Origin of the sequence: Oculatella sp. LEGE 06141, from assembly GCF_015207605.1 — a bacterium.
GTDB lineage: Bacteria > Cyanobacteriota > Cyanobacteriia > Elainellales > Elainellaceae > Oculatella.
This window is the reverse complement of sequence record NZ_JADEWO010000002.1, coordinates 1-57,671: the sequence shown is the minus strand read 5'-3', so window position 1 is coordinate 57,671 and position 57,671 is coordinate 1. Positions and strand designations below refer to the sequence as shown.

Here is a 57,671-nt window from a genome sequence, read left to right as displayed (position 1 = left end):
TGCGAATGGCGGCTTTTGTCAACGGGGTTAGTCAATTGCATAGCGCGGTATCGCGATCGATGTTTAAGGGGTTGTGGTCAACCTTGCCCCTGAATGAAGTCCCAATTACCGCAATCACCAACGGCGTACACGCCCATAGCTGTGTCGCCAAGACCACACAAGAGCTGTACGATCGCTACCTGGGGCCGAGTTGGTCGCAGGCTCCAGCGCATCATCCTTTGTGGGAGCGGGTGAACTCCATTCCAGACGAAGAGTTATGGCGCAACCACGAACGCTGCCGCACAGAGCTAATTGTGTTTGTGCGAGCCTGGATGCAAAAGAACCTGCGCGATCGCGGCGCATCACCGATTGAGTTAGCAGAAGCCCAGGAAATTCTCGACCCCACCGTACTCACCATTGGGTTTGCCCGCCGTTTCGCGACGTATAAACGGGCGACGCTATTTATGAGAGACAGCGATCGGCTCAAGCGTATCTTGCTCGGTCTACAGGCCGATCGGGTGCAAGGCGACAGGCTCAATTCTAAGAAACGAACCGTGCAGTTTGTCATTGCCGGAAAAGCGCACCCCAAAGATATTCCCGGCAAAGAGCTAATTCGAGACATCATCCATTTCGTTCGGGAAGAAGGAATGCAGCATCATGTGGTCTTCATTCCTAACTACGATGTTCACATTGCTCGATTAATGGTGGCTGGTTGCGATATTTGGCTAAACAATCCACGTCGTCCGCGCGAAGCCTCAGGCACTAGCGGCATGAAGGCCGCCATGAATGGCTTGCCCAATCTCAGCGTGCTAGACGGTTGGTGGGATGAAGCCGACTACGCCCGCACGGGGTGGGCGATCGGCCACGGGGAAGACTACGACGACCTGACCTATCAGGACGACGTGGAGGCCAATGCCCTGTATGACCTGCTAGAGCAAGAAGTGGTGCCGTTGTTCTACGACCGGGATGAGGAAGGCTTGCCGAGAGAGTGGCTGAAGAAAATGAAGGATGCCATTCGGCTCAACTGTCCAACCTTCAACACAGCCCGAATGGTGGGCGAGTATGCTCAGCGAGCTTATTTTCCGTTGAGCGATCGCTGCATTGCACTAGCCGCCGACCATTATGCTCCGGCAAAAGCGCTAGCCGACTGGAAAACCTACCTGTTTGAACATTGGTATGAAATGAAAATTGAGGGCATTGATATCTCAACCACTACGGATGTCAAGGTTGACCAGGTAATTGCAGTCAAAGCCCGGATTAATTTAGGTGCGCTGACCCCAGATGACATCCAGGTGGAGTTGTATCAAGGTGCAGTGAATGCCGAGGGCGAAATCGCTGATGGAGTTCCAATGGTGATGGCCTATCAAGGGCAAGATCCAGCCCACGCCACCGTGGCGCTCTATACGGTTGATGTTGCCTACTCCAGCAGTGGCCTGCAAGGACTCACCCTGCGCGTCTTGCCCCGGCACGACAATCTGATTCATCCGTTTGAACCGGGTCTAACGCTTTGGGCAGATCATTCTACCCCGTCCACTGTGCGTGACCTACATCTGGATGAGGTACGATACCATGAAGTTAGTTTTAAAAGTTGAAACGCGTTAGCACGGCGTGTTGCGTTTCTCGGCTAACCGTAAGAGTGACGGAGTTTTGGCATGGGATTATTTGACCGGGTTGGGCGCTTAATTCGAGCCAACATCAACAGCATGGTAGGTCAGGCGGAAGATCCAGAAAAGATTCTGGAGCAAACCGTTACTGATATGCAGGAGGATTTAATTCGTCTGCGGCAGGCAGTGGCTCAGGCGATCGCAACCCAAAAGCGCACCGAGCGGCAATATTCCCAATCGGAATCTACCTCTGAAGAATGGTACCGTCGAGCGCAACTGGCTCTGCAAAAAGGCGACGACAACCTGGCACGAGAAGCGCTAAACCGCCGTAAGTCTTATCAGGAAACAGCAGCAGCCTTAAAATCGCAAATTGAGCAGCAAAACTCGATAGTTGCCAAATTGCGGCAAAACATGATGACCCTGGAGAGCAAACTCTCGGAAGCCAGAACAAAAAAGGACATGTATATTGCCCGTGCCCGTTCTGCCAAGGCATCGCAGCAGTTAAATGAAATGTTGGGACGGGTGGGCACCAACAATGCTCTTTCGGCCTTTGAGCGCATGGAAGAAAAGGTGCATCAACTGGAGGCGCAGTCAGAGGCGATCGCCGAACTGTCGCAGGGCGATGCCATTGAAAAGCAATTTGCAGCCCTGGAAAGCGGTGGTGATGTGGATGCAGAGTTGGCTGCAATGAAAGCGCAGCTATCTGGCTCGACCCCAACCGCCAGCCTGCCAGCCAGCCCAGCCACCTCCAACCCGGATATTGATGCCGACCTGGAGCAACTGCGCTCTCAGTTAGACGATAAGCGCTCCTAAAGCCGCTTCCGACGGTTATAGCCGGAAAGTGGCAATGAAGCGCTTTGTAGGCAGCAGTCTGCTGACTTCAAACAACGTGCTTCAGACGGAGATTCGCCAGTTCATGAGGGGCAACCGCACCATATTCAGTGATGATTGCGGTAATTAAGGCGGCGGGAGTGACATCAAAGGCAGGGTTATAAAACTCCGCTCCGGGTGGGCAAATTAGCGTGTCTTCAATCTGGTAAATCTCGACCGGATCACGTTCCTCAATCGGGATCTGGCTGCCGTCATTCAGCTCAAAATCAACCGTAGATAGCGGAGCCGCTACAAAGAAGGGAATTTCGTGGGCTTTAGCCACCAGCGCTACGCTGTATGTTCCGATTTTGTTAGCAGTATCACCATTGGCCGCAATGCGATCGGCTCCTACCACTACTGCATCAATCATGCCGCGCTGCATACAATGGGCAGCCATATTGTCAGTAATGACGGTGACTGGAATGCCTTCTTGTACGCATTCCCAGGCGGTTAGCTTTGCACCCTGTAACCGGGGACGGGTTTCGTCTGCATATACCTTTAACAGCCGCCCCTGCCGCCAGGCCGATCGCACCACTCCCAGCGCCGTTCCATAGCCCGCCGTAGCTAATGCCCCGGCATTGCAATGGGTGAGCAACCGCAACTGCTGTGGTTCCTGCGGCAATACTGCCAAGCCATGATCGCCAATCGCTTGACAGGTGTGTAAATCATCGGCGTTGATGCTCTGTGCCGTTTTCAGCAATTCTTGTTTGAGATGGTCGATTGGGCCAATGGTTTGCCGTGCCGTTTTCAGCATGCGCTCGATCGCCCAAAACAAATTCACTGCGGTGGGTCGGGTGGCGCGTAACTTATCTGCGATCGCCTCTAGCTGAGCCATAAATTTGGTGCGATCGCTGGTTTGAATCTCTCTGGCTCCCAAATACATCCCGTAAGCTGCCGCCACACCAATAGCAGGCGCACCTCGCACAATCATGGTTTTAATTGCCTGTGCCATGTCATCACAGCGGCTAATCTGCACCACGTCAAACTCGTTCGGTAGCCGAGTCTGATCAATCAACAGCACATGGTCATCTTGCCAAATAACCGGGTAAACCTGAGCGGGGAGGGAAATGGTCATAAATTTAAGGGGCAGGCTTCACACAATGAATGCCGACATTAGCCTCGATTACACTATAAAGGCTGATGGCGAATTGCTACAAATACCTCTATCAACCAGCGAACAGGACATTTCCATCCTGATTGGGTTCATTATTCAGCAGCAAACTGACGGGTCAGCTATAAACCCATCCTCAAACTGTAACGTTATTTAACAGCAGGTCAACTGCGCTCAACCCTCTACGAACTGAGGTTGAGCGCAGCCCAAACCCAACCGCTGCAACTCTTTCAGTATCTTGGTCAGTATCTTGGTAGGGCAAGCCAGTACTCACCCAACCAGGACAGCCTTACAGGCTAACGACAGACCGCTGGCGATCGAACACCTTGAGCAGGCGATCGGCAATTTGGGGTGGAGTTAACCCCAGTTCTGCCTTCGACTCATCGGGCTTAGCGTGATCCACAAGCCGATCGGGAATACCAATTCGAGTCACTGGTACCGTCACCTCAGCATCCAGCAACGCCTCGGCAATGGCTGAACCAAACCCACCGATTAAGCAGCCTTCTTCCAGCGTCACAACTCGACCAATCTGACGAGCCAGGGGCACAATCAATTCGGTATCTAAGGGCTTAGCAAAGCGGCCATTAACCACTGTGGCCTCAATGCCGTGTTCGCTCAGAATTTCTGCGGCCTGCATAGCCGGATACACCATTGACCCATACCCAATCATCAGCAAATCGTCTCCCTGCCGTAGCACTTCGCCTTTACCAATGGGCAGCGATTCCCAACCTTCTTCGGCGAGGGGTACACCATGCCCATTGCCGCGCGGATAGCGTAGGGCGATCGGCCCATCGGTGTATTCAACCCCGGTCACAACCATACGCTGAAGCTCGGCTTCATCCTTAGGAGCCATCAGCACCATATTGGGAATACAGCGCAAATAAGCAATGTCATACATCCCTTGATGCGTTGGCCCATCTGCCCCGACAATACCGGCTCGATCCATACAGAAAAAGACCGGCAGATTTTGGATGCAGACATCATGCACAATCTGGTCGTAGGCTCGCTGCAAGAAGGTGGAATAAATGGTGGTCACAGGCCGCATTCCTTCGCAGGCCAGCCCCGCCGCCAGAGTGACAGCGTGCTGTTCGGCAATACCAACATCAATGTACTGGTTGGGCAATTTGGCTTGCAGCTTATCCAATCCGGTACCGGTCGCCATAGCGGCGGTAATGCCCACAATCTTGGGGTTGTTTTCTGCCAGCTTGGTGATGGTATGGGCAAACACTTTAGAGTAGCTAGGCGGCTTGGGCTTGCTAACGGGAACCGCTTTGCCAGTGGCAAGGTTAAAGGGATTTTGGGCATGGTAGCCAACCTGATCCTGCTCGGCGATCGCGTAGCCTTTTCCTTTTACCGTAGAGACATGCACCAACACAGGCCCGCCATGCTTATGCGCCTGTTGGAAGGTGGCAATTAATTCTTCTAGGTTGTGCCCATCAATTGGCCCCATATAGGTAAAGCCAAGTTCTTCAAACACGGCTCCCACTTTAGGAATCGCCAGCCGTTTCATACCTTCCTTCAACCGACCCAACTCTGGCGTGAGAGATTCGCCCACAAAGGGAAGATGCTTGAACTGCTCTTCCAGGTTATCGGTGAGAAACTGCATCGGAGGACTGAGGCGCATCTTGTTGAGATAGCGCGAGATGGCACCAACGTTGGGTGAAATCGACATTTCATTGTCGTTCAGCACCACCAGCAAATTGGTTTTAGGTAAATGTCCGGCATGGTTAATGGCCTCTAGCGCCATGCCTCCGGTCAATGCGCCATCTCCAATTACCGCCGCTACTTTATACTTTTCGCCCTGCAAGTCGCGGGCGATCGCCATCCCCAACGCGGCAGAGATACTGGTGGAAGCATGTCCTGCGCCAAAGTGGTCAAATGGACTTTCGCATCGCTTCAGGTAACCAGCGACCCCGTCCCGTTGCCGCAGAGTATGAAAGCGATCGTACCGTCCAGTAATAAGCTTGTGTGGGTAAGCCTGATGCCCCACATCCCAGACCACTTTGTCGTGATCTAAATCAAGGGTTTGATAGAGCGCCAGTGTGAGTTCTACCACACCTAAGCCAGGACCAAGGTGCCCTCCACTGGTCGCTACTGTTTGCAAATGCTTCTCGCGAATTTGTCGCGCGATTTGCTTCAACTGATGCATTGACAAACCATGTAGCTGATTGGGATGGGTCACTTCACTCAGGTGCATAAAGTTATACCTTCCGAGTCTTTAACGTGTTTAAGCTATTTCTCTACACTCTAATGCAATCCGTTACCTTCATTAGCAGAGCTTTTGATACTGATTAGAAATTGTTTACCTAAGCAGCGGCAGGGCTATTGCAGGGCAAAGATACAGGTGAGTTAGCTGCGATCTATGCATAACGTACAGCAAGAGACCGACAGCATATGCGGTGCCGATGAGATGCAGAGACTGTTGAGATGCAGATACTGTTATCCTCACACACTCTCTTGGCGCTTGCACCGCTTATTCGTCGTCTGCATCCGCCAGGGTTTCTTCTAACTCTGGGCTAAATTCAAACACAGGACAGTAGCCTTCCGGAGTCACCTTGAAGCCAAACAGCGGCGAGGCTTGATTCCAGCAGCGCTGCCCCCGGTAGTGAAGGCAGTTTTCGCAGCATTCTATTAGTGGCGTTACAGACTCTCCCGTCTGGCTCAATAACTCCCGCTGCGGCAAGCCGCGCAACACCAACTCGTCCCCTTGCCAGCGGGCTTCGATCAGCCCTGTATCGGCAAAGGTTTGCCAGCGCGGATCAGAGGTCACCGTTCCGGGCAGGGTGATCATTACCCTGGTTCCCAGTTCGGTCAGCTCTCCCTCGTAGTTGGTTTCCGGCGCGGCAGGCTGAAGAAAGGTATCTCCAATCGGCAGTTCAACCAGTACTCCATCAGCCGGAGAGTGCAAATGGTAGCGGTTCTGTAATTCTTCCAGGCTGGTCAGGTCGTTGAGATAAGCTGGAGAACCGTGAATAAAGACAACATGCTGTGGCCGCAAATTGTGAATCAGTTGGGTGGTTCCAGGCCCATCGGAGTGGTCGCCTAGCATATAGCTCTCGACCATCAACTGCCCCGATTGCAGGTGCGATCGCAGCACCTGCGATTGGTCAATAGCCTGCTCCACGGTTAATTCTACCGTTCCCATCCGGCCTGGTTGCCGTGGCAACAGCATCAGCCAGTTTCCCTGGTCGGGATGACAATATTGGCTGAAATCCGCATCTTTATCTGTGATGACAATGGCAGGAACCTCACCCTGGGGCAACGGTTTACCATTTTGAGCCACGTCAGTTACACGGCGAACGCGAGGACGAATTCGGTCGTCCCAGAACAAGGGTTGATGACGAGCAAAGTTTTGAACAGCACTCGGAAAATGGGGTAACAAATCCAGGTACGCATCGCAACCCACTGCAACGCTGCCATCCACCCAAATATCAATCTCTCGCCCTGTAAAGTAGTGATGGCTACGGAGCAGCATCAGCAGTTCCTGCCCCAGCCCCAGCGTTGTTGTGGGTAACAGCACCGATTGATGCTCTGCGATCGCCCGATTAATCCGCTCGGCTAACTGGTTTTCCTGTTGACGACGGTGGGGATATCGAGCCGTACCATAGCTACCCTCGACAATCAGCACGTCTGGCTTTAGCCCCCGCAGTTCCTCTAGCGGCAGCCCATCCACCAGGCGCGAATTCGACAGGAAAAAGTCTCCCGTATAGAACAGCGTATAAGCCCGCTGCGGCGTGGTGTAAGTTAACAGCAGAGAAGCCGCACCGGGTAAATGTCCAGCGGGAAACAGTTCGGCACTTAACCCATCTCGAAATTCGACGGGCGATCGCCAGGGCAACGCATGGCAGAAAGGCGCAATTTCAGGTTCATCCAGCCAATTTAGCGGCAGCAATTGCGCCGTTACCTCGCTGGCATAAATGGGTAACTGCGGAAACGTTCGGTGCAGAGATAGTAGCCCTTTAGCATGATCGGGATGGGCATGGCTGCATAGCAATAAATCCGCAGGTAGCGACTGTGCCACATCTGCCTTAGAAGGTCGCCCCTTTGGCAGGAGTGGTGCAATGCTATTCAGACCACAATCTAGCAGGATGCGATAGGGGCCCATCCGCACCAGAAGACAGATCCCCTCATCCTCATGACCAACGCTATAGGGCAGACAGGCAAGCTCAACCACGGCAATTCTTTTCTACAACTGCCGGAGTGAAGCAACCTGCGAATGGCGGCTTCATATAACCGTATTTATTGATTTAAACGTAAGACGTATTGGATACGATCGGCTGTGGTGGGTGGATGGCTCACTCCTAAGTTATCCAGGACGTTAGTGGGCAGAGCCGTTGCCGTGATAGTTATCCGTATCGTAAAACCCATTCCGAGTGCCAAAAAACAGGCAAGCCAGAATAAAAACTGGGGTTAGCCCTAACAGGATAAGCTTTACATCCATTGTTATACTCTCAGGTAATACTCAGGTAATACGCTTGTTTTGTGTTGAACCAGCGGCCAAGGCGCGTTCTGCTTAAAATAGCCCTAGCCAGTTCAATCAAACCGCAATTCAGGATAAACGCACCAGAATCGCGCGACTTTCTAAAGAATTTAGTTCATCCTACCAAGTTTAAGCGCGATCGCACCATCCCTCGTGAAGCCGATTCTCACCCACTCATCCCTTACCCCCATCCCAGCTCCCTGGCTGGCTCGCTCATCCCTGGAGGTTGCACCCGATTTAGTCGGCTGTACGCTGGTGCGGCAGTTTGACAGCGGCTTAGCCCTGCACGGCCTGATTGTCGAGACAGAAGCATACACACCGGGTGATCCGGCTTGCCACGCCTATCGCAACCGCACGGCTCGAAATGCGGTCATGTTTGGCTCCGCTGGAATGGCTTATGTTTATCTCATCTATGGCATGTATCACTGCCTGAACGTGGTCACCGATAGTGATGGCGTTCCCAGCGCTGTTTTGATCCGCGCCTTACAGCTCGACACGGTGCCAGATTGGATAGACGATCGCCAGGCCACCAAACCACACCGCGTTGCCGCTGGGCCAGGAAAGCTTTGCCGCGCCTTAAAGATCGATCTAAGTTTGACGGCTCAGCCGTTTGGCGTAAACGAACCCCTGTGGCTGGCGCATCGATCGTCCGCATTCCAGCAGGCGATCGACCAGGCAGAAATTCGCCTGGTTCAAACCACTCGCATTGGCCTGACGCAAGGTGCAGACCTGCCCTGGCGGTGGTACATCCAAAACAACCCTGCCGTGTCTAAGAAGATGATTGAATAGGCAATAGACTACATTTGCTCCCTTTCTGGTGTGCCCAAAGGGCTTAGCGCCGACAAGCCAGAACAGGGGGCGGGTGCAGAACAATCAACACTTTATAAAGCATCCGCTACAGACACCCAAGCCCTGACCTGGAATGCCTCAACGTGTTAAAAATGCAATAGTCTGTACGTTATCTGGGCGTTGAAGACCTTAACGAGCATGGAGGGATTCGAACCCCCGACCCTCAGAACCGGAATCTGATGCTCTATCCACTGAGCTACATGCCCTCAACCTTTCGCGAGTATAACATTTCTAGAAGCCACCATGCCCTATAAGCTGCTGTTTGTTTGTTTAGGTAATATTTGCCGCTCCCCTTCGGCTGAAAACATCATGAATTACCTGATTGAACAAAACAATTTAGGAGAAGAGATTATCTGCGACTCTGCTGGCACGTCGAGCTACCACATTGGCAGTTCACCCGATCGCCGCATGACGGCTGCCGCTGCCAAACGGGGCATTACTCTACAAGGGCAAGCACGTCAGTTCGATGCGCTCGATCTGCACGAGTTTGACATCATCCTGGCGATGGACAAGGAAAACTATCGAGACATTCTGTCGCTCGATCCACAGGGACGGTTTCAGCACAAAGTGCGGCTCATGTGCGACTTTTGCCGCCACCATCCGGACGCCGAAGTTCCCGACCCCTACTATGGTGGTGTAGCAGGATTTGATTATGTGATTGAGTTGTTGCTAGATGCGTGCGGTGGCCTGTTGGCAGATATTCAAAGCGGCCAATTCCAATCGGCAGATGTCAAGGAGTAAGCTCCCTGCGTCAACCATCGGTTTGAATTAAGTGATGCTCGATTGCATAACGAACCAGTTCTGCCCGGTTACTGGTTTCGGACTTGCGTAATAAACTGCTGACGTGCTTTTCGACCGTGCGCGGACTGAGGTGCAGGCGATCGCCAATCTGAGCATTCGATAAGCCATCTACTAACACCTTGAGCACCTCGCGCTCGCGCAAGGTCAGGTCAATCGGCACCTCTAGCGATTGTGCTTTCGGTTTACCCGTCCACTCTGGCTCAACATCCGTCAGTTCGGTAGATTGCAGCCGCAACCGCCACTCCGACTGAATCATCTGCGATCGCTCCAACAAATTACGAATCACCGCACCCAGTTCGTCCAGGTCAAAGGGTTTGGGCAAGTAAATATCACAGCCCAACTGATAGCCTCTAATCCGCTCTTCTGTATTCGTGCGAGCCGTTAAAAAGATGACGGGCAATAGCCGAAATGCCGGTTGCCGTCGAACTTGCCGCACCAATTCGTACCCGTCCATATGCGGCATCGTGATGTCGGTAACGATCAAGTGCGGCTGATAGTGATCGACTAGCCCTAAAGCCTTTTGACCATCTTCAGCCGTCACGACCGAGTAACCAGAAATTTCGAGGTAGTCACTGATGGACAACCGAGTCCCTAAGTCATCATCAGCAACCAGGATTGTCAGGGGCATGAGGGATGAACAAATAGCTTAACAAGCACGGAAGCAAATACATGATCACTTTGAGCCTAAGCCAATTCTTATTTCTTCTTATTTAATCTTCTTATTTAAGGGTAAGCGTTGAAACGATATTTAGGGAGCGTGGCATGAACTTTGGCAGCTCTCCTGGCTCTTCATTTATACCGATCAACAAGGTTCCCGACTCACACCAACGGCACATCACCAAACTGAATTTAAGCACAGTAAGCCGGGAGCAAGACAAGCTCAAAGATGTATTTATAGTTATAAATATACTAATATATTAGTAAAGGTATCCGCACAACCCCAGTATGGATGAATTTGTCCCCAATGCTGAAACTGCGAGGCATGGATGACTGCGACCCAATTTCATAAAGTCGCCAAAGCATTAGCCGATCCGCGACGATTTGAGATTCTCAAAATCATTGCGGCATCTGATGAATTGAGTTGTGGCGCGATCGGCGCACAGCTCCCAGTCGCTCAACCCACCATTTCTCACCATTTAAAGGAGCTAGCAAACGCCGGGCTGATCGAACCCCGTAAAGAAGGTCAGCACTGCTATTACCGTCTCCACCCTAAGGTTTTAGCAGACTATATCAAGGCACTACAACAGCTTACCTATCAACTGCAATCGCTTTAGCTCCCGGTTGAGCGACCTTGCCCCACTGCTATCCCAATGGCATAGCAGCAATACACCCAACAGCTATCTACGTTATTTAGACCGCTTTATTTAGACATATATCTATATATCTAACAACAATTCTACAGACCATAGGCCGCCTCTTTGAAGTACTTGTAAGGAACACCCCATGCTTTGGCTTTATCTCATTTCAGCCGCGATCGCGTTTGGTCTCACAGGGCTACGCTTGCGGCGATCGGACGAAGTGTATGCGATCGCCGCAACAGCGGCTAGTGCAATCAGCATCACGTGGGGCTTTGCCTGGGCACCGCCAGCGGTTCAACTGGTGCTAATTGGCCTCGCCCTGGGTTGGTTGCAGGCCAGCCGCATTCCCTGCGACTCCAAATTCTAAACTTGCCCTCAATATCTATCTTTTAAGACAGGCAAGAACAAGAGCCGCAGTTTATGGTTGACTCATTTCTGAGGAGTGTTCTGGCAAATGGAGGCTTACAACGCCTGAGGGTCATTGTTCCAGCAGCCATGCCAGGATGGAAACTGACACATCTCCAGAAACGCTCTGTCAGTTGAACTTGCAGAATTAAAGCGGGGTCACTGATATGATGGGTTTGAGTAAATCTTCAAAATTCTTTATAAAGTGGATCATTGTGATACTATTTTCGGTGGTTTGAGCCGCGCACAACAGCTTATTAACAGCTTATTAAAGGTACTCAACAAACGTGATCCTAGTGGTGTAGGAGATAACAGGAGTGCAAGAGAGTTTATCAGTCGGCAACAACGATACCCACAGTCAACGCAACCATCCTGAGCCAATACGCATTGGAGTAATTGGGGTGGGCAATATGGGTCAGCATCATACTCGCATCCTTGGCCTTTTGAAGGACGTTGAGTTAGTAGGCGTGGCAGATATTAACGTTGAGCGAGGCATCGATACGGCCAGTAAGTATCGCGTTCGTTTTTTTGAAGACTACCGCGATTTATTAGAGCACGTTGATGCTGTTTGTGTCGCTGTGCCTACCCGCTTACATTATTCAGTTGGGATGGCGTGCCTCCAGGCGGGCGTTCACGTTTTAATCGAGAAGCCGATCGCGGCCAGCATTGCGGAAGCCGAATCACTCGTCAATGCAGCGGCAAAATCACACTGTATCTTGCAGGTTGGCCACATTGAGCGGTTTAATCCAGCCTTTCAAGAACTGAACAAGGTTCTCAAAACAGAAGAGCTATTGGCTCTGGAAGCGCATCGGATGAGCCCCTATTCCGATCGCGCTAATGATGTGTCTGTCGTGCTGGATCTGATGATTCATGACATCGACCTGCTGCTGGAGCTAGCAGGTGCCCCCGTCACTAAACTCACCGCAAGCGGTAGCCGTGCGGCTGATTCTGGTTATTTAGATTATGTGACCGCCACTCTGGGTTTTGCCAACGGGATCGTATCTACCGTGACGGCCAGCAAAGTCACCCATCGCAAGATTCGTCGCATTGCCGCCCACTGCAAAAATTCCCTCACCGAAGCAGATTTTCTGAACAACGAAATTCTGATTCATCGTCAGGTAACTGCAAACTGTCGCACCGACTACGGCCAGGTGCTCTATCGGCAGGACGGCTTGATTGAAAAGGTATATACCAGCAATATTGAGCCGCTTCATGCAGAATTAGAACACTTTGTTCACTGCGTCCGGGGCGGAAACCAACCGTCTGTGGGCGGCGAGCAGGCACTCAAAGCCCTGCGGCTAGCCAGCCTGATTGAACAAATGGCGCTAGATGGGCAAGTGTGGCACGAACCCGATTTAGCGGCGATTTACCCAACTCATCCGGCTATCACGGTATAGCGCCGAGCAACTGAAGGGCTAACGCGGCCAGCGGAGTGCGGTAGGATTGGGGCAACGTATTGAGTCGTATTATGGAGCAGCGTCCGGCCACTGACGATCGCAATCTATCGGCCCCAACATCCTGGAATCCTGAGTTATACGATCGCCACCATGCTTTTGTATCCCAGTTGGGTGCAGATGTGCTGGCACTCCTGGCACCAGCAGCAGGAGAGCATATTCTGGATCTGGGGTGCGGCACCGGACATTTAGCCCACCAAATAGCTGTCTGCGGAGCAATTGTCACTGCCGTTGATGCTTCGGCTGAGATGATTGAGCAAGCTCGCACCCACTATCCAAACCTGCATTTTGAGGTAGCCGATGCCACTCGGCTATCGTTTGCTTCAGAGTTCGACGCTGTTTTTTCTAATGCTGTTTTGCACTGGATTCGAGATCCCGAAGCCGCGATCGCCAGCATTTGGCAGGCGTTGAAACCAGGAGGGCGGTTTGTGGCCGAGTTTGGGGGCAAGGGTAATGTGCAATTAATCACCGATGCCATGTCTCAAGCCATGTCTCAGACCGTGGCGATCGCCGCCCACCCGGCACCAGTTGCCGAGTCGTGGTATTTCCCCAGCATTGGTGAATATACAACGCTGCTAGAGCAGCACGGGTTTGACGTTCGCTTTGCCGCTTTGTTCGATCGCCCCACTCCGCTAGACGGAGAGCAGGGATTGCAACATTGGGTGAGGATGTTTGGCGATCGCTTCCTGCGGACAATTCCTGCCGAGCAACAGGCAACCCTGCTGACGGAAATCGAGACACGAACCCGCTCCAGGCTATATCGCAACGGTACCTGGTTTGCCGATTATCGCCGGATTCGAGTTGTGGCATTCAAAGCTTGAGAAAAAGCGGCTGCCAATAGTTCACGGCACTCCAACGTGGTCCAAGCTGGCGCGATCGCAACTTCTGTCTTTGCCAGACCAATCAGCTCAACGGCAACTCAAGCGGAATCGCGCCCATCAAGCCTTTGCGAAAATCGTTCAACAGTTGACGCGCCGCACGTTCGATGTCTCCGTTGAACCGCTGTTCTGCCAACGTTGCCAGATACAGCTCGCCCGATATAGAGTCCGTATCCACCCCATAGCGAGAGGTCAACGGCTGCACTGGCATCATCTCTGGGGCTTGCGCCTGAATGCGGTTAAGCATGTCCACCAGAGCCGCAGCAACCCGCTGGTTATCATACGCGGCCTCACCAATATCATCACAAATGGCTAGCTTTAACGCCGCATCCTGGTCATCTAACTGGGCAGGAAGTACCCCTGGCGCGTCGAGTAACTCAAGCTGGTCAGAGATTCGAATCCAGCGCAGTTGCCGCGTTACCCCTGGACGACGAGCGCTATCGACCACCCGGCGATTGAGTAGACGGTTAATCAACGCGGACTTGCCAACGTTGGGAAAGCCAATCACAACGGCTCGCACCGGGCGCGGCAGCATACCGCGATCGCGCCGACGCTGGTTCATTTGATCTCCAGCCGTATGGGTGGCTTGAGCCAGGTCGGCAACACCCTGTCCATGATTAGCATTGGTGAAGTAAGGTTGGCTGCCTTGCTCAACAAACCATTTCATCCAGGCTTGCTTCACACTGGCCGGAATCATATCCATTCGGTTTAGCACCAGCACCCGCTCCTTGCTGCCAACCCAATGGTTCACCCGTGGATGATGGGTGGCTAGTGGAATGCGAGCGTCTCGCACCTCCAACACCACATCTACTTTTTTTAATTGCTCAACCAACTGCTTTTCAGCTTTGGCAATGTGGCCGGGATACCACTGGATACGAGGAGAGGTCATGATGAATGCAGCCAGCGTTTGAATAGATACTGATGAACTCAGCAGTTTAAGCTCAGCAGTTTAAGCTCGGCAACTTAAACCCAGCGATCGCAGACGTTACAGCACGTCTGTTCTCCCTGCACATCAACGCGTGTGGCTGGGCTGTTGTCAATCTTCACCCTAGCACTGGGAAGGCGATCGTTCGCGTTACGAAACGCAGATTCTTCGTCGCGTCGGGGCGATCGCCAATCACTGAGCATGATTTTGTGTCGCTAAACCAGCGACAGCCAGCAAGCCACGGTATGACCGCCGCTTGCTTAGAATTAGCCGTAACCGCACAACATCAAGGCACTACCAGCACCGGACAAGGCGATAGGTTAATGACTCGATTAGTCACACTTTCGGCAGCACCTTCGTCGGTTAGCCCCAGGCCGCGACAGCCCATCACGATCAGATCAGCATTTAGCTCATCAGCGACATCACAGATGACAAACGCCGGTTTGCCTTCTCGTTCGATCGCTTCAGTAATAGTGATACCCAAATCGCGAAATAGCGTCTTTGCTGTTGCCAACAATTCGGCGATCGCCTCTGGGGATGACATCTCTGAAACAGGAGACTCTTCAGAAGGAGGCTCGACCACAGACACAACATATAAGCGGCTACCGCAGTTTTTCACGATCTCAGCGACCCTATCAGCCGCTTCACGAGATTCTCGGCTGCCGTCGATTGGAAATAGAACAGTCTTAAACATGGCACGCCTCGTTGGGACGTAGACTCCGGTAAAATGTGGACGGTGTCGGGATCATGCAGAGTCAGCGATCGTAATCAGCTTCCAGCCGTTTTCCACCGAACACGAAATCAACTAACTCTATTCTCCGTTATCGATCGCCATTCAGTTGGCATAAAGTCAAAAGCTGATGATGTAAATTGCCCTCTATGAATGATCCCCGACGTTTTACAATGAACAATAGGTATAAAGACTCACTAGGGGGTTCCAGCAGTGTCAAAAAAAACTCTAGCAAATTTATCCAGATCAGACTTATCTGGCAAACGGGTGTTGGTCAGAGCCGATTTTAACGTGCCCTTGGATGGAGAAGGCAACATTACAGACGACACGCGCATCCGCGCCGCGCTGCCAACCATCCAGGACTTGCTCTCCAAAGATGCCAAAGTCATTCTTTGTAGCCATTTTGGCCGCCCTAAAGGTCAAGTCAACGAGAGCATGCGCCTGACTCCGGTTGCGACCCGTCTCTCTGAGTTGCTAGGGCAAAACGTCACCAAAACAGACGATTGTATTGGCGACGAGGTGAACAAAACCGTTGAAGCCATGCTTCCTGGGCAGGTTGTGCTGCTAGAGAACGTGCGATTCTATGCAGAAGAAGAGAAAAATGATCCAGAATTTGCAAAGAAGTTAGCGTCTGTAGCGGATCTGTATGTTAACGATGCGTTTGGCACTGCTCACCGCGCCCATGCGTCTACCGAAGGGGTAACCCACTATTTGAGACCGTCTGTAGCAGGATTCTTGATCGAGAAGGAACTGGAATACCTCCAGAATGCGATCGAAAATCCCCAGCGCCCCCTGGCAGCCATCATCGGCGGTTCGAAAGTATCTAGCAAAATTGGCGTAATTGAAACCCTGCTCGATAAAGTAGACAAACTGCTGATTGGCGGCGGGATGATCTTTACTTTCTACAAAGCTCGTGGTCTGAACGTTGGCAAGTCGCTGGTGGAAGAAGACAAACTGGAGTTGGCGAAATCGCTAGAAGCTAAAGCCAAAGAGCGAGGTATTGATCTGCTGTTGCCAACCGATGTTGTCATTGCAGACAATTTTGCAGCAGATGCCAACGCTCAAACCGTTAGCATCAACGATATTCCCGACGGGTGGATGGGCTTAGATATTGGCCCCGATTCAGTTAAGGTGTTCCAGGATGCCCTAACTCAGTGCAAGAGCGCGATCTGGAACGGCCCCATGGGCGTATTTGAGATGGATCAGTTTGCTAAGGGAACGGAGGCGATCGCCCACACCCTGGCAGGCTTGACCAAGCAAGGCGTTACCACCATTATTGGCGGTGGCGACTCGGTGGCTGCCGTTGAAAAAGTGGGTGTAGCCGACCAGATGAGCCATATTTCGACCGGAGGCGGTGCCAGCCTGGAACTGCTCGAAGGCAAAGAGCTTCCTGGCATTGCAGCGCTAGACGATGCCTGACGTAGACCGAGTGAATCGAGAATCGTAACCTACTTCAACGACTACGCCGCCTGTAGATTGCGATCGCAACCCTACGGGCGGTTTTGTCGAACGGGCGGTTTGTAGCGAAATACTAAATTGAGTTGCCTAGCCTAAACGATTCTTGTCACTCTTGAGTAAAGAAACATACCCGAACGTTTGGATTTGGAGTTCGTTGACTATGACTCTGAGCGTGATCAAATTCTCTTCAGAAGATTGTGGGATCTGCCATAAGATGGCGTTTTACGACCAAAAGGTAGCTGAAGAGCTAGGATTACAGTTCGTTGATGTCAAGATGCAGGATACGGCAACCTATCGCAAATATCGCAAGGTGCTACTTGCCCAATATCCCGATAAAGAAGGGATGGGATGGCCCACCTACATCATCTGTGACGCTCCCGAAGGAGAATTCACGATTGTGGGAGAAGTCAAAGGGGGGCACCCTAAAGGCGAATTCCGCAGCCGATTGCAGGCGGTTTTAGACCAGGTTCCTGCATCCTAGCCCAGTCCTACTGTAAAGACGCGAATCATTGCCTCTTTTCCCGTCTCTGCGTTTTAGAACCGTTCGTATGCGCCCACCGCTGCGATCGCCATTCATATAGAAATGAAAACCCCCAGAATCCTTGAAGCGCCAGCCGCAGGACTCTGGGGTTTATTCAGGTGTTAGAGCGGTCGGAGTCAGACAGACTACCGTTGAAACAGGACGACTACTTCACCACCTCAAAGCTTTTTACTTCTAATACAGGCCCAATCATGGCGGTGGTCATCACATCCTCGCGGATATCGCCCTTCACCTTTACCTTTAAGCCTTCCGTTAGCAAGCCATCTGGCGCATCGTGGTGGATTTCGTAGGTTTCACCCTTACCCGACACCAATGCCCAGGTTCCGGCTCCCATATCAGAATGTTGAACCTTGCCCTCAACCGTAATACTCATGCGGATTGCTCCTCTGTTTTGCTTGCCAGATATGCCAGTCCGAAGCACAAGAGTGCATTAGCCATTAGAAACGTGCGGGCGATCGCACCACTGCCAAGCCATAGGACTGATGGCGACACCATAGCACTGACGGCCAAACAAGATGCCACTCCTAAGGCAGAACCGATCGCTACCCAGCGCCACTGCGAATGCCCCAACAGCAGCGCCACCAAAATCAACGGAATCAGCACACTGGCAAACAGCGGATTTAAAGCAGCGCTACCTTGCACCGCACTGCCTAGCTCTGGAATCGAGCTACCCAAGATCCGAAAAGGAAACTGCGGTGCATCAAATACATACAGCCCGCGCAGGAAGAACAGCCCCGAACTGCCAGCCACCAAACCCGACCCCAGCGAGAAGCTGAAAATGGGCAGATAATTACGTAAGAACCAAGCCAACAGGTAAGACCCAAGCACCATCGCAATCTTGGGCATGAGAGCAACCACCCCACCATCAAACCAGAAGCGCAGGTTGAGATAGCCGTTATTCCGCAACCATCGGAAAAAGTCGCGGACGCTAATTTTGCCGCGTAGCGCCAGCTTGACGGCAGCGCCAGCATCTAGTTGACCCGAACCGTAATAGTTCAACTCGTCTTCTGCAATGACTCTGGCAGACTGCTTCAGAACCGCCGCCACCTCGTCCGGGTTTTCAACGCCGATCGCCTTCACCAGTGCCGCCACACCCGCCACATGGGGAGCCGCCATGCTGGTTCCCTGAAACGCCTTAAATACGGCTTCTCCGGTCATCGGATCAATCGTATTTTGCAGAATACCCCCCAGAACGTTATCGCCTCCAGTGGAGCCGCCCGGTGCAGAAATATCCACACCGGCACCAAAGTTAGAGTAGGGAGCCTTTGCCCCGCTAGAGTCGATCGCCGCCACCGAAATCACATTCGGATAACGGGCTGGAAATGCGGCTGAGTTGCTGTTAGCGTTACCGGCGGCGGCCACCAGCACCGCTCCTTTTTGATAGGCGTAGTCAACGGCTTCTCGCAACACGTCACTATCACCGCCGCCGCCCAAACTCATGTTGATCACATCGGCACCCTGATCGGCAGCAAAGCGAATCGCCTCTGCAATATCGGCCACGGTGCCACCGCCCTCTCTTCCTAATACTTTGAGCGGCATCAGGTTAGCTTCGTAGGCAATTCCGGCTACCCCGTAGTTATTGTTCGTCGCCTGGGCGATCGTGCCCGCAACGTGGGTACCGTGTCCATGATCATCAGAGGCATCGGTGCGATCGTTGACAAAGTCGTAACCTTCAACGATCTGAGTCGCTTTTAAGTCAGGCACAGGGCTAATTCCCGTATCGATCACCGCAACGGTGACTCCGCTGCCTTTCGTCTCATCCCAGGCCGATTCAACATTGATGCTCCGCAGGTTCCACTGCTTGCTGTAGTCGGGATCGTTGGGGATATCAAATATTTGATAGATATAGTTGGGTTCGATCGCCTCAGTGTACTGCGCCAGATCAGACCGTCTCAACGCCTGCAACGTTTGGCGATCGCCTTCTACGACATACAGATTTTCAGTCTGGGAAAAAATGCTGTTTGGTTGGGGATCAAGCCCATACTGCTGCCCAAGGAGATTGAGCTGTTGCTCGATCGTGTCTGGCGCTAACCGATCGTTAAAATCTAAAACAATCGACTGGTAGTTGCCCTTGGTTGCCAGTCCTGGGTAGCTGGCTAACGCCCAAACCAAACCAACCACAAACAATCCAACCAGCAGCAGTCTTTTCATACAACCCAGCCTACATAGCACTCATGTTCTCCCCAAGATAACTCACCCCACTCAGATGATGGTGAATCTTACTTAAGGTGCTGGTAGGAATGTGCAACTACAGCGTATAGGGTGTAAAAGGAGACTACGTTAAGCCCGGATATTCAAGCCCAGACATTCAAGCCAAAATGTGAATTGTTTCAATGTATTGAGCAATGCCCCCCCATCTGGCTTAAAATCGTTATTTCCTTTGAACTGACAGGTTCCTTTTATTACGTCCTCCACCCATGACACGAGGTTTACTCTGGCTCCCCCTACTCACCGTCTTCATCTGGCTAGCATGGGCCGGTTGGAATGAATACCAAAAGTTAGAAGCCTACCGCACCTGGGCAGAGCCGTTCGAACGAGCAAAGTACGACATTTATGCCGTGTTGGGGCAGCAGGGCAACGAGCTAACGTGGGGCAAACCGACCCGCAAAGGCCCTGTGAACTTACAAACGTTTTCCCTGGATCAAGTAGAAACCATTCAATTAAAAGTCGATAATCGCCTGGTCGATTTACAAAATCCGCCAGAGAAGGGACGCAAAGTAGAACTGGAGTTTGAGCGCTCTGCGCCTGCGGCTACCATTCGTGTGCCGTTTACCGATGTCGCACTGGCAGCCCAATGGGGGAACTATTTACAGCAGAATGGGCCACGATCGCAATCTCTCTCTGCCTAGCGTCAAGCCATCCAACTTGATCTGGGTGCGTCGATTACCTGTGCTAACCTACTGATTTGCGACAGAAGCCAACTGAGCAAAATGCCCGATATTTCGTCCGTCTCTCGAATGGAGCTAGCAGAACGGCGACGGCGGTTGCGTCGTCAGCGACGATGGCGATCGCTCCAGTCAAGCTGGCGGGCGATCACGGTTAGCGGCTTCACGGTGGGGCTGGTTTGGATTACGACCCTGCCCGCCTGGGTTATTCGTCAACCCAACCAGATTCAGATAGAAGGCAACCAGCTTTTATCGCCTCAAGCAATCCAGTCCTTGCTGCCCATTGCTTATCCCCAGTCGTTGTTGTCGATTCAACCTCAGGCGATCGCTCAACACCTGGAATCTCAGGGGCCAATTGCACAGGCCATTGTGACCCGTCAACTGTTTCCGCCCAGTTTAAGCATCCACATTCAGGAACGACGACCCGTGGCGATCGCCTACACCCACTCTGCCAGCCTGGAGGCCGCACCCGTTGCAGATCGAAATGCAGCGGCGGCAGGGATTGGGTTACTAGACGAAAAAGGCAACTGGATGCCGCTAGAGAGTTACACCGCCCTCAATCAATCCATTCAATTACCTACCTTAAAAGTAATTGGGACTCCTGAGCAATATCGAACCCAGTGGGTAGAACTCTATCAAGCAGTCAGCCGCAGCCCCATTAAAGTCACTCAAATCGATTGGCATGACCCAGCAAATTTGATTCTGAGTACCGATTTGGGAATCGTCCATTTTGGCTCATTTGGCTCACGATTTAGTCAGCAACTGCGTGCCCTCGATCAAATGCGTCAGCTCCCTCAAAATATCGACCCAAACGAGATTGCTTACATTGATTTAACAAACCCTGAGGCTCCCATGATTCAAATGGTTGAAGTAAGAGAAGTTAACTCCCTGAATTCACCATGACTTACACTGGCAGGTGATACCGAACCCCATTCCAGACCGAGTTTAAACTCAATTCATTTGATACTCAAATCAATCTATTTCGTAGTTCGGGCTAACACCGTCAAATCACACGATGAAGATATCCCCCCTACACAAAGCGTCAAGGATTTCAAGGACTGTGCCTAAATGCACAGCTCAGTCGCGGCTAGATTTGCTAAAGCCATCTGCCAACGGATTCGTTGCTTGCCTCAACGACCTGTTTGCAGCAAAAACCATACGAGAGGCGTTTAATCAAGCAACATTTCTTCTACCTAAATCCCGATTGATTTGTATGAAACGATGATCTTTATAAAAGCCAAGCCTGATATGCTTAAGATTGAGCTATAAAATCTTTACAAATCCAATTCCATCCTCTAGTTTTCTAGGTAGCCTGAAATTTTATAGTTAGTAAGTGATCGACCAGAACGCTTAATTACTACGGAATTGCCAGGAATGGTTAGATCAGCCGCTTTCAAATTCTTGTAACGCCTGATACTGGATTATTCGTTATCGTTACCTGTTTCTGTACAAGTTCGCATCGCTAGGAAAATCCTTTTTTTCTATCAATGAATACTGCAAATCCTTTTACCAACTCTGGGCTACACTTGGGTCAAGTTCGCGACACGCGCGGAGCATTGGGAGAAGAACCCAGGAGTGAGCAAATAGTGCCGAGTAGCGTAGCCAGAATCAAGGTGATCGGGGTTGGCGGTGGAGGATGCAACGCGGTCAACCGCATGATTGCGAGCGAAGTGTCGGGTATTGAATTTTGGACTATTAATACCGACGCACAGGCACTAACAAACTCCTCAACTCACAACTGTTTGCAAATTGGTCAGAAGCTGACGCGAGGTCTTGGCGCAGGAGGCAATCCAGCGATCGGGCAGAAAGCCGCCGAAGAATCACGCGATGAAGTAGCAGCGGCATTAGAACATGCTGACTTAGTCTTTATTACCGCTGGCATGGGTGGCGGCACGGGCACGGGCGCAGCTCCGATCGTGGCTGAGGTGGCGAAGGAAGTGGGGGCGCTTACCGTGGGTGTGGTTACTCGCCCCTTCACGTTTGAAGGCAGGCGGCGCACCAACCAGGCCGATGAAGGTATTGCAGCCCTACAAACCCGTGTTGATACGCTCATCATCATCCCAAACGATAAGCTACTCACCGTTATTTCGGAACAGACCCCTGTTCAGGAAGCGTTTCAGGTAGCAGATGATATCTTGCGGCAGGGGGTTCAGGGCATTTCAGATATCATCACCATTCCAGGACTGGTGAATGTTGACTTTGCTGACGTGAGAGCCGTAATGGCCGATGCGGGTTCAGCCCTGATGGGCATTGGCGTGGGTTCCGGGAAGTCTAGAGCCAGAGAAGCCGCCATGGCCGCTATTTCCTCTCCGCTGCTAGAATCCTCGATCGATGGTGCTAGAGGGGTCGTCTTTAACATCACGGGAGGGAATGATCTGACCCTGCACGAGGTGAATGCCGCCGCTGAGATCATTTACGAAGCCGTTGATCCAAATGCCAACATCATTTTTGGGGCTGTCATCGACGATCGCGTTCAGGGCGAAGTGCGAATCACGGTCATTGCAACCGGTTTCACAGCCGATCCACAAGCCCCCCCGGCGACCAAAGTTGCTCCCCTGAAGCGGACGGTGGCTGCGCCTCCGGTGAGTTCTACCCCAAGCAGCACTCCGGCGGATACTCGCGGCAAACCAGGATTAGACATCCCAGAATTCTTGCAGCGGCGACGACCACCGCGTTAACCAAACGGGCATGGGTTCACTTTGAGCAGGAGCGTCTGGCGCTCCTGCTTTGCCGATCATGGGCTGCTCAATAGTTCAATATGAATTGCCAAACTCTGCTGCTTTGCGACAAGGAACGCACCCGATTTTAGTAACGTAGAATGTAACTTAAAATGTAAGTTTGAGCGTTACTCTTCCTGGTAATTCATGTCTGCAACTCTGCCCAGTCAATACAACCCCGTCGAAGTCGAAGCAAAGTGGCAACACGCCTGGGAACAGAATCAAGTCTTCAAGGCTGATCCCCAGCAAGGCGGTGAACCGTACTGTGTGGTGATTCCTCCTCCCAACGTCACAGGAAGCCTGCACATGGGTCATGCCTTCGAAAGCGCGTTGATCGACACGCTGGTTCGCTACCACCGTATGATCGGGCGCAACACGCTGTGGTTGCCAGGGACAGACCACGCCAGCATTGCCGTACAGGCCATCCTGGAAAAAGAACTGCGATCGCAAGGCAAAACCCGCTATGAGATTGGTCGTGAAGCTTTTCTGGAGCGGGCATGGCAGTGGAAGGAAGAATCCGGTGATACCATTGTCGGGCAGCTTCGGCGGTTGGGCGTTTCAGTAGACTGGACGCGCGAGCGCTTCACGATGGATGAAGGACTGTCTGAAGCCGTATTGACGGCCTTTGTCCAGCTTTATGAAGAAGGACTAATTTACCGGGGCAACTATTTGGTGAACTGGTGCCCTGCGACCCAGTCTGCTGTATCTGACCTGGAGGTGGAGAGCCAAGAAGTCAACGGGCATCTGTGGCATTTCCGCTATCCTCTAACGGATGGATCGGGCTATGTGGAAGTGGCAACCACCCGACCAGAAACCATGTTGGGCGATACCGCTGTGGCCGTCAATCCAGAGGATGAACGCTATCAACATTTGATTGGCAAAACGTTGATGCTGCCTATTGTGCAGCGAGAGATTCCGATAATTGCAGACAGCCTGGTCGATCCGGCCTTTGGCACGGGCTGCGTTAAGGTCACTCCAGCCCACGACCCCAACGACTTTGAGATGGGGCAACGTCATCATTTGCCGTTCATCAACATCATGAACAAGGACGGCACGCTCAACGAAAACGCTGGTTCCTTCAAAGGACAGGATCGGTTTGATGCGCGCAAAAACGTGGTGAAGCGCCTGGAAGAGGACGGTGTGCTGGTTAAGGTAGAAGACTATCGCCACACCGTACCCTACAGCGATCGCGGCAAAGTCCCGGTTGAGCCACTGCTGTCAACCCAATGGTTTGTCAAAATTCGGCCAATGGCCGAGCGTGCCCTCGATTTTCTAGACAATCAAGATGAGCCTGTGTTTGTCCCCGAACGCTGGACAAAGGTGTACCGAGACTGGCTGGTGAGCCTGAAAGACTGGTGCATTTCGCGCCAACTCTGGTGGGGGCATCAAATTCCGGCGTGGTATGTGGTGAACCTTACCAACGGCGAGATTACAGACGAAACACCCTTTGTGGTAGCGCACAGCGATGAGGAGGCGCGCACCAAGGCGATCGCCCAATATGGTGAAGAGGTGCAGCTTCAGCAAGACCCAGACGTACTAGACACCTGGTTTTCATCCGGGCTGTGGCCGTTTTCCACAATGGGTTGGCCCCAGGAAACGCCCGATCTGGCGCGATACTATCCCACCACCACCCTGGTGACCGGGTTCGACATCATTTTCTTCTGGGTGGCGCGGATGACGATGATGGCCGGACACTTCACCGGGCAGATGCCGTTTCAAACCGTTTACATTCATGGGCTGGTGCGGGATGAGAATAACAAGAAGATGTCGAAGTCGGCGAACAACGGCATCGATCCACTGATTTTGATCGGCAAATACGGCACCGATGCCCTGCGCTACACGCTGGTGAAAGAGGTTGCCGGAGCCGGACAAGACATTCGGCTGGAGTATAACCGCAAGACCGATGAATCGGTTTCGGTGGAAGCCTCGCGCAACTTTACCAACAAGTTGTGGAACGCCTCTCGTTTTGCCTTAATGAATCTGGAGGGGCAGACGCCAGAGCAGCTAGGGTCGCCGCTGTCGGTTGATCCAACGCTGCTGGAACTGAGCGATCGCTGGATTCTCTCGCGCTATCACCAGGTGGTGCAGCAAACCCGCGATCAGGTCAGCCAATATGGACTGGGCGAGGCCGCTAAAGGGCTATACGAGTTCATCTGGGGCGATTTCTGCGATTGGTACATTGAACTGATTAAGTCGCGGCTGCAAAGCGAGGCTGCCACGTCGTCTAAGCAGGTGGCGCAGCAAACGCTGGCCTATGTCCTGGAAGGCATTCTCAGATTGCTGCATCCCTTTATGCCCCACATCACCGAGGAATTGTGGCATACGCTTACCCAATCCGCAGACGATCGCTACCTGGCGCTTCAAGCCTACCCAGAGGTAGCCGCAGACTGGATCAATCCTGATCTGGAGCAAGAGTTTGAGTTGCTGATTGGCACCATTCGCACGATTCGCAATTTGCGGCAAGAAGCTGGGGTGAAGCCGGGGGTAAAGGTGGAGACCATCTTGCAAACGGAGAGCGATCGCGAACGCACTATTTTGATAGCTGGACAAGCCTATATTCAAGAGTTAGCCAAAGTTCAACAACTGGCGATCGCAGAGCCAACCCCACTCACTCCAACCGTGAGGCTACGCGCCAAGCGGCTGAGCGATTATAAGAAGCCAGCCGTGACGCTGGGGGTGATATTAGGGTCACTGGTGGCGGCCAGAATCGTTCTGGCGTTAGTGGATGTCATTAGTCACCTGCTGCTGATTTCCACGCTGATAGAGCTGATTGGCATAGGTTTCAGCGTCTGGTTTATCTACCGCTATTTGCTGTGGGCTGACAGCCGTCAGGAACTTGCTAACACCATTAACATGCTTAAGGCAGAGGTGGCTGGTCAACCGCTACTGACGGCGGCATCGGGGTCTGAACCTGACGATCAGCCCCTGTTGCCAGAGGCAAAACCGGAGCAAGCGCCGGAGCAAGCGCCGCAACAAGAACCGCAGCAGATGTTTGCTGGCGTGATTGGAACGGTTCAAGTCCTGATGCCGCTAGCGGGTGTGGTGGATGTTGTAGCGCTTAAAACCAAGATAGAGAAAGACTTAAGCAAAATTGATGCTGAAATCAAATCCCTATCGGCACGGTTGGGAAATACTGGTTTTGTGAGCAATGCCCCTGCTGAAGTGGTTCAGGGTACACGCGACGCGCTAGCAGAAGCCCAAAAACAGGCGGAACTTCTGCGCGATCGCCTCTCCCTCCTTTAATAAAGTTCGTGCCCTGTAGATACTGTTCGAGGAGCAGTCTCTACAGGGTTACACAACCTTCGGCTGGCTTAACGGCGACGAACCTTACTCACCATCTTGCGAGAAAACCGCAGATTCAATTCTTCTGTTTCAGCCCATTCCTGCAAAATTCTGTAAAAGGCTTGGCGGTCATCGGCCTGCAATACGGCTGTTTGATCCGCCGTTTCAATCACATACGGATAGCCATTACCCACAATCACTTCCCCCCGTACCCAGTCAATTACCCGCTCTACCAATCCCGCTTCGTACATCCACATGGGCATCTCTAGCCGAGCCGGATAGCCTTCGCTGGTGGTTTTGAGGTAGGTAAACGCGATCGCCTCGCGATGGTCTTGATACTGCGACAAAATGCCCGATCGCTGGCAAAGAAACAATGGCGTGCGATCGCCCCACTCCATCAAGCGGTTCCACAGTTGGGCATCGTGAATCGACGGGGAAGCAGGAAGATTGAACAGCGATCGCAGCATGACACTGACATCCTGAGCATAGGTGGTGTCAATGTACGCCACCAGCGGCACCCGATATTCTTCGCTGGCGCGAAGTAAGTTCAGCAAACACTCAACATAGAACTGGCGGCTTTCGGCATCAAACGCTTCTGCAAACGTTGCCACCAGAGAGCCATCCAAAAACAGCAAACAGTCCTCAACGTTGGGGTGCGCTTTCATGTACTGCACCAGCCGCTGCGTCTCCATTTCAAAGCGGCGCATGTTAACCCGCCGATCGACCGGTTCACCGCTGTGACCCGACTTCAAATCCGCTGGAGTCATCACATCCAGAGCAATATCTTTTTCGTAATCTCCGGTGGGCAGGTGCAGGTTCTCGAACCAGCCAATTTGCACCAGCGCGATCGGAATCGACAAATCTTTACCGGGATACACCTGCGATCCGTCTACCGCAAAGGTGGTAATGCCAGTGAGGCGATCGCGTACCCAGGCCAAACTCTGCTCTCGGCTTTGCCAGGTTTGTTTAAACGGCATCACGCCATTCACCGCCTTGCTCAGCGGTTCAATGGGTCTTGCACCCAGATCATCCAGGCGCTTGGTTAATAGCTCCGTCAGGGTGGCATCGGGCAACCCCATTGCCTTGAGCAACGCCTCTCGATACGCCTGCAAGTCTCGCAAGACATCGCGGTTAAAGGCAGTAAAGTCTTCGCGTTTAGCATTGAGAATGTCACGGATTTGGGAAGGCTTCAGCGGCATACACAAATTAAGGTGAGGGGGCTAAGACTAAAAAGTAGCGTGTTCCTTGCGGCGCGATCGTCCTTGTATTTAAGGTAGTTTTTTTAGGCATCAACGTTCACGGTTGCACTCAGAAACCACCCAAAATCAGCAGATCTCGCGTATCGATATATTAAGGTGTATTTCAATTCAGTCATATCCTTGAACCCTGGCGAAACCAGGCTAAAACTCCGTGATACTATGCTTTCCGTAGCCTTGGAGTAATTGGGAGAAAACCTTTGACACTACGGGTTGCTGTTGTTGGCTCAGGTCCGGCAGGTTCTTCCGCTGCCGAAACGTTAGCAAAAGCAGGTATCGAAACCTATTTATTTGAACGCAAATTAGATAATGCGAAACCCTGTGGAGGAGCAATTCCTCTGTGCATGGTGAGCGAATTTGATCTGCCCTCTCATATCATCGATCGCCAAGTCCGCAAGATGAAGATGATCTCACCCTCAAATATTGAGGTCAACATCGGCGGCACCCTTGGGGCAGATGAGTACATTGGCATGTGCCGTCGGGAAGTGCTAGACGGGTTCATGCGCGATCGCGCCGAAAAACTCGGTGCGAAGCTGATCAACGGAACGGTTCACAAACTGGACATTCCGTCAAACAACACCGACCCTTACACGCTTCACTACGCCGATCATTCCAACGGTAGCGCCGAAGGCATTGCCAAAACGCTGCAAGTGGATCTGGTGATTGGCGCAGACGGAGCCAACTCTCGAATTGCCAAAGCAATTGATGCGGGAGATTACAACTACGCGATCGCCTTCCAGGAGCGGATTCGTCTGCCCGACGACAAGATGGCGTATTACGAAGACCTGGCTGAAATGTATGTGGGCAACGATGTTTCCCCCGATTTCTACGCCTGGGTTTTCCCAAAATACGACCACGTGGCGGTTGGAACCGGCACGATGAAGGTGAACAAAGCCGACATCAAAAAGCTCCAGGCTGGCATCCGCGCCCGTGCGGCCAAGCGGCTAGAGGGCGGCAAAATCATCAAAGTAGAAGCGCATCCCATTCCCGAACATCCCAGACCCCGTCGGGTGGTGGGACGGGTAGCGTTGGTGGGCGATGCGGCAGGAACCGTCACCAAGTCATCGGGTGAAGGGATTTACTTTGCAGCAAAATCGGCACGGATGTGTGCTGAAGCAATCGTCGAATTTTCCAACCAGGGGCAGCGGATTCCCAGCGAAGCCGATCTCAAGGTCTACTTACAGCGTTGGGACAAGAAATACGGCATGACCTACAAGGTGCTAGACATCTTGCAAACCGTATTCTACCGCTCAGATGCGACGCGGGAAGCGTTTGTCGAAATGTGTGCTGACATTGACGTGCAGCGGCTAACGTTCGACAGCTACCTTTACAAAACGGTGGTTCCGGCCAATCCGTTGACGCAGTTAAAGATTACCGCCAAAACCATTGGTAGTCTGCTGCGGGGCAGTGCATTGGTGCCTTAGGTTAACCCCAGGCAACAGTCTTGCTTCGATCCTTAACCTCCCATTCTGGATGGGAGGTTTTTTTGTTGGGCTACCACAAAAATAGTTGGCAGGCAAGCTCACCAGGAACTATGGCAACCAGCGCGGGCGCAATCCTTCCAACGGTAGCGGTTGGGGTTGGGCTGGAATAGGCCGACCGTTTTCATTGATTTCCAGTGGCAAAAACCAAAGTCGGCTATCGGCGATCGTCCGTCCCTCGTTGCTGCGAACCACACCCGTATCCGCTTCATCGGTCGTTGAAGTCACCTGATCGAACAAAATACCCAACCCATCTGGCGACAAACTCATTTGCAAATCGCGCTGAATAGGCAATTGCAGCAGATCAACCTTCTGAGCGGCTGGCTCGGCGGTTTCGCTGCTGGTTGCAGCCGTTGGTAACGGCATTGCTGCCAGGTAAGGTTCTTCAACGTAAACATCGCCAGGAAGCCGTTTGGTGTACAGGCTATATAGCATCCGATTGGTTGGGTCAAACTGAGCCGAGAGAATGTTGCCGTTTGTTCTAAACAGCTCTGTTTCTGTACTTTGGTTGGTTACAAGAAAGAGCGATCGCGTTGGATTGGTTGGATCATCGACATTAAATTGCACCATCGCCGCCGCCGAACCATCGTTGGCAAAGCTGAGAATTTGACCGTATTTAGGCAAAAAATCTAACGAATCAGCATTGGATTCGAGCGGCAAAATGGCTAACCCCTGCCCCTGAGTCATAGCAATGGAGCTGCTGTCTGGCGTAATTAAGAAATCACCGCCAGGTTCTGTTTCAATCGGCTGGGGGGGGACATCAGGTTTCACCATCCACAGGCCAAAGTCACCCGGATCTTGACGGTTGACCCGCTGCACAATCACCGTTTCTCCATCGGGTGCCAGGTCAAACTTCAGATTCTGATACGCGTCACTGTCTAACAGTTGGGTCATTTGCCCTGGCGGCTGCATGTCTGCCGCTCGCTCCGGCCAGAGGCTGTTGCTGCTGCGCTGACCAGGAGCGCTAGCCGGAGCCTGAATCTGAATTCCTGTGGTTACGGTATACAGCCGCTGATTCAGAAAGCCCTGTGCCTGGTCGGCGCGATCGCTGGCTGAAAACAAAACGCGATCGCCATCTGGATAGGGTTCAAAATCCATCACCACCAGTTCGGGTGGCGTCAAAATTTCTTCGGCCTGGGTCGTCAGGTTTTGCAAAACCAGTCGTCCTTCTTGTTCACCCTTCACCCCCAGGTAAACAAAAGCGCGATCGCGGGTACGAAACTCTCCCACATAAAGCGGCATTCGGTTTTGCTCATTTTCTGCCGAGGTGAAGCGATCGCGTGCGCCTCGCATTTCCAAGCGAAACGTTTCACCATACGGAGCAGGAGACTCTAACGTGTAGGCCATCCGCCGACCTGCCCAACTAAATTTGCCCGGCAGGGGCGGTACAATTCGCAAGTTCTGCTCAACGCTCGCCTGATCCATCGGACGGCTAAACGTGAGAATAAACGCCGTATCTTCTGCTCCAACTTGCTTATTTTGCCAGGTAAAGTCGCGGACACGGGGAGCCGTGCGGCTACCGCCTAGCAACAGTAGCCCAATCAGAAGGCTCAGGACAACAATTAACAGTAAAGCCGCCCGATCGAGTGGCTGTAGTTTTTTGGGAAACACGGTGTGACCCTTCATGCGCTTCAACTCTAGAGGTTGACCTTTCTTTCAAATGGCGACAAAAACGCGGAACGACCGACTCACTACAGAGTTTCATTAATTTTGACAGCAGCATTGCCGCTATCTACTGCCAAGGTGGGCATGATGAACAGTGGAACCGTCAGTTTATCGTGCAATTAAGGTGAATGTCTTGGCAGACTCCCGTTGCTTCCTGGCATTCTCTTACCGTTCGGCGCTCTGGTCAATGACTTTATGACTTCGCACACATTGACTTCATTGGGGAATGAAATCTTTTTAATTCGCGGATTGTTCGACTCCTCGCTGTGCCAACACCTGATTCAAGTGGCTGAGGCGTGCCAGTTTCAATCAGCCGATATTTTGCTGGAAACGGTAGACGAGCAGGTTCGCAGTAATGACCTGTTGCGCCTGGGTGAGGCAGATTCACTGTCCCAATCGACCAATCAACTGATTTTTGGCAAGTTGGCGATCGCCCAATACTTGCTTTATCAATCCTATGGCGTTAAGTTTCCCTACGCCGAACCCTGCTCCATTTTGCGCTATCGGGAAGGGCATTTCTACAAACGCCATATCGATAACCTGCTGCTAGCCAGCCGTTTCCAGGAAGCCGAGCAGGGAATTCCAACCCGCGATATTAGCATTGTGGGCTATCTTAACGATGACTTTGAAGGGGGAGAAACCTATTTCGATCGCCAGGATGTAAAAGTAAAGCCCGAAGCAGGAGCTGTTTTGGCGTTTCCGGCCTACTTTACCCATCCCCACGAATCGCTGCCGATTCGCAAGGGCACCAAATATGCATTCACAAGCTGGCTATTTCATTGAATGAGAATCAATGAACTGAGTTGAACCACTCTTTCCAAAGCAAGACATTTGCCTGCTCAAGCAGGGTGAACCCATCCTTTGAGCGATGTTATGTCGCCGGTTTAGATCTGTGATAGCAACAGAACCCCTATTACAGGCAATAACGACATGGCTGATTTAGTCGATACAGCAACCAGTGCTGGCTCCTTTAACACGCTGATGAGTGCGATCGAAGCCGCAGGACTGGTTGACCTTTTGAGAAGTTCTGGCTCCAAAACCGTCCTGGCTCCCACCGACGACGCGTTCAAGCAATTACCAGACGGAACGTTAGACTCGTTGCTCAACGATCTGCCCAAACTAAAGCGGATTTTGATGTATCACATCGTCTCTGGAGATATGCGAGCAGACGATTTAGCCCAAATTGACGAAGCTCCCACCGAAGAAGGCTCTGTGCTGGCCGTAGAGCATAGCAATGGCTCGGTTACCATTAATTCTGCCCACATCCTAAAGACTGACATTCTGGCAGAAAACGGTGTGATTCATGTTATCGATCGCGTCTTAATGCCAGCCATCCTGGAAAATCAAACGCTCTAGCAAATGACGTGGATTTGCCCCAGGATGCGCCAAGTGTGCCAGGAGAATAACAGAGTGTTCTGCACTCCGCTCTAGAATGCTCTGCGCTCCATTTCTCGTCGGGTTTACTCATTGGGTTTACTCGTCGGGTCAATCGGTCTTTTGCAGTTGAATGAAGGCGATCGCCCCTTCCCATTTCACAACTTGCTGGCTGAGCGTTTTGGTAACGAGATCGCGAACGGTTGTTACGTCTTTGTCAGTCAAACGGTGGGCGAGGCGATCGCCATAGCTGGGGCGCGCTTGACCGGGTTGAAACCAACGGTCTAGCAGGGCAGGGGTCACTCGCAGGTCGGTATGGGTGATCTCAAGCTGGACTTTAGCGGCTGGGGCGATCGCGCTAAAGAGTGACGTTAATGTCTCGATGTCCCAGTTCACCATCGGGTCTGCATCGTCTTGATAAATTGCTTCTTCGGCTAATGCCAACCGCTTGTACAGCTTAGTTCCCAGGCGATCGGCATCCAGCAACCGATAGATGCGTTGGGTGTAGCGAGGCACACTTTCGGCCAGAGTCATCTTGCCCTGAGGACGCAGTAACATTACCAACGACTGCATCGCTGTCGCTTTATCCAATTCACTCAGCAACACATTGCGACCGATTAGGTGGTCAACCCTGAGCGCTGGTTCGATTTCAGCGAAGCGGTGTGGCAGTTCGGCCATTGTGGACCGGATCACAGTTGGACGAGCCAGGTCTGGCAGAACAGCGGCTTGCTCAATCAACGCTGCCGCGTCCGTTTGAGTGCGAACACAGGCATAAACGCCCCCTTCTGGCACACGACGCAGGGCTTCCCAGGTCAGCAATCCACTGCCAGCATTCAAATCAAGAATGAGGTGATGCCGCTGAGGTTGAGCCAGGGCAAAGAGGCGATCGCGCACCTCTGCTAACCGTTCACCCGTTTGGCTGATAGTGCGTTGCAGCCAGCGATCGCTGCTGGAATGGGTCGGGCTAAAAGTGAGAACTTCTGGCAACGCCACCCCCACCCCTTCCACCAACGCCGCTAATTGCGCTTCGCGTTGGCGAGCCACCTGCTGCTGAATCGTTTCTTCATAGCCCTGGTTAGATGGTTGATAAAACACCTGCCCCTGAAGGCTACCCGGCAGATATTGCTGCGCCACCCAGTGATCGCGGTAGGCATGGGGATAGAGATAGCCTGCACCGTGTCCAAAGCTGTTTTTGTCGCGGTTGGCATCTCGTAAATGGGTGGGAATATCAGACTCGCGATCGCGCTCTACCGAGGCAAGGGCATCAAAAAAGCCCATGACGCTGTTCGATTTAGGTGCAGTTGCCAGATACAGCGTCGCCTGAGCCAGCGGATAACGGCCTTCTGGCATACCAATGCGATCGAACGCTTCAGCACAAGCCGTCACTACGACCACCGCCTGTGGATCGCCCAAACCAATATCTTCACTGGCAAGAATTACCAACCGCCGAAAAATAAAGCGGGGGTCTTCCCCGGCATAAACCATTCGCGCCAGCCAGTACAGTGCCGCATCCGGGTCGGAGCCGCGCACGCTTTTAATGAACGCGCTGATGGTGTCGAAGTGAACATCGCCTTCTTTGTCATACAGCACGGCTCGTCGCTGAATTGACTCTTCGGCCACATCCAGCGTGATCTGAGTGCTGCCAGTTGGATTGCGGGGTGTGGTTTCGATCGCCAGTTCCAGCGCGTTCAGCACCGCCCGTGCATCGCCATTGGCAACATTAACCAGATGGTCTAATGCGTCGGGTGCAAGCTGGACGTTGAGTTTGCCATAACCGCGATCGCCATCTGCCAACGCTTGCGCCACAATTTGCCGCAGATCATGTTCATCGAGCGATCGCAACTGAAAGAGGCGCGATCGGCTCACTAACGCTTTGTTGACCTCAAAGTAGGGGTTTTCAGTCGTCGCCCCAATCAAAATAACCGTACCGTTTTCCACCCACGGCAGCAGCGCATCCTGTTGGGCTTTGTTGAACCGATGCACCTCATCTACAAACAGAATGGTTTTCTGCCCATACAGGCCGCGTTTGTCTTGAGCGGTGGCGATCGCCTCTCGGATATCCTTCACGCCGTCTAGCACCGCATTAATGGAAATGAAATGAGCGTGAGTGGTATTGGCAATGATGCGTGCCAGGGTCGTTTTACCGGTTCCTGGTGGCCCATAAAAGATCAGCGATGACAACTGATCCGCCTGAATAGCGCGGCGCAGCAATCGCCCCTGCCCAATAATGTGATCTTGCCCCACAAACTCATCCAGACGGCGGGGACGCATCCGAGCGGCAAGCGGCGCTTCTGCCTCAACTAACTGCTGGCGATGCTGGTCAAACAGTTCCATCTGGTCAACTCAAATTTGTCCTATGGCTAGAATGCTCCATTATTACACCTGGCTGACTGGCTCATCCTGAACAGCAAAGACCTGATGCGATCGCGGCCTTCGTGGCATTGCTATCCTGCCGTATAGTTTGGATCAGAGGAATATGATTGCGCCTCAACTCTCATGAGCCACTGCCTGAACCCAACTTGCCAGAAACCTGCCAACCCCGACCCAGCCCGGTTTTGCCAAAATTGCGGGTCGCGGTTGCTGTTGGGCGATCGCTACCGTGCCTTGCGTCCGATCGGTGGGGGCAATTCCAGCCGCACATTCTTAGGGCAAGATACGCGCCAGTTGCTTGATCCGCGCCGTGTGATCAAACAGTTTTCGAACCAGGATGAAAACGCCTTTCGCCAGGAGGTAGCGCGATTGGATGAACTGGCCGCCCATCCGCAAATTCCAGAGTTGTACGACTACTTTGAGCGCGATCGGCGGCAATATCTTGTACAAGAGTTTGTGGACGGACAAACGCTACTCCAGCAGATGCAGGATGACGGCGTGTTTGATGAAGCTCAGATCGTTCAGGTGTTACAAGACCTATTGCCGTTGCTGCAATTTCTGCACGATCGCCACCTCATTCACCGCGACGTTAAACCCGCCAATTTAATTCGGCGCAGCAGCGACCAGCGGCTGATGTTAGTCGATTTTGGTGCCGTCAAGCAGGTAACGGCATCGGCTTTGAAGAAAACGGGAACGGTCATTGGCAGCGCTGAATACACCGCACCTGAACAACTGATGGGCAAGGCCGAATTTGCCAGCGACCTCTACAGCGTCGGCGTGAGCTGCATTCATCTGCTAACCGGGGTTCGTCCGTTTGAGCTGTTCAACAGTGCCGACAGCACGTGGCTGTGGCGGGTCGTTTCGGTGCCCGTGAGCGATCGCCTGGCTCATCTTCTCGATAAGCTGTTGCAAAACACAGTCAGCCAGCGGTATCAATCTGCCAGGGCTGTTTTACAAGATTTAGCCAGGTTTGTACCATCCGTGGTGCCGATGCCGATGACGCAACCGCCCAAACCGTCTCGTTTCCAGGCAACCGCCAACCGCAGTTTACCCCGCTGGACGTGCAGCGAAACGTGGAACATTGGCACTGAGGTCAACGCGATCGCCTTTACACCCGCTGGCGAAACGCTTGTCTGTGCGGGTGGAAGCGGTGCCATTCAGGTGTGGGACGTGCAGCGTCAGGTAGTGCGATCGACGCTGGCCGGACACGACCAGGCGATTACGGCGATCGCCCTCACCCCCGACGGCACCCAGATCGCCAGCGGCAGTTGGGATCACACCATTAAACTATGGCAGCTTGCCACAGGTGAGTTCATCGGCACCCTTAAAGGACATGCGGCTATCGTTACGGCGGTAGCGGTCAGCCCGGATGGACGAACCTTAGCCAGCAGTAGCCGCGACAACACCGTTAGATTATGGGACTTACAGGCCAACGCGCGGCTGTTGGCTGTGTTGTCAACCTCTACTAGCGCCGTGGAAACGCTCGCCGTTCCGCTTGCCAGTACCGCCTCTCATATGGATAGCGCTATTCTGGCGAGCGGTAACGCAGATGGCACCGTTCAAATCTGGCATTTGGGCACCAAAGAACGGTTGCGATCGCTGCCCAATCATGGAGCTGCTGTTAGCGCAGCGGCGATCGTGGCAGACCCTGGCACCATTATCACCAGCAGTTGGGATATGACCGTTCAACAACGAAGTTTGCACACAGGCCGACTGCTGGGCAGCTTTACGGGGCATCTGCTTCCCGTGAACGCGATCGCCATCAATGCCACCGGTGAGCTAATGGCCACCGGCAGCCCCGACAGCACCATTAAGCTGTGGGATTTAACCCAGGCTCAACCAAATGCCAAAGCGATCGCCACCCTGACAGAACACATGGCCGCAATTGAAACCCTTGCCTTTAGCCCAACGGAACCGCTGTTAGCCAGCGGCAGTCGAGATGGCACAGTCCGGTTGTGGCGGCAGGTCAACGGGTGATGAAAGAGGCTTATAACCGTTGAATACCGTCGGCTAGCCCCCGGCACACACCCGTCAAAAAGTCTATATCTAGCGTTTCAACGCGATCGCTCACCTTATGGTAGTGAGGATTTCGCATAAAGGCTGTATCCGTCACCATCATGGCCGGATAGCCCTGATCCCAAAACGGCGCATGATCGCTCTGCCGAGTTGCTGGCACAATCGCGCCCCGGTTCCCGGCAGGCAGCCAGCGACAGCGCACCTGACCCGCTCGATGCACCCGATCGCAGAGCCGAATTAAATCAGGAATCGTGCGCCAGTTCCCAATAAAGCTGATGAAATCTCCACGGTTGGGGTAGAAATACTTCAATCCCGGCGGATAGGTTTGAGAATGAGGCGTGCGATCGCAATATCCCAACATCTCAAGCGACAGCATCAGCCGCAATGGCTGCTGCTGTTGCCGTAGCTCCCTGGCATAATGCTGACTGCCAAGCAGCCCAAATTCCTCCAGGTCAAACGCGACCAACCGCACCGGAAACCGGGCAGGTGTAGCGGCGAATAGCCGGGCTAACTCCAGCAAGGCAACAACTCCAGTGGCGTTATCATCGGCACCATTCGTGCCAGGAACAGCATCATAATGGGCACCAATCAAAATAGGCGGACGGGCTACAGTGGGGCAGTTACTCGGCAGGTTCAACACCAGGTTTTGATGCCGCTTGCCCTGAAAATCAAACTCATTCGTTTCGACGGTTCCCCAGCGCTCTAACTGTTGCCGAATATAGTGCTGCACATAAAAGTGCCCTTCGGTTGAAAAGTAAGGGTCGCGATCGCGCGCCACATGGTTCAGATGCGTGAGTAAATTTTGCTGTAAATCCAAAGCAGTAGAAAAAAAGGGCAGAAATACAACGCTGTAAAGACTTCTAGAATAAAGGATGCAAGCGAAAGTCGAGAGAACTCGATACGATCAGTAATCTCCTCTGCTGCCCCCTCATACCCTTCAGTATCAGCAGTGATGAGCGGGAACCCACCTATTTAAGTTTAGAGACATGGCAGGCATTGAACTTTATCTAATTCGCCACGGCATTGCCGCAGAACGGGACACCTATGCCAATGATGGCGCTCGCCCCCTTACCGAAACAGGCCAGCACAAAACCCAACGCATCGCCCAGCGGTTTCGTGAACTGGAGTTGCAGTTTGACCTCATCTTAACCAGTCCCCTCGTTCGAGCCAGACAAACGGCTGAGATCTTGCAGCAAACCGGGTTAAGCCCAACGCTAGAGCAATCTAGCTATCTAGAACCCGACGGTGATTTTAACGGTTGGGTGCATTGGCTACAGCAGTGGCAGCCTAAGAACAGTTGCCTGGCGTTGGTGGGTCACGAACCCGACCTGGGAGAATGGGCTGAACGGTTAGTCTGGGGTGACACAAAGCAACGGCTTATCCTCAAGAAGGCGGGTATCATTGGCCTGCTATTACCCCAAACGGGTTCGCCTGTGGGCAACAGTCAAATGTTTTGGCTCGCCCCACCCAGGTTCTTGCTCTAACGGCTGCAAATAGTGTACATCTGAAGGATAAGATGGCTTCGGAAGGAACGTTGGGCGATCGCCCAATGTTCTGCTGAGTGGGTTGATTAGTTCTTGCTGATTGGTTCTTGCTAATTGGTTCTTACTGGTGAGTCAGTCAGTCCTGCAGTTATTGTTCCGTTGCAAAAATTGATGTTTCGAGTCATCTCACACCACGCCATTCCCTGGAACCACAAAACCCAGGCGAACTGCTAAATTCAAAGGAGTTTCCTGAGTAGAAACTCTCCTGGCTCATCCAGGTCAGACTCCTTGCCGATACGGTTCTGGCTAATCGGCCAAACTGATAATCTTGATTTGTAGCCTTAGCCACTGCTCCACTACGCACAAATTAGTAGTCTGCTCGCAACATTGTCATCGTGATCGCGCTACCCATCCCCTTAAGATTCAGAGGCTCTAACCAGCCCATGCTTCGGCAGCACGTCTAGAGTCCATAAGCAGGGATAGCCCAACAGCGCAACAGCAGGCAATGAAGACCCTATGACACTCAGGGCAGGGAATAGAGAGTGGAAATATGGCAGCTCTGAGGACATTTAATTTAGCGATGAAACCATGTCTATTTGCGAATACAAGCCAGGTTTAGAAAACATTCCTGCCACACAATCCAGCATCAGCTTTGTTGATGGACAACAGGGCATTCTGGAATATCGTGGCATTAATATCGAAGAACTAGGACAATACAGTTCGTTTCTAGAAACGTCGTATCTGCTGATTTGGGGCGGATTGCCAACGGAAGAAGAACTGGCAGAGTTTGAGCATGAAATTCGCTACCATCGGCGGCTGAAGTATCGCATTCGGGACATGATGAAATGCTTTCCCGAAAGCGGTCACCCAATGGATGCACTGCAAGCCTGTGCTGCTGCCCTGGGTTTGTTCTACTCTCGTCGTGCCCTGGATAATCCAGCTTATATTCGGGCAGCGGTGGTGCGCTTGTTAGCCAAAATTCCGACGATGGTTGCCGCCTTCCAGCTCATGCGGAAGGGAAACGATCCGGTACAGCCGCGTGATGATCTCGACTATTCAGCCAACTTTCTCTACATGTTGAACGAGCGGGAACCCGACCCGCTTGCTGCCCGCATCTTTGACATTTGCCTGATTTTGCACGCCGAGCATACAATCAACGCTTCTACCTTCTCGGCAATGGTCACAGCTTCGACGCTGACCGACCCCTATGCGGTGGTTGCTTCTGCCGTTGGCACCCTGGCAGGGCCGCTGCATGGTGGTGCTAACGAAGAAGTGATTGAAATGCTAGAAGAAATTGGCTCCGTTGATAATGTTCACGCTTATCTGGATAGCTGCCTGGAGCGCAAAGCCAAGATCATGGGCTTTGGGCACCGAGTTTATAAGGTGAAAGACCCTCGCGCTACCATTTTGCAAGATCTCGCAGAGCAGCTATTTGAAAAGTTTGGCCGAGACGAGTACTACGATATTGCCGTGGCGCTAGAGCAGGCGGTGGCTGAGAAGCTAGGTCACAAAGGCATTTATCCCAATGTCGATTTTTACTCTGGTCTGGTTTACCGCAAGATGGGAATTCCAACCGACTTGTTTACTCCTGTGTTTGCGATCGCCCGTGTTGCTGGCTGGTTAGCCCACTGGAAAGAACAGTTAGCCGAAAATCGCATCTTCCGTCCCACCCAGATTTATACAGGAGCCAGAAACGCACCCTATATTCCCAGCGAAAAGCGCCAATCCACCCAGGATAAGGATTTGCTGGCGGGTTTAATTGCCGAGTAGTCTCGTGCAACCGCAGGAACGATGAGCAAACTCTATCTCCCTCGCTCTGAGCGCTCAAATTTGTGACCCATCGTCTGCAATGGCCAAGAGCGCACTAGACTGAAGGCAGCTTTGGTGCAACAGTTGAACGGATAACGTATTCAACTGTTACAGCTCAGAGGATGTTCTCAAAGTGCTGATTTTCACTCGAACCGCCCCTTAAATTCTCCAAAGCTGGGGAATTTAGGGGGTTCATGCGGAACGTTTGATACTTTTCAGACACCCTCTCAGATCGATCGCAAAGAGTACAGATCTATGAGTATTGCTGTGCTAGCGTTTCTGCTGGCGGGTCTAGTATTGTTGGTTCTGGGTGCAGAAGCGCTGGTACGTGGGGCATCTCGACTGGCCACGCTGGTTGGCATCTCGCCTCTGATCATTGGCCTCACTGTCGTGGCCTACGGTACTAGTGCGCCCGAAATGTCGGTGAGTATCATTGCCAGCTTTTCAGGGCGAGCAGACATTGCTCTGGGAAACGTGGTCGGCAGCAATATTTTCAACGTTTTGTTGATTCTAGGATTGTCGTCCATCATTGCGCCTCTGGTGGTGTCGCAGCAATTAATTCGGCTTGATGTCCCCATCATGATTGGCGTGTCGATACTCACGCTGTTCTTTGGCCTGGATGGCACCATCAACCGCTCAGATGGCGTTGTGCTGTTTATTGGCGGTATTGTTTACACCGGATTTTTGCTGTACCAAAGCCAGCGTCAGTCCGTTGATGCAGCGCTAGACGAGTATTCTGGAGAGAACGGACAGCCGCAAACCGCTTCACTGCAACAGTGGCTGATTAACCTTGGCTTTATTGCAGTGGGGTTAGTGGCATTGGTGGTTGGTTCGCGTTGGTTAGTTAACAGTGCCACTGCGATCGCGCAAGCATTTGGGCTGAGTGAACTGATCATTGGCCTTACCATTGTGGCGGCAGGCACCTCGTTACCAGAATTAGCCACATCCGCGATTGCCAGCCTTCGCGGAGAACGAGATATTGCCGTGGGCAACGTAGTGGGCAGCAATATTTTTAATCTCTTAGCGGTCTTGGGGTTGTCTAGCGCCATTTCACCCGATGGAGTCAATGTTTCAGCGGCGGCACTGCGGTTTGATTTGCCCGTGATGGTTGCCGTGGCGATCGCCTGTTTGCCGATTTTCTTTACCGGCAATTTGATTTCCCGCTGGGAAGGGTTCGTCTTTATCGGTTACTATCTCGCTTACACCACCTATCTAATTCTGGACGCAACCAATCACGCCAGTCTGCCGATTTTTAGCTCTGTGCTGTTGCTTTTTGCCATTCCCCTGACGGTCATCACACTGGTGATTTTTACCATTCGTGCCCTGCGAGCCAGACAGCACAAGGCTAAATCCAGATAAATGTCTACCAGCGATCGTGTCATTTACCTGGCTAGTCGGCACTGAGGAATTCTAGATAGCGATGGCTCAACTCTTTGACGGCCAACTCATAGAACCGCTGTCCATGCTCCCGGGTCGCCAGGGCAGGATTTGACCCCATCCGTCCATCCGCATAGCGCCGCCGAAAATCGATCGCGCCATAAATGGGATGGCCTGAAGCCACATCCGCAGCCAGCGTCCCTTGCTTGATGGCATCGGGATACACGTACTGGGTTAGTGCGACCTCGCTAGGGGTAGCGTGCGATCCTTCCTGGTTGCCGTACAGCTCCTTTGCCAACTGGTAAACCGAGCTGCACATAAACCAATTCGCCAAATGACATTGCACCCGATCGGCATTCGGCAGATTCAGGTCGGCTAAAATGGCATAGCTCTCGGAAAATGCTGCTTTCAGCGTTGCCATGTTGCCGCCATGGCCGTTGATGAAAAAGAATTTGGTAAAGCCCGCCTTCACCAGGCAGGTTAAATAATCTCGAATCACCAGCATTAGCGTACTGGGACGGAGGCTGATGGTACCGGGAAATGAGGTGTGGTGAAGTGCCATCCCCACATTGATTGTGGGAGCAACCAGGGCATGGGTCGATTCCCCCACCCCACGGGCGATCGCCTCAGCGCAAATGGCATCTGTGCCGATCAATCCAGTAGGGCCGTGCTGTTCGGTTGACCCAATCGGCAAAATAATTCCTTGAGACTGCGCTAAATACTGCTCCACTTCAGTCCAGGTGCTTAACTGTAGCAACATGTCGGCTCCCCCTCCCCTAACTGAATCGCTCGAATAGCGACGCGTTTCTACCTTGCCCTCTCAATCTAACGTCTGCCTAAAAGATTTCGCGCCAATTCATAATTGATCCCCAAACTTCGGTCAACAGTCGCTAGAATGGGTGAATACAGTTTAGTCCTCTAGACCAGTGCTTTCGATAGGGTTAGAGAGTTAAGCTTGCTGAATCAGCGGGAATCCTTTCACCATGCTCAGCCAAATGGTAATTCAATACCAATCAGTCTTCACTCACTCTTCACGATATGGGACAGCGTCCCCCTTCCCAACTGGCTCAACTCAGGTTTTAATTGCCTTAATCTAGTATGCGATCGCCCTAAGGGTGTCCTTCTGCATTCTTCAAACCTTACTAACCATGACTTTAACGGCTGTAGGCACGTTTAGAAGATACTCAAAGCCTCCTTATCGTCGTTTAATTCGATCCAATCTTCCTGAAAAAGTTGGGAAAGAGCATTTCACAAGCTAGGGCTGATGAACAGTATTGAGCCAGGTTTAGCCTTACACTATGGCTCTATTGGTCTTAGCAAACCAAATCAAGGCGTTTATTCTGTTAGGTTGAGCGGCAGGCTCTTTAACTATTTAAGCAAGCGACGCTAAAGCCTAACTGCATTCGAAGAATTTACAGCTCAGGAGAAGCGATACATGTTACACCGCAAGATCTATCAGCTCTGTTGTGATGGTCGAGAGGTTTGGATCTTCCTGCGGGATCAACAGCGTTGGATAGAACGTGCTCGTATCCTGGATATTGAAGGTGATCTGGTGACGCTTCGGTATGAAACGGATGAAGACGACGAAGTGTGTTCGTGGGAAGAAATGATTCGGCTGGAGAGTATTGGCTCTGTTATGCAGAAGCTAGCTACGGTATCCAGAGGCGATGTCGAGCCATTGGTGTCTGAAGATTGCCCTGAAGCCGAGCAAATTCGCAATCATCGGCCAGACGCTAACCCGGAATAGGCGAACTGCCGCTCGCGTTCCTACTCAGCTCAAAAAGCAAGGGCACCTGTTACGGGTGCCCTTGCTTTTTGGTATTGGGTGAAGCACTAGAGATAATCTTTCAGGAACCCAAACGGGTCGTCGTCCCAGCATGGTTCTGGCAGCATGTTGCAAAGGCTGGCCGTGATATTTGCTTCGATCGCTTCAATTTCATCATGGTCAAACAACTCGGCCATCGCTTTCATGTCTCGTTCGCGCAATGGCATCAGCGGCGCAGCATAGCTAATATATCCATCCGCCAGAGGTTGCTCAGACAGCAAGTCGAGGCTAACAAGCTCTGACACTGAATCATTACACCAGTTAGCTGAACTAAGCTGATCGGCATCTTGATGGGGCCTGAGCAAGGGAGTAGAACGCTTCCGCAACAGAACCGTAGAGCTGTATTGCAGCAGTTCGGCCAGGGATGCATCACCGCTGTAGTCAGGCATGGTTGAAAACATGGGCAGCATTAACCCCTAATGAGATGAGCGGATGGTCACCTGAGAAGCATAGACCTGAGAACCATAGTATGATGCCAGATACGATTGCCAGAGTTCTAAGCGGTAGTTCCACCCACAGGTGATCCTATCTACTAGCGTCGCAAATTCCTGCGTATCTGTAAATATACAAACGGTTAGAGTAACAATCCGTATAAAGAAATACGTAGCCCTGCTTCCAGAGCATGGAAGGCTTGAACCCCAAGAACAGTGAATTAAATAACTCGCAGAACTGCGATAGCTGGGGAACCCAGACTGACCGTGTCCCCATCTGCATCATTACACCTTAATCGGTTAACGATCCTATAGCTCAGTAAGAGTTCTATTTTAATTCGGCCAAGCTGTGGCTTGCAATTAGCTGCACATCAAACAGCTCTGCAAAACACGCAGCAACCTGGTGCCGGACTTGAGCGATCGCAATATCGGGCACAAACTCAACCAGGCTCCCTACGGGTTTATCTGCAATGCCGCAGGGCACAATCTGCTGAAACCCTGTTAAATCGGGGCAGATGTTGAGCGCAAAGCCGTGCATTGTAATCCAACGGCTCACTTTAATGCCAATTGCTGCCACTTTGCGGCCTTCCAGCCACACCCCGGTCAGCCCCGGCACTCGCGCTCCCGTCAGCCCATAGACAGCCAACACGCGAATTAAAACCTCCTCAAGCTGTCGTAAATACCAATGCAAATCCGTCTGGTAATGCCGTAAGTTCAAGATTGGGTAGCCCACCAGTTGGCCTGGACAGTGATAGGTCACTTCGCCGCCCCGTTCGGTGCGGCATAGCGCAGCCGGGGCGCAAGCCGGATTAAACTTCACAAAATCCAACCGTGCCCCTTGCCCCAGGGTGTAGACGGGAGGATGCTCTAACAGCATTAATACATCGTCTAAATCAGGAGTTTGCCGACGGTTTGCCACAAGCGATCGCTGCCACTCCCAGGCGATCGGGTAGGGAACCAGACCCAGATGCAGCAGATGGCAACGCCGACGCGAGGATCTGGGTGATGCGGGTAAATCCACGGAGCTATGTCAATCTCATGTTCTAGAACAAGCGTGTTTCAACGCAAATTGTACTTGTACCCTGATTGTTCAAATCAAAAATTATCAAGGGATGCAAATCATTTTAAACGCTTCTGTTGTCCAGAATACAAGGTGCTAGGGTGAAGATAACAGCCAAATATATAGGGGAGGAAGCTTTATGAAGCTTGTTATCCAGGGCAAAAACATTGAAATCACCGACGCTATTCGTGAGTATGTGCATCAGAAGATTGAGAAAGCCGTTAACCACTTTCAGGCACTCACAACCGAGGTTGATGTTCATCTGTCGGTAGCCCGCAACCCCCGGATAAACCCCAAACAAACCGCTGAAGTCACCATCTACACTAACGGTTCCGTCGTTCGAGCAGAGGAAAGCAGCGAAAACCTCTATGCCAGTATTGACCTGGTAGCTAACAAAATCAGTCGTCAGCTACGCAAATACAAGGAGAAGCGGCAAAACAAATTGCAGTCCACCGTGAAAACCGCAGAGGTACTGGATGAAGCGCCAATTGCGTCGGATCTAACCAATGGCCGAACTCCGGAATTGCCACCTGAAGTGGTGCGAACCAAATACTTTGCCATGCCCCCCATGAGCATTCAAGAAGCGTTAGAGCAACTAGAACTGGTTGACCACGACTTCTACATGTTCTGCAACGTCGAGACGGGTGAAATTAACGTCATCTATGAGCGGAATCATGGCGGTTATGGTGTGATTCAACCTCGGAACGCCAACGGAAACGCCAACAGCAAGAACGGTACCGTTCATGCTACGACAGCAGATCGTCTGTCACCCTCTAAAGCATAGAATGGCACCCTATCCGTGTCGGATAGGCTTCTAATTCGTTTACATATTGCAGCATCTCCGTCCAGCTCCTCGAAATCCTGCTTTACTGAAAGAATGATGAGTTGGACGGTTTCGTTTGGGCGGCAGCTAGATGTATGTATACCTACGCCTTTTTAGAAACTCCAAAGAACCCGATAGACCTGCCCTGTGGCATTGTCGGTTCGCTTGAATTGGTGGAAACGGCGCGGCTTGCAGCGCTGGTTGAGCCAGATTTAGCGCTGGAAAATGTGCATTCTAGCGATCGCCAACTGCTGCAAGCCGCGCTTGACCACGATCGCGTCATTCGCGAGATCTTTGAGCAAACCGCCGTTTTGCCGCTGCAATTTGGCAACTTCATTCAACGAGAGGATCTGGTCAACCACCTGAAGTCCCGCAGTACCGAGTACCTCGAAAAGCTAACCCATCTGCGAGACAAAGCCGAATATACTCTGAAACTGACTCCGAGAGCGATCGCCTCAGAGCCACAGATTCCCAGCGAAGTTACCGGAAAAGCCTATTTTTTGGCCAAGAAACAGCACTATCAGCACCAGGTCGAGCAGCAGCAACAGCAGCAGCAAGAGTTAGAAGACTTACTGGCAGCGATCGCCAAGCTGTTTCCTAACTCTATTCGCAGTGCAGCACAGGACGGAGTAGAACGAATTTACCTGTTGGGCAATCGGCAGGATGACGCTCTCCTACACGCTCAGCTACAGGGGTGGCAAAGCCAATGTCCCCACTGGGAGGTCACACTGGGTGACGCATTGCCCCCCTACCACTTTGTGTAGAACCCTCGTCGATTCACCGAGTGAATAAAGCAAAGATGAAGGATGGCATTAAACCAGGGAAACAGTAGAGCAGGACTGGCTTCTACGTTTTCCACCCAGGCATTTTCCCTAACTTCCCCAAATGTGACACTCTGAAACTTGGGTGATTTTGCTGAACTGATACTCACCATAAATGCTAAATTGAAGGGGTTAACGTTGCAAAAGGTTGCGACACGTTGAGACTCCTTTCTTCACTCAGGTACCCGTGGGAATTCCTTTGGTATCTGGAAATGAAATTGAAGCGTAGACGACAGTGTGACCCTGCTCTGTCTTGGACAGATCGTTGTGAAGCGCCCAGTATGAAATGATCGACCTGTAACTGTAGGTTTGCGGGTTCTGGTTTTTGCCAATTGCCATTAGCGCCTCTCGGCAACCGTGCAAACTGGGTCGGTCTGAGTCTCTGAACATTTTAGATAACCAGATAGTTAAAAGCAGCTAGAGCGACATATTGAGGTTCACTTGACGTGTCTATAACTGGCTGCGGTGCTTTGCTGAGCTGCAAAGGGCTGAAAGGGGTGGGTTTTCCACCGTTTCATCGGCTCATCCGCGAGGACTTTTTTGCACTGCAATGAAGCACCCCATCTGAGTTGTCTTGCTCTCCCAGATGACCTGCTTTCCTGGGCGCGATTTTGTTGGTTTACATAATCATTTCACGTGGGATTACAGCTATGTCTAAACTGCTCAGCAAGAAAATTGCCCCTGCTCCCATGCCTGCGGAGATCAGCGTTGTTGACCTGATTGACGGATACTTTACGGCCTACAATTCGGCTCGCTTGCGGGAAATTTGCCATCTGCTCAGCCGTGATGTCTTACAAGAGGGCGTTACGGTTGGCCTTAGCCTCTCCGGAGCAATGACCCCTGCCGGATTTGGCATTTCTGTATTAGCACCATTGATGCGAAACGGCTTTGTCGATTACATCATCAGCACTGGTGCCAATCTGTATCACGATATTCACTACGGGTTGGGACTGGATTTGTATGCCAGCAACCCGTTTGTCGATGATGTCAAACTGCGGCAAGAAGGTCGGATTCGCATTTATGACATTGTGTTTGGCTATGATGTGCTGCTGGAAACCGATGCTTTCATTCGGGAATTGCTGAAGGCAGAGCCGTTCCAAAAGCGTATGGGTACAGCAGAGTTTCATCATCTGCTCGGTAAATACGTCCATGAGGTAGAACAGCAGATTGGGGTCAAAAACTCCTGCCTGCTAGCAACCGCATACGAATGCGGCGTTCCTATCTACACCTCTTCTCCTGGAGACAGTTCAATCGGGATGAACGTAGCCGCTTTGGCTCTAGAAGGATCGCAGCTTGTGATCGATCCATCATTGGATGTCAATGAAACGGCGGCGATCGTTTATGCTGCCCGCGAATCAGGCATTCCTGGTGTAGAAGGCAAGAGCGCCGCGCTGATTATTGGTGGCGGTAGCCCGAAGAACTTCTTGCTGCAAACCCAACCCCAACTGCATGAGGTTCTGGGGCTAGAAGAGCGAGGACACGATTACTTCATTCAAGTTACGGATGCTCGCCCGGATACGGGTGGGCTATCTGGCGCGACTCCTAATGAAGCGGTGAGCTGGGGCAAAGTTGACCCCGATGAACTGCCCAACACAGTAGTTTGCTATACCGACAGCACGATCGCCCTGCCTATTTTGACGGCGTACGTGGTGAATCAATGTCCCTCTCGTCCGTTGAAGCGGTTGTACGATCGGCGCGACGAAATGCTAGAAAAGCTGCGGTTGGATTACCACGCCGCGAAAGCGCAACAGCCGCAAATTAAACCTGTTTTGGCAGCATCGGCAACGGCTCCAGTGCGGGAACCGATCGCAACCTACCCCTGCGGCACACCGATCCGCAAACCCCATTAATGATGGAACAAAGGAGCGATCGCACCAATCTGCATTGATGTGACGTAGTTCTGAAAAAGGTGGATGAATTCATCCACCTTTTTTGTTGCCGATGCCGTTCCTCTCGGCGCTACCGAGCATGATGATTTCGGAAACGATAGGGATCTGGATCAAGCGAACCCTTCAATTAAACCCGGAGGTGGCGTGATTTCGATTCGTCTCTGTTCCAGGTCAACCACAGGGACAATTTCATTCACAAAAGGAATTAGCACGATCGCTGCATTCGATGAAGGGGCAACCGATTTGGGCTTAGACCGCCGCCGCGACTTGCGGGTGGGTACTGCCGCTGGCACCGCTTCGGCTGGGTTCTCTTCAGGTGGTTTCTCTACCGCTGTACTCGATGAGGAATGCAGCTCAACCTCTAGCAAATCGTTTCCGGCTGGCAGCACATCAGTTACAGTGCCGACCAGGGTTTGAGTCACCTGATCAAAGACAGCCAGCCCAACTAAATCCATAACATGAAATTCGCCATCTTCTAATGGTGGGCGATCGCTGCGCGGTACAAGCAGCTTACAGTCGCGCAGAGCCTCGGCCTCGGCGCGATCGGTCACTCCAGCAAAACAAAGCACATATAAGCCCTTGCCGCTGAGATAGCGTCCTGATACCAATTCCACTGGCGTTGGCTCAGAGGCACCGGGATACAGCAGCCACCGCTGTCCTGGGGTTTGGAACCGCTCTGGAAAGTCGGAATCAGGATAAACCCGCACTTCCCCCTTTAACCCTTGTGGGCTAACAATTTTGCCAACTTCCAACCAATCTGAAGTGTCCATAGTCGCGATCGCAATCAACGTGACGGAAAAAGAGAATGACGAATCTTCTGTATGAACCGCTGCCCAATACTGGGTCTAGGGGCAACAGGAAACATTTGAATTCGCTGGATAGCTAACCCAACCAAACGAGCATCGGCTGACCCTTGCCTTACTGATGTTAGCGGCAGAGTGCGGTTGACGGCCAAACAGAGCCGCACAAATGGTCGGTTGGAAACGAGTGCGGCCTGGGGTACAACGCCTTTGAGCAGAACCAGGTCACCATCCTGAAGTATTCGCGCCATATCAATCGTCTGGTCATTCACCGAAACAGTGAGGCTGTCCAAAATGTCTGGAGCCGCAGAGCGAACAATATGCAGACTCAACGTATAGTCGAGAGTGGGCGATAGCGGAAAATCTAACGTTGATAGGGTTCCAGGCCCCGTCCAGCGAAACCCCATTGTATCGAGTCGCAGGCCATTAAACTTGCCGTTGCGCCTATGCCAACCCATGCCAGACAGGGGCTGACGAAAATCAAAATCGATCGCCTCAACCCGATCGCCATGCTGCTCGGCGTAGCGATGGGCATAATGCTGTTCTAGGCGAGCGAGGAGCATGGCGCTTGCAGTATCACTCTTCTCTGGCTTCGCAGGAGGATGAGGATATCGCGTCTGCAATGCCTGCTGCATCTCAACGAACTGAGCCTCAAACCGGGTTTTGGCCTGCTGGTAAAGTTCCAGGTCGAGCTGGTTTTGGGTGGCGATCGCATCAATTACGGTAGCTGGTACGCCATCTCGGCGCGGCTGTTTAGAAACGACCCGCAAATTCTGGTACTCCACAACAGGATACCAGCCAAAAATATAAGACAGTAGCAACACAGACTCATGAAACCGTTCGGTGAGTCCTGCAAAGACAAACTGGTTCAGGGTGTGCTGGGCAGAGGCTAGCCGTTCTGCGTCTGAGCAATCTGTCCACTCTGGGGCATATTCACTAAGCTGGCGCGTTTGAAAGTTGGATGTTCGCAGCCTGACCACCGGATTGGGATGTTGCACAAAGGCCAACAAGCCATCAGCGGTAGCATCCATCAAGGTCTGATAGTCGGCTGTTTCAGCCTGTCCTCGCTCTCTGGCTCGTTTGAAAAACTCGTAAACGGAAATGACGCGATCGACTGGATCGCGCAGCATGGTGAGATACAACGGTTGCGTGAGGACTGGATCAATTTCACTGTAGCCAAAATGCCCTCGAACCAGGTTAAACCGGGTGAGGAATTCCCTCAGTTCGGCGGGTGGGGTGGCGATCGCCTCTGGATACAGATCAGCTACATGGTGCGGTTCAGGACAAATTGACTGAACGTGAAACTGAGCATCCAGAATTGCCGTGAAGGTAGACCCTGCCGTTTTGGGAAGATGAATAAAACACAGTTGATCTGCTGGGGTCAAGCGGCGTTCGAGCGGGGCGATATTCATGCCGTCTGCAAGGTTCATCCGCGCATCGCAACCTGCTCTTGCGGAGCTGCAACTTGCTGATAGACTCGACCCACCACATCTGCCAGTCGCCGCATTGCAGTAGCAATCTCTTCGTCGCTAGCGGTCAGGCTGATTCGGAAACACTGATGCTTATGCGGCCAATCTTCCTGCAAACCGGGGAAGAACGCTTCACCGGGCACCACAATGACACCCACCTGCTTTAGCTCCTGATAAAATTCCCAGTCGGTCATGGGCAAGTCTTGCAGCCAGAGCCAGGAGAAGATAGCCCCTTCACCCAGATGCAGGAACCAAGGAACATTTTGAGGCATGGCAGCATCCAGTGTTGCTTCTAAAATGGCAGATTTGGCCTGGTAATACGGACGAATCACCCGTTCAGAAATGTCAGCCAATGCCCCCGATCGAATCGCATAGGTGGCGATCGCCTGCCCATAACGAGACGAGTGGATGCACATATTGGTCTGGAATGCTTCTAAGACCTCAATAATCTGCTCATCGCCCAGGGCAATGCCAAGCCGCTCTCCAGGCAACCCTGCCTTGGATAGGCTCATGCAATGCACAATATTTTCACCAAAAATGGGAGTCATATCGGTAAAGTTTAGAGCCGGGAAGGGTGGCGCATAGGCCGAATCCACCAGCACTGGAACATTGTGGGGAACAGCCAGAGCCGCAATTTTTTGAACTTCCGCATCCGTCAAGACGTTTCCGGTGGGGTTACAGGGGCGCGAAAACAAGACAAACCCGGTCTGTTCGTTAATTTCTAGCTGGCTAAAATCGGGTCTGTATTTGAAGCGATGGGTGGTTGCATTAGCATCGATCGCTGGTTTATACGCCTTCAGCGCTTCTGGAATCAGGGTTGCGCCGCCATAACCGGTATAGTCTGGACTTAGCGGCAGCACAATTTGCTTTAACGTGCCGTTGGTGGCATATCCACCCAGCGCATTCGCCGCAAAGAAATATAGCGCCTGGCTGCCGGGTGTAATCAAGATATTGCGTTCGTTCAGGTTGAGTCCATATCGCTGATTAAATTCATCGAGTATGGCGGCAATAAATGGTTCGTACCCCTGGCTTGACCCATAGCGACAGACCACCTTGCCGTAGTCTGGACTGGCCAACAGTTCTGCCGTACAGTCTCGCCATAGCTGTTCAACTTCCGGCACAATCAGCGGATTGCCTGCGCTGAGATTAATAAAGTCTTTGCCTTGACCTGCTCGCAGCGTTTCAATAATGTCCTTCATGATTGCCCGCACCCCCGTCAGGTGGGTCATGCGATCGCCAAATTGAGTCAGAGCAGGGTTCATAGACGGATGTACGGTAGAGGATCGTAGGCTGGACGGCAAGCGTTATTCAGTCAATGGTAAGACAAGTCTGAATTTGCAACAATGTACAATTTTGCAAAAAACGACTAACACAGGTATAACAGGGTCAAACGCAATCGCTGCAACGAATAGACGCAAAACCCTGGTGCCGATTAGTGGCGAGTTGTTCGGTAACAGGTTATACCTGATTGAGTAGGTAAACGCCATAGGGGGCGTAACGATGGTACGCCCCCGCTTTGTATGCACACATTGAGAGTTCGGGAAACTGTATAACAGGCCACCCCTCGGGTTGCTCCGCTTGCCGATGAAACCAGCTCGCTCCTTAATGTTTAGCAATCAATTTAGTCAAGAACTGTAAGCCTCATTGCCCACGGTTGCATTACCAAAAGCCTTGCACGGCATAGGTTTGAGCCGAGCCGCAATGAAAAACCCGTGAGATAAATCAGCGTAAAATTAAGTTATGGATACGCAAGCGGTATCGCAGGTTGGCAGCACACCCCTGGAATAACGCCAGAAAGAGGGAATAAGCCAGCTTGTAGCGAATGAAGAGATTAATGATCGAAGCGATTCCCAACGTGGGGATTGCTAACGTCTCTCAGCACTGCGCTTAAACTTCGTCTGTTCTAATCCAATTCAAATCGGCTGCGCGATCGCACTTCACTCGGAGGTTCTTATGTTTCACAAAGTTCTTGCCGCAATGGATAGTTCAGCAATTGGCAAACTGGTCTTTGATGAAGCGCTTGCCTTAGCCAGGGCAGTTCAGGCCGATTTGATGTTGCTACATGTGCTGTCTGTTGAAGAGGAAGTTAGCCCAGACATGCCGATGTATCCCATGATGGGCTACTACCCCGTTCGCAATGACATTGTGTACGAACACTATCAGAAACAATGGGAAGCTTATGAAAGGGCAGGGTTCGATCTCTTGCGATCGCGCACGGATGAGGCGATCGCGGCAGGAGTTAACACTGAATTCACCCAGGTTTCGGGCGATCCGGGGCGAGCGATTTGTCACCTGGCACAAAACTGGGAAGCCGATCTGGTGGTGGTGGGTCGTCGGGGACGGTCTGGCCTCAGCGAACTCATTTTAGGCAGCGTCAGTAATTATGTGTTGCATCACGCTCCCTGTTCTGTAATGGCAGTGCAAACTAAGACCAGGGTTGAGGCACAGCCCAAAGTAGAACTCTCTGAATCAGGGTGGCAATAGTGCCTGTTGGGACACTCAGCTCGACTCAAGCCTGAGTGTCGCCCCCTGTTCATTGAGACAGGAAACCCGTCAGTAATAGCGGTAACAACAACAACGCCGTCACAATGAGGCCAAGCGTCGCTGGATCAAGTTTGATAATGCCTTTTTCTGGGTCGCTCATGATACGCCTTGCCCCATCACTCGGATTTGGCATTAGTGTATCGTCTTCCTAACCCAGATAGAGTAACGCTCCGTGTTTCGGCAACAAATCGAATTAAGCGAACCAAGAATTAAGCGAACCAAGAGGTTACGCGAATAAAGAGGAACACAGGAGATGAACTTAGCCTAGCTTGACCTCGATTGAAACGCCCTTGAGGTCTTGGCTGGGGTGGCGATCGAGATACACCTGAATGACCTGCTGGCACGACTCCACATAGCTAAAGGCAGCAGCAATTTGTTGCCAACTGGGGGTTCGGCTGAATTTAATACCCCGGGCTTTAGCGGCTTTGCGGCAAGCATTATACGAGCCGTATTGCTGAAGCAATTCATTCTTATCCATTTGGAGTGGAGCCGCTGGCAACTCGGCGATGGCGGCATTGCTGGTTGGTGTGGCCTGCGAACTCAGTTCATTGACGGCAACCTGAGCCACCGTAAAGATAGCCGCTGCGTTTTCCAACTCGTGCTGTTGATTCTGTTTAAGTTGCTCTAAGAGTTGTGTAACTCGCTTCCTGCCCATAGTCTCTATTAATGGTTAACGATTATGGATCGAGTAGTGATTTGCCTTGAGACGCAGGATCGGTATACATCTGAGGATTTTCCCTGCGATCGTCCTCTATCTGTTGTTGCGTCGGCAGTGACTGCTCCGTTTTAACAGGTAAGGTTCTACCGTTCAACTCCTGGTCATCGCGCCACCACATTACAATGGTTCGCACCGCTCTAATGAATCTAAAGAATCGCCCCGATTGCGCCAACAATCCCCAGTGAGTTTGCGTAGAAGTATCAACATCTGGCACAGCATCAAAGGCGGTTGCAAGTTGATCGAGATGCTGTGCCATTGTGCCCATTTCACGCTCTAGCTCTGCAATGGTTTGATAGTTCTTATCGGATAATTGCTGTTTTTCAAGCCCCAGTTGCGTAATCATCGTTTGCAGGCGAGACAGATCTGCCTTAAGCGTCAAGGTAGACTGTTTGTATTCTTCATTTCGCCGCATCAGTTGCGATCGACTGCGATTGGTAAAGATGAGGCACGATCGCATCTCACCATATAAATCGTTGGCTTCAGTTAAACTTAAATTTTCTACCGTCTTGGGAAATTCGGTTGCAGAGCGAAAGCGGTCGTGAGGTTGTTTAGAAGTAGCCATTATTACGATTGAACCACTGAATCCTCACCATAGTGGCACATGGCTATTGAATCTCCCACGGTGCTTTTCCGCTGCGGTTAGACGGAATCAGCAGGATATCAGCGTGCGATCCCCGGATCGGCATTTCTAGTTTAAATAGTCCTATAAATCGCTTAAAACAGCCGTTTTTATCCATAACGGGTCAGCGTAATAAACTGTATCGTTACACTCCCTTACTCGCGGCTGAAAAGGAGCGATAGAGTGATAGTAACCGTCCTTAACAGGATTCCAACACGCTAGGCTTGCAGCATCCAGTGAGGGTTATCATGTCACAAACCGCTTCTAGCCCCAAAAGAAAAGGAAAATCGCTTCCGTCAACGTTCATTATCAAGTTGGGTAAGTTTGTCTGGACAAGCATGTGGCATGTAATGATGTCACAGCTCGCACCGCGCAACAAAACTGGAGACTATATTCGGCCAGAAAGTTTCTTTCGGCAGCAGATTGGCACCGACAAAACTCATGCTTATCCTGCCGTTGCCGGACGCTATCGCCTCTATGTTGGGTTAGGTTGTCCGTGGGCACACCGAACGCTGGTAGTTCGTGCCCTCAAAGGGCTTGAAGATGCCATTGCCATCTCCATCGTTTCTCCATCACCCACTGAAGGCGGGTGGGTTTTTGAACAGGCAGACGAAGGATGCCACACGCTAGCAGAACTGTATCGCTTGGCCGATGCTAACTACAGCGGACGGGCAACCGTTCCTGTTCTTTGGGATACCCAAACTAAAACGATCGTTAACAATGAAAGTGCAGACATCATTGTGATATTAAACTCAGCATTCAATGAGTTTGCTCACCATGCCGATCAGGATTTGTATCCAGAATCATTGCGCGAGATCATTGATCGGTGGAATGATAAGATTTATCATGCGGTAAACAATGGCGTGTATCGTTGCGGCTTTGCTCAAACGCAAGAGGCATATGATAAAGCGTGCAATGAGCTGTTTAGCGTTTTAGATGAAATTGACGCAACCCTTGCGAACCACCGATATCTCTGCGGAGCACAGATAACCCTGGCCGATGTTCGCCTGTTTACGACGCTGTTTCGGTTCGATGCGGTGTATCATGGGCTGTTCAAATGTAACCGCCGCAGAATTAAAGACTACGAACATTTAGGCCATTACTTACGCGATGTGTATCAACAGCCCGGAGTGGCCGACATTTGCGATGTGGATGCCATTAAACGCGACTATTACGGCAGTTTGTTTCCCTTAAATCCTGGTGGCATTATTCCATCTGGCCCTGACATGACCAGCCTGCTGGAACCGCATGGGCGAGAAAGCGTGGGCAGGGAAGCGGCACTCAGTTAAGGGAAGTGCGGCACAATTGCCCCTTTCCCCAAATTAAACCCGGCCACTAAAAGATCATTCGCAGGGAAGACCACCCATCGCGTCGGATCTTCAATGATGCTTCTATGCACGTTTCAAGACAAGTTCGGTAAAAGCTGGGTGGCGATCGCTCCATCCGCAAACACCCTCCGTAACGATTATCCGTAACGATGAGTATTAACATTCTGTTAGAGCTGTAATTAAGCGACATATCCCCCTGGCGAAACAGGCGGTATATTTTATTACATAAGCCTTTTAACGGTAGTCAAACTCATTCAATTTAGTTTTATCGAGTCAACCGTTTCGAACGTGTGGTGAGAGTGAGGCAGTAGTCATGATGAAAAAGCGATCGAATTCAGCCGATAACCCATTTATTTATCCTTCATCTGACGAATTTAACGGGCATTCCAGTCCCCCTCTGCGGTTAGCCACAGAGGGAGGTGTACCGTCATCACAGCCAGTACTGCCGCTACCGGAACCACAGTCATGGCGATGGCTGTTGCTGAGTCTTGCTGTGTGCGGTGCCGCCAGTGGTATGGCGGTCGGCGCGTTTCTGTGGCTAATCGCCCTGCCTCCGGCGACAGAGTGCCAGAAGATTTCGACCCTCTCGCCCGATCGCGATCGGCTGTATTGTGCCCAAACGGCAGCCGATTCAGGAGAATTACCAGCCGTTCTGGCCGGGATCGATCTGGTTGAGCAGTGGACACCCGAACACGCTCTCTATCCAGAAGCGCAGCAGTCATTGACGCAATGGTCTAACACCATTCTCAATATTGCGCGCGAGCAGATTCACCAAAATGATTTAGAAAGCGCGATCGCCATCGTTGAGCAAATTCCGCCATCCAGCCCAGCATACGAAAAAGCGCAGGCAACGCTGGCCGACTGGAAGCAGGTTTGGCAACAGGGGAGAGCGATCGATGCCAAAGCACAGGAGGCACTCCAGCGGCAAGACTGGGAGCAAGCCTCTCAGCAGATTTTAGCCTTGTCCAAGCTGGATTATAACTACTGGCGATCGCAACAAACGGCGAAACTGTCGCAACAAATTGTGGCAGAACAGCAAGCCCAAACGTACCTTGTGCAAGCCCGCAGTTTGGCCAATAGCGGCACACCGGACCAAGTGGCAACCGCTATCAAAACAGCGGCGCAAATTAACCGAGATACCTATGTCTGGAAGACCGTTCAGCCTGAGCTAAATCAGTGGAGCGATCGCCTGCTGTCGCTGGGGGTGCAGCAGTGGAAAGAGAAGAACTTCGATCGGGCTATTGCTCTGGGGCGGCAGGTTTCGCCCAATCCAGCGTTGGCGAAAGAAGCGCAGAACTTGATCTGGCTGGCAGAGTCGCGGCAACAGGCGATCGCCAGTCTTTCTAATTGGACAACCTCTGCCGACCAGGTGTGGCATTTAGTTCGAGCAACGGCGATCGCCAGCCAAATTAGCCCGGACAGCCGCTTCCATCCGCTGGCCACCGCCAGCATGGCGCACTGGCAAACCCAGCTTCAAGATTTGACGCAACTGCACGTTGCTCAACTCCTGGCTCAATTTAAGCAGGTAGACACCCTGAATTTGGCGATCGACCAGGCGCAGATGGTGACCGCCGGTCGCCCTCGTCGGGTTCAGGCACAAACGCTGGTGGCTTACTGGTCACGGGAAATTGAGCGACTGGAAGATCAGCCTTATCTTGCTCATGCCACACAGCTTGCGGCATCGGGTACCGTTCCAGCATTGCGGCAGGCGATCGCCACGGCCAAGCATATCGCTCCAGGACGAGTATTGAGAACAGACGCGCAAGGGTTGATTGCCACCTGGCAGAAGCAGATTGAACGAATTCAAGACCAGCCCTATCTTGATCGGGCGCAGCGGTGGGCGGCTCAAGGTGAATTAGCCGCCGCAATTGACGAAGCCTCAGCGATTCAGCCCGGTCGAGCCTTGTATCGGCAGGCACAGGGAGCAATTGATAGCTGGCGTAGTGAAATTCGAGTGATTGAACGAGCGCAACGGGCGCGGCGGCAAGCACCCCAAACTGACGTTCAAATTCGTCCAGAGAACACTGACCTATCTCCTGACACCGATCAAACTGAAGAACTAAGGGATTCCACTGAGGCGACCTCTAATGATATTATTTTTCCGTCGGACCATTCGTTGCGGTTGAACGATTCGCCGCTGCCGCTTGATCCGCCTGCTCCGCGATCGGCTCCTCAACCAATCGTGTCACCGCCCCTGCGGCTCGACGTTGCTTCACCGTCCCAACCGGAACCCGAAGAATTCGTT

52 protein-coding genes and 1 tRNA gene (1 of these 53 running past the window's edge) are annotated in these 57,671 nt (G+C 52.1%); 28 read left to right on the top strand and 25 right to left on the bottom strand.

The window, feature by feature from the left end; genetic code table 11:
• Together glgP and IQ268_RS01830 are read left to right on the top strand one after the other, a co-directional pair.
• A protein-coding gene (glgP, locus tag IQ268_RS01835) for an alpha-glucan family phosphorylase (RefSeq protein WP_193874959.1) crosses the window boundary here: on the top strand, positions 1–1,571 show its 3' portion. Its footprint begins 1,171 nt before the window's first position; only the last 1,571 of its 2,742 coding nucleotides appear in the window; its start codon lies beyond the left edge, outside the window; the stop codon is at positions 1,569–1,571.
• Positions 1,572–1,631: 60 nt separating this feature from the next.
• Positions 1,632–2,396 (top strand): PspA/IM30 family protein, encoded by a 765-nt coding sequence (locus tag IQ268_RS01830; RefSeq protein ID WP_193874957.1) that lies wholly within the window; start codon positions 1,632–1,634, stop codon positions 2,394–2,396.
• Positions 2,397–2,463: 67 nt separating this feature from the next.
• On the opposite strand, the gene mtnA is transcribed toward IQ268_RS01830, so the two are convergent.
• From mtnA to IQ268_RS32680, 4 genes are all read right to left on the bottom strand, one after another.
• Complete coding sequence (mtnA, locus tag IQ268_RS01825; RefSeq protein ID WP_193874955.1) at positions 2,464–3,528, bottom strand: S-methyl-5-thioribose-1-phosphate isomerase; 1,065 nt, start codon at positions 3,526–3,528, stop codon at positions 2,464–2,466.
• A 325-nt stretch (positions 3,529–3,853) separates the two neighbouring features.
• Positions 3,854–5,761 carry a 1-deoxy-D-xylulose-5-phosphate synthase gene (dxs, locus tag IQ268_RS01820; protein ID WP_193874953.1) on the bottom strand — a complete coding sequence of 636 codons (1,908 nt, stop codon included), beginning with the start codon at positions 5,759–5,761 and terminating at the stop codon, positions 3,854–3,856.
• Positions 5,762–6,037: 276 nt separating this feature from the next.
• Positions 6,038–7,738, bottom strand: coding sequence for an MBL fold metallo-hydrolase (locus tag IQ268_RS01815; protein ID WP_339383389.1), 1,701 nt, complete (start codon positions 7,736–7,738; stop codon positions 6,038–6,040).
• 144 nt (positions 7,739–7,882) lie between these two features.
• Positions 7,883–8,005 (bottom strand): hypothetical protein, encoded by a 123-nt coding sequence (locus IQ268_RS32680; RefSeq protein ID WP_255527131.1) that lies wholly within the window; start codon positions 8,003–8,005, stop codon positions 7,883–7,885.
• Between the two features lie 192 nt (positions 8,006–8,197).
• On the opposite strand from IQ268_RS32680, the gene IQ268_RS01810 reads away from it, so the two are divergent.
• Positions 8,198–8,833: a DNA-3-methyladenine glycosylase gene (locus tag IQ268_RS01810; RefSeq protein WP_339383388.1), complete on the top strand. Its 636-nt coding sequence runs from the start codon at positions 8,198–8,200 to the stop codon at positions 8,831–8,833.
• Positions 8,834–9,026: 193 nt separating this feature from the next.
• Here IQ268_RS01810 and IQ268_RS01805 read toward each other — a convergent pair.
• Positions 9,027–9,099, bottom strand: a tRNA-Arg gene (locus tag IQ268_RS01805).
• Positions 9,100–9,136: 37 nt separating this feature from the next.
• Between IQ268_RS01805 and IQ268_RS01800 the strand changes: the two genes are divergently transcribed.
• The gene (locus IQ268_RS01800; protein ID WP_193874951.1) at positions 9,137–9,634 is read left to right on the top strand and encodes a low molecular weight protein-tyrosine-phosphatase; all 498 of its coding nucleotides are present in this window, start codon (positions 9,137–9,139) and stop codon (positions 9,632–9,634) included.
• Positions 9,635–9,644: 10 nt separating this feature from the next.
• Here IQ268_RS01800 and IQ268_RS01795 read toward each other — a convergent pair whose 3' ends face one another.
• On the bottom strand, positions 9,645–10,322 hold the full coding sequence (locus tag IQ268_RS01795) for a response regulator transcription factor (RefSeq protein ID WP_193874949.1): 678 nt from the start codon (positions 10,320–10,322) through the stop codon (positions 9,645–9,647).
• Between the two features lie 358 nt (positions 10,323–10,680).
• Between IQ268_RS01795 and IQ268_RS01790 the strand changes: the two genes are divergently transcribed.
• From IQ268_RS01790 to IQ268_RS01775, 4 genes are all read left to right on the top strand, one after another.
• On the top strand, positions 10,681–10,968 hold the full coding sequence (locus IQ268_RS01790; protein WP_193874947.1) for a helix-turn-helix transcriptional regulator: 288 nt from the start codon (positions 10,681–10,683) through the stop codon (positions 10,966–10,968).
• 169 nt (positions 10,969–11,137) lie between these two features.
• Positions 11,138–11,359: a hypothetical protein gene (locus IQ268_RS01785; protein ID WP_193874945.1), complete on the top strand. Its 222-nt coding sequence runs from the start codon at positions 11,138–11,140 to the stop codon at positions 11,357–11,359.
• 355 nt (positions 11,360–11,714) lie between these two features.
• On the top strand, positions 11,715–12,794 hold the full coding sequence (locus IQ268_RS01780; RefSeq protein ID WP_193874943.1) for a Gfo/Idh/MocA family protein: 1,080 nt from the start codon (positions 11,715–11,717) through the stop codon (positions 12,792–12,794).
• Between the two features lie 71 nt (positions 12,795–12,865).
• Entirely contained in the window at positions 12,866–13,672 is an 807-nt protein-coding gene (locus IQ268_RS01775) for a class I SAM-dependent methyltransferase (RefSeq protein WP_193874941.1), read from the top strand.
• Positions 13,673–13,754: 82 nt separating this feature from the next.
• Here IQ268_RS01775 and ylqF read toward each other — a convergent pair whose 3' ends face one another.
• The 3 genes from ylqF to IQ268_RS01760 all read right to left on the bottom strand — a co-directional run bounded on the left by ylqF (position 13,755) and on the right by IQ268_RS01760 (position 15,348).
• Positions 13,755–14,618 carry a ribosome biogenesis GTPase YlqF gene (gene ylqF / locus IQ268_RS01770; RefSeq protein ID WP_193874939.1) on the bottom strand — a complete coding sequence of 288 codons (864 nt, stop codon included), beginning with the start codon at positions 14,616–14,618 and terminating at the stop codon, positions 13,755–13,757.
• Between the two features lie 74 nt (positions 14,619–14,692).
• On the bottom strand, positions 14,693–14,857 hold the full coding sequence (locus IQ268_RS01765; RefSeq protein ID WP_193874937.1) for a hypothetical protein: 165 nt from the start codon (positions 14,855–14,857) through the stop codon (positions 14,693–14,695).
• Between the two features lie 83 nt (positions 14,858–14,940).
• Positions 14,941–15,348, bottom strand: a complete 408-nt coding sequence (locus IQ268_RS01760) for a universal stress protein (protein WP_193874935.1) — start codon at positions 15,346–15,348, stop codon at positions 14,941–14,943.
• A gap of 249 nt (positions 15,349–15,597) precedes the next feature.
• Between IQ268_RS01760 and pgk the strand changes: the two genes are divergently transcribed.
• Positions 15,598–16,803, top strand: a complete 1,206-nt coding sequence (pgk, locus tag IQ268_RS01755; RefSeq protein ID WP_193874933.1) for a phosphoglycerate kinase — start codon at positions 15,598–15,600, stop codon at positions 16,801–16,803.
• A 199-nt stretch (positions 16,804–17,002) separates the two neighbouring features.
• Positions 17,003–17,323 carry a thioredoxin family protein gene (locus tag IQ268_RS01750; protein WP_193874931.1) on the top strand — a complete coding sequence of 107 codons (321 nt, stop codon included), beginning with the start codon at positions 17,003–17,005 and terminating at the stop codon, positions 17,321–17,323.
• Between the two features lie 205 nt (positions 17,324–17,528).
• On the opposite strand, the gene IQ268_RS01745 is transcribed toward IQ268_RS01750, so the two are convergent.
• Both IQ268_RS01745 and IQ268_RS01740 read right to left on the bottom strand, forming a co-directional pair.
• Complete coding sequence (locus IQ268_RS01745) at positions 17,529–17,756, bottom strand: hypothetical protein (protein WP_193874930.1); 228 nt, start codon at positions 17,754–17,756, stop codon at positions 17,529–17,531.
• Positions 17,753–19,534, bottom strand: a complete 1,782-nt coding sequence (locus tag IQ268_RS01740; protein ID WP_193874928.1) for a S8 family peptidase — start codon at positions 19,532–19,534, stop codon at positions 17,753–17,755. Before IQ268_RS01740 ends, IQ268_RS01745 begins: the two co-directional genes overlap by 4 nt.
• A gap of 266 nt (positions 19,535–19,800) precedes the next feature.
• Here IQ268_RS01740 and IQ268_RS01735 point away from each other — a divergent pair, with 266 nt between their 5' ends.
• From IQ268_RS01735 to IQ268_RS01720, 4 genes are all read left to right on the top strand, one after another.
• Positions 19,801–20,232 (top strand): hypothetical protein, encoded by a 432-nt coding sequence (locus IQ268_RS01735; protein ID WP_193874926.1) that lies wholly within the window; start codon positions 19,801–19,803, stop codon positions 20,230–20,232.
• 81 nt (positions 20,233–20,313) lie between these two features.
• On the top strand, positions 20,314–21,171 hold the full coding sequence (locus tag IQ268_RS01730; protein ID WP_193874924.1) for a cell division protein FtsQ/DivIB: 858 nt from the start codon (positions 20,314–20,316) through the stop codon (positions 21,169–21,171).
• A 584-nt stretch (positions 21,172–21,755) separates the two neighbouring features.
• Positions 21,756–22,946 (top strand): cell division protein FtsZ, encoded by a 1,191-nt coding sequence (ftsZ, locus tag IQ268_RS01725; RefSeq protein WP_193874922.1) that lies wholly within the window; start codon positions 21,756–21,758, stop codon positions 22,944–22,946.
• A 186-nt stretch (positions 22,947–23,132) separates the two neighbouring features.
• Positions 23,133–26,228, top strand: coding sequence for a valine--tRNA ligase (locus IQ268_RS01720; RefSeq protein ID WP_193874920.1), 3,096 nt, complete (start codon positions 23,133–23,135; stop codon positions 26,226–26,228).
• 68 nt (positions 26,229–26,296) lie between these two features.
• On the opposite strand, the gene IQ268_RS01715 is transcribed toward IQ268_RS01720, so the two are convergent.
• A complete protein-coding gene (locus IQ268_RS01715) occupies positions 26,297–27,466 on the bottom strand; it encodes a DNA double-strand break repair nuclease NurA (RefSeq protein ID WP_193874918.1) in 1,170 nt (389 codons plus the stop codon).
• Positions 27,467–27,723: 257 nt separating this feature from the next.
• Between IQ268_RS01715 and chlP the strand changes: the two genes are divergently transcribed.
• Positions 27,724–28,947 (top strand): geranylgeranyl reductase, encoded by a 1,224-nt coding sequence (gene chlP / locus IQ268_RS01710; protein WP_193874916.1) that lies wholly within the window; start codon positions 27,724–27,726, stop codon positions 28,945–28,947.
• Between the two features lie 108 nt (positions 28,948–29,055).
• On the opposite strand, the gene IQ268_RS01705 is transcribed toward chlP, so the two are convergent.
• Positions 29,056–30,630 (bottom strand): hypothetical protein, encoded by a 1,575-nt coding sequence (locus IQ268_RS01705; RefSeq protein WP_193874914.1) that lies wholly within the window; start codon positions 30,628–30,630, stop codon positions 29,056–29,058.
• 234 nt (positions 30,631–30,864) lie between these two features.
• On the opposite strand from IQ268_RS01705, the gene IQ268_RS01700 reads away from it, so the two are divergent.
• Both IQ268_RS01700 and IQ268_RS01695 read left to right on the top strand, forming a co-directional pair.
• Entirely contained in the window at positions 30,865–31,452 is a 588-nt protein-coding gene (locus tag IQ268_RS01700) for a 2OG-Fe(II) oxygenase (protein ID WP_193874912.1), read from the top strand.
• 147 nt (positions 31,453–31,599) lie between these two features.
• Complete coding sequence (locus IQ268_RS01695; RefSeq protein ID WP_193874911.1) at positions 31,600–32,025, top strand: fasciclin domain-containing protein; 426 nt, start codon at positions 31,600–31,602, stop codon at positions 32,023–32,025.
• A gap of 129 nt (positions 32,026–32,154) precedes the next feature.
• Here the strand turns inward: IQ268_RS01695 and IQ268_RS01690 are convergent, their stop codons facing one another.
• Entirely contained in the window at positions 32,155–34,377 is a 2,223-nt protein-coding gene (locus IQ268_RS01690; protein ID WP_193874909.1) for an AAA family ATPase, read from the bottom strand.
• A 162-nt stretch (positions 34,378–34,539) separates the two neighbouring features.
• Between IQ268_RS01690 and IQ268_RS01685 the strand changes: the two genes are divergently transcribed.
• Positions 34,540–36,390: a serine/threonine-protein kinase gene (locus IQ268_RS01685; RefSeq protein ID WP_193874907.1), complete on the top strand. Its 1,851-nt coding sequence runs from the start codon at positions 34,540–34,542 to the stop codon at positions 36,388–36,390.
• Positions 36,391–36,400: 10 nt separating this feature from the next.
• On the opposite strand, the gene IQ268_RS01680 is transcribed toward IQ268_RS01685, so the two are convergent.
• Positions 36,401–37,246 (bottom strand): M28 family peptidase, encoded by an 846-nt coding sequence (locus IQ268_RS01680; RefSeq protein WP_193874905.1) that lies wholly within the window; start codon positions 37,244–37,246, stop codon positions 36,401–36,403.
• 169 nt (positions 37,247–37,415) lie between these two features.
• Between IQ268_RS01680 and sixA the strand changes: the two genes are divergently transcribed.
• The 3 genes from sixA (at position 37,416) to IQ268_RS01665 (ending at position 41,081) form a co-directional block, all read left to right on the top strand.
• Complete coding sequence (gene sixA, locus IQ268_RS01675; RefSeq protein WP_193874903.1) at positions 37,416–37,913, top strand: phosphohistidine phosphatase SixA; 498 nt, start codon at positions 37,416–37,418, stop codon at positions 37,911–37,913.
• 588 nt (positions 37,914–38,501) lie between these two features.
• Positions 38,502–39,683, top strand: coding sequence for a citrate synthase (locus tag IQ268_RS01670; RefSeq protein WP_193874901.1), 1,182 nt, complete (start codon positions 38,502–38,504; stop codon positions 39,681–39,683).
• A 294-nt stretch (positions 39,684–39,977) separates the two neighbouring features.
• Positions 39,978–41,081, top strand: a complete 1,104-nt coding sequence (locus IQ268_RS01665; protein ID WP_193874899.1) for a calcium/sodium antiporter — start codon at positions 39,978–39,980, stop codon at positions 41,079–41,081.
• Between the two features lie 31 nt (positions 41,082–41,112).
• On the opposite strand, the gene IQ268_RS01660 is transcribed toward IQ268_RS01665, so the two are convergent.
• The gene (locus tag IQ268_RS01660) at positions 41,113–41,859 is read right to left on the bottom strand and encodes a creatininase family protein (protein WP_193874896.1); all 747 of its coding nucleotides are present in this window, start codon (positions 41,857–41,859) and stop codon (positions 41,113–41,115) included.
• A 675-nt stretch (positions 41,860–42,534) separates the two neighbouring features.
• Between IQ268_RS01660 and IQ268_RS01655 the strand changes: the two genes are divergently transcribed.
• Positions 42,535–42,846: a DUF6679 family protein gene (locus tag IQ268_RS01655; RefSeq protein ID WP_193874894.1), complete on the top strand. Its 312-nt coding sequence runs from the start codon at positions 42,535–42,537 to the stop codon at positions 42,844–42,846.
• Between the two features lie 86 nt (positions 42,847–42,932).
• On the opposite strand, the gene IQ268_RS01650 is transcribed toward IQ268_RS01655, so the two are convergent.
• Positions 42,933–43,325: a hypothetical protein gene (locus IQ268_RS01650; protein ID WP_228035007.1), complete on the bottom strand. Its 393-nt coding sequence runs from the start codon at positions 43,323–43,325 to the stop codon at positions 42,933–42,935.
• A gap of 358 nt (positions 43,326–43,683) precedes the next feature.
• Positions 43,684–44,376 (bottom strand): lipoyl(octanoyl) transferase LipB, encoded by a 693-nt coding sequence (gene lipB / locus IQ268_RS01645; protein ID WP_193874892.1) that lies wholly within the window; start codon positions 44,374–44,376, stop codon positions 43,684–43,686.
• A 178-nt stretch (positions 44,377–44,554) separates the two neighbouring features.
• Here lipB and hpf point away from each other — a divergent pair, with 178 nt between their 5' ends.
• The 3 genes from hpf to speY all read left to right on the top strand — a co-directional run bounded on the left by hpf (position 44,555) and on the right by speY (position 47,909).
• Entirely contained in the window at positions 44,555–45,199 is a 645-nt protein-coding gene (hpf, locus tag IQ268_RS01640) for a ribosome hibernation-promoting factor, HPF/YfiA family (protein WP_193874890.1), read from the top strand.
• Between the two features lie 134 nt (positions 45,200–45,333).
• Positions 45,334–46,002, top strand: coding sequence for a GvpL/GvpF family gas vesicle protein (locus IQ268_RS01635; protein WP_193874888.1), 669 nt, complete (start codon positions 45,334–45,336; stop codon positions 46,000–46,002).
• A gap of 707 nt (positions 46,003–46,709) precedes the next feature.
• A complete protein-coding gene (gene speY, locus IQ268_RS01630; RefSeq protein WP_193874886.1) occupies positions 46,710–47,909 on the top strand; it encodes a deoxyhypusine synthase in 1,200 nt (399 codons plus the stop codon).
• A gap of 149 nt (positions 47,910–48,058) precedes the next feature.
• Here speY and rimM read toward each other — a convergent pair whose 3' ends face one another.
• The 3 genes from rimM to IQ268_RS01615 are packed head-to-tail and all read right to left on the bottom strand — an operon-like array spanning position 48,059 to position 51,479.
• Complete coding sequence (gene rimM / locus IQ268_RS01625) at positions 48,059–48,718, bottom strand: ribosome maturation factor RimM (RefSeq protein WP_193874884.1); 660 nt, start codon at positions 48,716–48,718, stop codon at positions 48,059–48,061.
• A 14-nt stretch (positions 48,719–48,732) separates the two neighbouring features.
• Complete coding sequence (locus IQ268_RS01620; RefSeq protein WP_193874882.1) at positions 48,733–50,178, bottom strand: sulfotransferase family 2 domain-containing protein; 1,446 nt, start codon at positions 50,176–50,178, stop codon at positions 48,733–48,735.
• Complete coding sequence (locus tag IQ268_RS01615) at positions 50,175–51,479, bottom strand: valine--pyruvate transaminase (protein ID WP_193874880.1); 1,305 nt, start codon at positions 51,477–51,479, stop codon at positions 50,175–50,177. Before IQ268_RS01615 ends, IQ268_RS01620 begins: the two co-directional genes overlap by 4 nt.
• Before the next feature lie 691 nt (positions 51,480–52,170).
• On the opposite strand from IQ268_RS01615, the gene IQ268_RS01610 reads away from it, so the two are divergent.
• A complete protein-coding gene (locus IQ268_RS01610) occupies positions 52,171–52,701 on the top strand; it encodes a universal stress protein (protein ID WP_193874878.1) in 531 nt (176 codons plus the stop codon).
• A 49-nt stretch (positions 52,702–52,750) separates the two neighbouring features.
• On the opposite strand, the gene IQ268_RS01605 is transcribed toward IQ268_RS01610, so the two are convergent.
• From IQ268_RS01605 to IQ268_RS32675, 4 genes are all read right to left on the bottom strand, one after another.
• The gene (locus IQ268_RS01605; RefSeq protein ID WP_193875420.1) at positions 52,751–52,894 is read right to left on the bottom strand and encodes a hypothetical protein; all 144 of its coding nucleotides are present in this window, start codon (positions 52,892–52,894) and stop codon (positions 52,751–52,753) included.
• A gap of 126 nt (positions 52,895–53,020) precedes the next feature.
• A complete protein-coding gene (locus tag IQ268_RS01600; protein WP_193874876.1) occupies positions 53,021–53,416 on the bottom strand; it encodes a hypothetical protein in 396 nt (131 codons plus the stop codon).
• Between the two features lie 22 nt (positions 53,417–53,438).
• Complete coding sequence (locus tag IQ268_RS01595; RefSeq protein WP_193874874.1) at positions 53,439–54,041, bottom strand: hypothetical protein; 603 nt, start codon at positions 54,039–54,041, stop codon at positions 53,439–53,441.
• 43 nt (positions 54,042–54,084) lie between these two features.
• Entirely contained in the window at positions 54,085–54,216 is a 132-nt protein-coding gene (locus tag IQ268_RS32675; RefSeq protein ID WP_255527130.1) for a hypothetical protein, read from the bottom strand.
• A 130-nt stretch (positions 54,217–54,346) separates the two neighbouring features.
• Here IQ268_RS32675 and IQ268_RS01590 point away from each other — a divergent pair, with 130 nt between their 5' ends.
• Together IQ268_RS01590 and IQ268_RS01585 are read left to right on the top strand one after the other, a co-directional pair.
• On the top strand, positions 54,347–55,387 hold the full coding sequence (locus tag IQ268_RS01590; protein ID WP_193874872.1) for a glutathione S-transferase family protein: 1,041 nt from the start codon (positions 54,347–54,349) through the stop codon (positions 55,385–55,387).
• Between the two features lie 352 nt (positions 55,388–55,739).
• A partial coding sequence (locus IQ268_RS01585) for a hypothetical protein (RefSeq protein WP_193874870.1) occupies positions 55,740–57,671 on the top strand: 1,932 nt, incomplete at its 3' end.

Bases quoted from the DNA above. Each gene is read 5' to 3' on its own strand.
- IQ268_RS01785 (WP_193874945.1), top strand. From the start codon at position 11,138: ATGCTTTGGCTTTATCTCATTTCAGCCGCGATCGCGTTTGGTCTCACA.
- IQ268_RS01735 (WP_193874926.1), top strand. From the start codon at position 19,801: ATGACACGAGGTTTACTCTGGCTCCCCCTACTCACCGTCTTCATCTGG.
- mtnA (WP_193874955.1), bottom strand. From the start codon at position 3,528: ATGACCATTTCCCTCCCCGCTCAGGTTTACCCGGTTATTTGGCAAGAT.
- IQ268_RS01590 (WP_193874872.1), top strand. From the start codon at position 54,347: ATGTCACAAACCGCTTCTAGCCCCAAAAGAAAAGGAAAATCGCTTCCG.
- IQ268_RS32675 (WP_255527130.1), bottom strand. From the start codon at position 54,216: ATGGATAAAAACGGCTGTTTTAAGCGATTTATAGGACTATTTAAACTA.
- IQ268_RS01830 (WP_193874957.1), top strand. From the start codon at position 1,632: ATGGGATTATTTGACCGGGTTGGGCGCTTAATTCGAGCCAACATCAAC.
- IQ268_RS01665 (WP_193874899.1), top strand. From the start codon at position 39,978: ATGAGTATTGCTGTGCTAGCGTTTCTGCTGGCGGGTCTAGTATTGTTG.
- IQ268_RS01660 (WP_193874896.1), bottom strand. From the start codon at position 41,859: ATGTTGCTACAGTTAAGCACCTGGACTGAAGTGGAGCAGTATTTAGCG.
- IQ268_RS01765 (WP_193874937.1), bottom strand. From the start codon at position 14,857: ATGCTCAGTGATTGGCGATCGCCCCGACGCGACGAAGAATCTGCGTTT.
- IQ268_RS01635 (WP_193874888.1), top strand. From the start codon at position 45,334: ATGTATACCTACGCCTTTTTAGAAACTCCAAAGAACCCGATAGACCTG.
- ylqF (WP_193874939.1), bottom strand. From the start codon at position 14,618: ATGACCTCTCCTCGTATCCAGTGGTATCCCGGCCACATTGCCAAAGCT.
- IQ268_RS01690 (WP_193874909.1), bottom strand. From the start codon at position 34,377: ATGGAACTGTTTGACCAGCATCGCCAGCAGTTAGTTGAGGCAGAAGCG.
- IQ268_RS01790 (WP_193874947.1), top strand. From the start codon at position 10,681: ATGACTGCGACCCAATTTCATAAAGTCGCCAAAGCATTAGCCGATCCG.
- IQ268_RS01670 (WP_193874901.1), top strand. From the start codon at position 38,502: ATGTCTATTTGCGAATACAAGCCAGGTTTAGAAAACATTCCTGCCACA.
- IQ268_RS01600 (WP_193874876.1), bottom strand. From the start codon at position 53,416: ATGGGCAGGAAGCGAGTTACACAACTCTTAGAGCAACTTAAACAGAAT.
- IQ268_RS01610 (WP_193874878.1), top strand. From the start codon at position 52,171: ATGTTTCACAAAGTTCTTGCCGCAATGGATAGTTCAGCAATTGGCAAA.
- speY (WP_193874886.1), top strand. From the start codon at position 46,710: ATGTCTAAACTGCTCAGCAAGAAAATTGCCCCTGCTCCCATGCCTGCG.
- IQ268_RS01720 (WP_193874920.1), top strand. From the start codon at position 23,133: ATGTCTGCAACTCTGCCCAGTCAATACAACCCCGTCGAAGTCGAAGCA.
- IQ268_RS01700 (WP_193874912.1), top strand. From the start codon at position 30,865: ATGACTTCGCACACATTGACTTCATTGGGGAATGAAATCTTTTTAATT.
- IQ268_RS01750 (WP_193874931.1), top strand. From the start codon at position 17,003: ATGACTCTGAGCGTGATCAAATTCTCTTCAGAAGATTGTGGGATCTGC.
- IQ268_RS01800 (WP_193874951.1), top strand. From the start codon at position 9,137: ATGCCCTATAAGCTGCTGTTTGTTTGTTTAGGTAATATTTGCCGCTCC.
- IQ268_RS01705 (WP_193874914.1), bottom strand. From the start codon at position 30,630: ATGAAGGGTCACACCGTGTTTCCCAAAAAACTACAGCCACTCGATCGG.
- IQ268_RS01795 (WP_193874949.1), bottom strand. From the start codon at position 10,322: ATGCCCCTGACAATCCTGGTTGCTGATGATGACTTAGGGACTCGGTTG.
- IQ268_RS32680 (WP_255527131.1), bottom strand. From the start codon at position 8,005: ATGGATGTAAAGCTTATCCTGTTAGGGCTAACCCCAGTTTTTATTCTG.
- IQ268_RS01695 (WP_193874911.1), top strand. From the start codon at position 31,600: ATGGCTGATTTAGTCGATACAGCAACCAGTGCTGGCTCCTTTAACACG.
- IQ268_RS01775 (WP_193874941.1), top strand. From the start codon at position 12,866: ATGGAGCAGCGTCCGGCCACTGACGATCGCAATCTATCGGCCCCAACA.
- IQ268_RS01595 (WP_193874874.1), bottom strand. From the start codon at position 54,041: ATGGCTACTTCTAAACAACCTCACGACCGCTTTCGCTCTGCAACCGAA.
- IQ268_RS01745 (WP_193874930.1), bottom strand. From the start codon at position 17,756: ATGAGTATTACGGTTGAGGGCAAGGTTCAACATTCTGATATGGGAGCC.
- IQ268_RS01655 (WP_193874894.1), top strand. From the start codon at position 42,535: ATGTTACACCGCAAGATCTATCAGCTCTGTTGTGATGGTCGAGAGGTT.
- IQ268_RS01715 (WP_193874918.1), bottom strand. From the start codon at position 27,466: ATGCCGCTGAAGCCTTCCCAAATCCGTGACATTCTCAATGCTAAACGC.
- IQ268_RS01650 (WP_228035007.1), bottom strand. From the start codon at position 43,325: ATGTTTTCAACCATGCCTGACTACAGCGGTGATGCATCCCTGGCCGAA.
- rimM (WP_193874884.1), bottom strand. From the start codon at position 48,718: ATGGACACTTCAGATTGGTTGGAAGTTGGCAAAATTGTTAGCCCACAA.
- IQ268_RS01615 (WP_193874880.1), bottom strand. From the start codon at position 51,479: ATGAACCCTGCTCTGACTCAATTTGGCGATCGCATGACCCACCTGACG.
- IQ268_RS01740 (WP_193874928.1), bottom strand. From the start codon at position 19,534: ATGAAAAGACTGCTGCTGGTTGGATTGTTTGTGGTTGGTTTGGTTTGG.
- IQ268_RS01605 (WP_193875420.1), bottom strand. From the start codon at position 52,894: ATGCCAAATCCGAGTGATGGGGCAAGGCGTATCATGAGCGACCCAGAA.
- sixA (WP_193874903.1), top strand. From the start codon at position 37,416: ATGGCAGGCATTGAACTTTATCTAATTCGCCACGGCATTGCCGCAGAA.
- dxs (WP_193874953.1), bottom strand. From the start codon at position 5,761: ATGCACCTGAGTGAAGTGACCCATCCCAATCAGCTACATGGTTTGTCA.
- hpf (WP_193874890.1), top strand. From the start codon at position 44,555: ATGAAGCTTGTTATCCAGGGCAAAAACATTGAAATCACCGACGCTATT.
- IQ268_RS01685 (WP_193874907.1), top strand. From the start codon at position 34,540: ATGAGCCACTGCCTGAACCCAACTTGCCAGAAACCTGCCAACCCCGAC.
- ftsZ (WP_193874922.1), top strand. From the start codon at position 21,756: ATGAATACTGCAAATCCTTTTACCAACTCTGGGCTACACTTGGGTCAA.
- IQ268_RS01760 (WP_193874935.1), bottom strand. From the start codon at position 15,348: ATGTTTAAGACTGTTCTATTTCCAATCGACGGCAGCCGAGAATCTCGT.
- IQ268_RS01730 (WP_193874924.1), top strand. From the start codon at position 20,314: ATGCCCGATATTTCGTCCGTCTCTCGAATGGAGCTAGCAGAACGGCGA.
- IQ268_RS01620 (WP_193874882.1), bottom strand. From the start codon at position 50,178: ATGAACCTTGCAGACGGCATGAATATCGCCCCGCTCGAACGCCGCTTG.